General features: G+C 39.8%; 53 protein-coding genes and 3 pseudogenes (1 of these 56 only partly in view). 10 read left to right on the top strand and 46 right to left on the bottom strand.

Going from position 1 to position 57671, the window contains the following annotated elements; genetic code table 11:
* Positions 1–325 precede the first annotated feature (325 nt).
* From CAP51_RS13045 to CAP51_RS13085, 9 genes are all read right to left on the bottom strand, one after another.
* Positions 326–1273: a DUF6602 domain-containing protein gene (locus CAP51_RS13045; protein WP_087621204.1), complete on the bottom strand. Its 948-nt coding sequence runs from the start codon at positions 1271–1273 to the stop codon at positions 326–328.
* 706 nt (positions 1274–1979) lie between these two features.
* A complete protein-coding gene (locus CAP51_RS13050; protein ID WP_087621205.1) occupies positions 1980–3242 on the bottom strand; it encodes a type II toxin-antitoxin system HipA family toxin in 1263 nt (420 codons plus the stop codon).
* A complete protein-coding gene (locus CAP51_RS13055; protein WP_087621206.1) occupies positions 3235–3549 on the bottom strand; it encodes a helix-turn-helix domain-containing protein in 315 nt (104 codons plus the stop codon). The genes CAP51_RS13050 and CAP51_RS13055 overlap by 8 nt, the downstream gene beginning before the upstream one ends.
* A 596-nt stretch (positions 3550–4145) precedes the next feature.
* Entirely contained in the window at positions 4146–4925 is a 780-nt protein-coding gene (gene pcaD, locus CAP51_RS13060) for a 3-oxoadipate enol-lactonase (RefSeq protein ID WP_087621207.1), read from the bottom strand.
* A 20-nt stretch (positions 4926–4945) separates the two neighbouring features.
* Positions 4946–6184 (bottom strand): 3-oxoadipyl-CoA thiolase, encoded by a 1239-nt coding sequence (gene pcaF / locus CAP51_RS13065; RefSeq protein WP_087621208.1) that lies wholly within the window; start codon positions 6182–6184, stop codon positions 4946–4948.
* A 10-nt stretch (positions 6185–6194) separates the two neighbouring features.
* Positions 6195–6863 (bottom strand): 3-oxoacid CoA-transferase subunit B, encoded by a 669-nt coding sequence (locus CAP51_RS13070; protein WP_087621209.1) that lies wholly within the window; start codon positions 6861–6863, stop codon positions 6195–6197.
* A 2-nt stretch (positions 6864–6865) separates the two neighbouring features.
* Complete coding sequence (locus tag CAP51_RS13075; protein WP_087621210.1) at positions 6866–7549, bottom strand: 3-oxoacid CoA-transferase subunit A; 684 nt, start codon at positions 7547–7549, stop codon at positions 6866–6868.
* A gap of 85 nt (positions 7550–7634) precedes the next feature.
* Complete coding sequence (catC, locus tag CAP51_RS13080) at positions 7635–7925, bottom strand: muconolactone Delta-isomerase (RefSeq protein WP_087621211.1); 291 nt, start codon at positions 7923–7925, stop codon at positions 7635–7637.
* Positions 7926–7942: 17 nt separating this feature from the next.
* Positions 7943–9055, bottom strand: coding sequence for a muconate/chloromuconate family cycloisomerase (locus CAP51_RS13085; protein WP_087621212.1), 1113 nt, complete (start codon positions 9053–9055; stop codon positions 7943–7945).
* A gap of 103 nt (positions 9056–9158) precedes the next feature.
* On the opposite strand from CAP51_RS13085, the gene catM reads away from it, so the two are divergent.
* Positions 9159–10070: a cis,cis-muconate-binding transcription regulator CatM gene (gene catM, locus CAP51_RS13090; RefSeq protein ID WP_087621213.1), complete on the top strand. Its 912-nt coding sequence runs from the start codon at positions 9159–9161 to the stop codon at positions 10068–10070.
* 43 nt (positions 10071–10113) lie between these two features.
* Here the strand turns inward: catM and CAP51_RS13095 are convergent, their stop codons facing one another.
* From CAP51_RS13095 to CAP51_RS13140, 10 genes are all read right to left on the bottom strand, one after another.
* Positions 10114–11646, bottom strand: coding sequence for a dynamin family protein (locus CAP51_RS13095; RefSeq protein ID WP_087621214.1), 1533 nt, complete (start codon positions 11644–11646; stop codon positions 10114–10116).
* The gene (locus tag CAP51_RS13100; protein WP_087621215.1) at positions 11643–12902 is read right to left on the bottom strand and encodes a GTPase; all 1260 of its coding nucleotides are present in this window, start codon (positions 12900–12902) and stop codon (positions 11643–11645) included. The genes CAP51_RS13095 and CAP51_RS13100 overlap by 4 nt, the downstream gene beginning before the upstream one ends.
* Before the next feature lie 83 nt (positions 12903–12985).
* Positions 12986–13921 (bottom strand): catechol 1,2-dioxygenase, encoded by a 936-nt coding sequence (gene catA, locus CAP51_RS13105; protein ID WP_087621216.1) that lies wholly within the window; start codon positions 13919–13921, stop codon positions 12986–12988.
* A 759-nt stretch (positions 13922–14680) separates the two neighbouring features.
* Entirely contained in the window at positions 14681–15523 is an 843-nt protein-coding gene (locus tag CAP51_RS13110; protein WP_087621395.1) for a SphA family protein, read from the bottom strand.
* 264 nt (positions 15524–15787) lie between these two features.
* Positions 15788–16849, bottom strand: coding sequence for an NADH:ubiquinone reductase (Na(+)-transporting) subunit F (locus CAP51_RS13115; protein ID WP_087621217.1), 1062 nt, complete (start codon positions 16847–16849; stop codon positions 15788–15790).
* A 14-nt stretch (positions 16850–16863) separates the two neighbouring features.
* On the bottom strand, positions 16864–17226 hold the full coding sequence (locus CAP51_RS13120) for a phenol hydroxylase subunit P4 (protein ID WP_087621218.1): 363 nt from the start codon (positions 17224–17226) through the stop codon (positions 16864–16866).
* A gap of 148 nt (positions 17227–17374) precedes the next feature.
* A complete protein-coding gene (locus CAP51_RS13125) occupies positions 17375–18901 on the bottom strand; it encodes an aromatic/alkene/methane monooxygenase hydroxylase/oxygenase subunit alpha (RefSeq protein ID WP_087621219.1) in 1527 nt (508 codons plus the stop codon).
* Positions 18902–18967: 66 nt separating this feature from the next.
* Positions 18968–19234 carry an MmoB/DmpM family protein gene (locus CAP51_RS13130; RefSeq protein WP_087621220.1) on the bottom strand — a complete coding sequence of 89 codons (267 nt, stop codon included), beginning with the start codon at positions 19232–19234 and terminating at the stop codon, positions 18968–18970.
* A 22-nt stretch (positions 19235–19256) separates the two neighbouring features.
* Positions 19257–20252, bottom strand: a complete 996-nt coding sequence (locus tag CAP51_RS13135) for an aromatic/alkene monooxygenase hydroxylase subunit beta (RefSeq protein ID WP_087621221.1) — start codon at positions 20250–20252, stop codon at positions 19257–19259.
* An 18-nt stretch (positions 20253–20270) separates the two neighbouring features.
* Positions 20271–20564 carry a phenol hydroxylase subunit gene (locus tag CAP51_RS13140; RefSeq protein ID WP_087621222.1) on the bottom strand — a complete coding sequence of 98 codons (294 nt, stop codon included), beginning with the start codon at positions 20562–20564 and terminating at the stop codon, positions 20271–20273.
* A 384-nt stretch (positions 20565–20948) separates the two neighbouring features.
* Between CAP51_RS13140 and mobR the strand changes: the two genes are divergently transcribed.
* Positions 20949–22649, top strand: coding sequence for a phenol degradation transcriptional regulator MobR (mobR, locus tag CAP51_RS13145; RefSeq protein ID WP_087621223.1), 1701 nt, complete (start codon positions 20949–20951; stop codon positions 22647–22649).
* A gap of 113 nt (positions 22650–22762) precedes the next feature.
* Positions 22763–23007, top strand: a pseudogene (locus CAP51_RS17520) (IS982 family transposase); the annotation flags it as partial.
* A gap of 253 nt (positions 23008–23260) precedes the next feature.
* On the opposite strand, the pseudogene CAP51_RS17230 reads toward CAP51_RS17520, so the two are convergent.
* From CAP51_RS17230 to CAP51_RS13170, 4 genes and pseudogenes are all read right to left on the bottom strand, one after another.
* A pseudogene (locus tag CAP51_RS17230) lies at positions 23261–23392 on the bottom strand (cytochrome ubiquinol oxidase subunit I); the annotation flags it as partial.
* Positions 23393–23405: 13 nt separating this feature from the next.
* Positions 23406–24188: a sulfite exporter TauE/SafE family protein gene (locus CAP51_RS13160; RefSeq protein ID WP_087621225.1), complete on the bottom strand. Its 783-nt coding sequence runs from the start codon at positions 24186–24188 to the stop codon at positions 23406–23408.
* Positions 24189–24289: 101 nt separating this feature from the next.
* Positions 24290–25957 (bottom strand): bifunctional protein tyrosine phosphatase family protein/NAD(P)/FAD-dependent oxidoreductase, encoded by a 1668-nt coding sequence (locus CAP51_RS13165; RefSeq protein ID WP_087621226.1) that lies wholly within the window; start codon positions 25955–25957, stop codon positions 24290–24292.
* A 12-nt stretch (positions 25958–25969) separates the two neighbouring features.
* Positions 25970–26653 (bottom strand): MBL fold metallo-hydrolase, encoded by a 684-nt coding sequence (locus CAP51_RS13170; protein ID WP_087621227.1) that lies wholly within the window; start codon positions 26651–26653, stop codon positions 25970–25972.
* Positions 26654–26836: 183 nt separating this feature from the next.
* Here CAP51_RS13170 and CAP51_RS13175 point away from each other — a divergent pair, with 183 nt between their 5' ends.
* Positions 26837–27823, top strand: coding sequence for a sigma-54 interaction domain-containing protein (locus tag CAP51_RS13175; protein WP_087621228.1), 987 nt, complete (start codon positions 26837–26839; stop codon positions 27821–27823).
* 69 nt (positions 27824–27892) lie between these two features.
* Here the strand turns inward: CAP51_RS13175 and CAP51_RS17630 are convergent, their stop codons facing one another.
* The 7 genes and pseudogenes from CAP51_RS17630 to CAP51_RS13200 form a co-directional block, all read right to left on the bottom strand.
* On the bottom strand, positions 27893–28357 hold the full coding sequence (locus CAP51_RS17630) for an SDR family NAD(P)-dependent oxidoreductase (protein WP_342744257.1): 465 nt from the start codon (positions 28355–28357) through the stop codon (positions 27893–27895).
* A 53-nt stretch (positions 28358–28410) separates the two neighbouring features.
* Positions 28411–28629 (bottom strand): SDR family NAD(P)-dependent oxidoreductase, encoded by a 219-nt coding sequence (locus CAP51_RS17635; RefSeq protein WP_281249280.1) that lies wholly within the window; start codon positions 28627–28629, stop codon positions 28411–28413.
* A 65-nt stretch (positions 28630–28694) separates the two neighbouring features.
* Entirely contained in the window at positions 28695–28985 is a 291-nt protein-coding gene (locus CAP51_RS17525; protein ID WP_245809163.1) for a hypothetical protein, read from the bottom strand.
* 30 nt (positions 28986–29015) lie between these two features.
* Entirely contained in the window at positions 29016–29216 is a 201-nt protein-coding gene (locus tag CAP51_RS17530) for a hypothetical protein (protein ID WP_245809164.1), read from the bottom strand.
* Between the two features lie 123 nt (positions 29217–29339).
* The gene (locus CAP51_RS13190; protein ID WP_087621229.1) at positions 29340–29675 is read right to left on the bottom strand and encodes a carboxymuconolactone decarboxylase family protein; all 336 of its coding nucleotides are present in this window, start codon (positions 29673–29675) and stop codon (positions 29340–29342) included.
* A gap of 55 nt (positions 29676–29730) precedes the next feature.
* Positions 29731–30126 carry a rhodanese-like domain-containing protein gene (locus tag CAP51_RS13195; protein ID WP_087621230.1) on the bottom strand — a complete coding sequence of 132 codons (396 nt, stop codon included), beginning with the start codon at positions 30124–30126 and terminating at the stop codon, positions 29731–29733.
* 89 nt (positions 30127–30215) lie between these two features.
* Positions 30216–30476, bottom strand: a pseudogene (locus tag CAP51_RS13200) (YeeE/YedE family protein); the annotation flags it as partial.
* Positions 30477–30645: 169 nt separating this feature from the next.
* Between CAP51_RS13200 and craA the strand changes: the two are divergent.
* On the top strand, positions 30646–31875 hold the full coding sequence (craA, locus tag CAP51_RS13205) for a chloramphenicol efflux MFS transporter CraA (protein ID WP_087621231.1): 1230 nt from the start codon (positions 30646–30648) through the stop codon (positions 31873–31875).
* Positions 31876–32387: 512 nt separating this feature from the next.
* Here craA and CAP51_RS13210 read toward each other — a convergent pair.
* The 5 genes from CAP51_RS13210 to CAP51_RS13230 all read right to left on the bottom strand — a co-directional run bounded on the left by CAP51_RS13210 (position 32388) and on the right by CAP51_RS13230 (position 40742).
* Positions 32388–34379, bottom strand: a complete 1992-nt coding sequence (locus CAP51_RS13210; protein ID WP_087621232.1) for a heavy metal translocating P-type ATPase — start codon at positions 34377–34379, stop codon at positions 32388–32390.
* A 169-nt stretch (positions 34380–34548) separates the two neighbouring features.
* Positions 34549–37704: an efflux RND transporter permease subunit gene (locus tag CAP51_RS13215; protein ID WP_087621233.1), complete on the bottom strand. Its 3156-nt coding sequence runs from the start codon at positions 37702–37704 to the stop codon at positions 34549–34551.
* Positions 37694–38929, bottom strand: coding sequence for an efflux RND transporter periplasmic adaptor subunit (locus CAP51_RS13220; protein ID WP_087621234.1), 1236 nt, complete (start codon positions 38927–38929; stop codon positions 37694–37696). The genes CAP51_RS13215 and CAP51_RS13220 overlap by 11 nt, the downstream gene beginning before the upstream one ends.
* Positions 38929–40290, bottom strand: coding sequence for a TolC family protein (locus tag CAP51_RS13225; protein ID WP_087621235.1), 1362 nt, complete (start codon positions 40288–40290; stop codon positions 38929–38931). The genes CAP51_RS13220 and CAP51_RS13225 overlap by 1 nt, the downstream gene beginning before the upstream one ends.
* Positions 40291–40337: 47 nt before the next feature.
* On the bottom strand, positions 40338–40742 hold the full coding sequence (locus tag CAP51_RS13230) for a cation efflux protein, CzcI-like (protein ID WP_087621236.1): 405 nt from the start codon (positions 40740–40742) through the stop codon (positions 40338–40340).
* A 386-nt stretch (positions 40743–41128) separates the two neighbouring features.
* Between CAP51_RS13230 and CAP51_RS13235 the strand changes: the two genes are divergently transcribed.
* The gene (locus CAP51_RS13235) at positions 41129–42328 is read left to right on the top strand and encodes an MFS transporter (protein WP_087621237.1); all 1200 of its coding nucleotides are present in this window, start codon (positions 41129–41131) and stop codon (positions 42326–42328) included.
* Between the two features lie 373 nt (positions 42329–42701).
* Here the strand turns inward: CAP51_RS13235 and CAP51_RS13240 are convergent, their stop codons facing one another.
* Both CAP51_RS13240 and CAP51_RS13245 read right to left on the bottom strand, forming a co-directional pair.
* On the bottom strand, positions 42702–43802 hold the full coding sequence (locus CAP51_RS13240) for an NAD(P)-dependent alcohol dehydrogenase (protein ID WP_087621238.1): 1101 nt from the start codon (positions 43800–43802) through the stop codon (positions 42702–42704).
* Between the two features lie 66 nt (positions 43803–43868).
* Positions 43869–45317 (bottom strand): aldehyde dehydrogenase family protein, encoded by a 1449-nt coding sequence (locus tag CAP51_RS13245; RefSeq protein WP_087621239.1) that lies wholly within the window; start codon positions 45315–45317, stop codon positions 43869–43871.
* 169 nt (positions 45318–45486) lie between these two features.
* Here CAP51_RS13245 and CAP51_RS13250 point away from each other — a divergent pair, with 169 nt between their 5' ends.
* Both CAP51_RS13250 and CAP51_RS13255 read left to right on the top strand, forming a co-directional pair.
* The gene (locus CAP51_RS13250; protein ID WP_087621240.1) at positions 45487–46389 is read left to right on the top strand and encodes a LysR family transcriptional regulator; all 903 of its coding nucleotides are present in this window, start codon (positions 45487–45489) and stop codon (positions 46387–46389) included.
* Between the two features lie 628 nt (positions 46390–47017).
* The gene (locus tag CAP51_RS13255) at positions 47018–47968 is read left to right on the top strand and encodes a LysR family transcriptional regulator (RefSeq protein ID WP_087621241.1); all 951 of its coding nucleotides are present in this window, start codon (positions 47018–47020) and stop codon (positions 47966–47968) included.
* A gap of 168 nt (positions 47969–48136) precedes the next feature.
* On the opposite strand, the gene pcaF (CAP51_RS13260) is transcribed toward CAP51_RS13255, so the two are convergent.
* The 3 genes from pcaF (CAP51_RS13260) to CAP51_RS13270 all read right to left on the bottom strand — a co-directional run bounded on the left by pcaF (CAP51_RS13260) (position 48137) and on the right by CAP51_RS13270 (position 50756).
* The gene (gene pcaF, locus CAP51_RS13260) at positions 48137–49345 is read right to left on the bottom strand and encodes a 3-oxoadipyl-CoA thiolase (protein WP_087621242.1); all 1209 of its coding nucleotides are present in this window, start codon (positions 49343–49345) and stop codon (positions 48137–48139) included.
* A gap of 63 nt (positions 49346–49408) precedes the next feature.
* A complete protein-coding gene (locus CAP51_RS13265; protein WP_087621243.1) occupies positions 49409–50065 on the bottom strand; it encodes a 3-oxoacid CoA-transferase subunit B in 657 nt (218 codons plus the stop codon).
* Positions 50066–50084: 19 nt separating this feature from the next.
* On the bottom strand, positions 50085–50756 hold the full coding sequence (locus CAP51_RS13270; RefSeq protein ID WP_087621244.1) for a 3-oxoacid CoA-transferase subunit A: 672 nt from the start codon (positions 50754–50756) through the stop codon (positions 50085–50087).
* Between the two features lie 162 nt (positions 50757–50918).
* Between CAP51_RS13270 and CAP51_RS13275 the strand changes: the two genes are divergently transcribed.
* Complete coding sequence (locus tag CAP51_RS13275) at positions 50919–51278, top strand: nuclear transport factor 2 family protein (RefSeq protein WP_087621245.1); 360 nt, start codon at positions 50919–50921, stop codon at positions 51276–51278.
* Positions 51279–51487: 209 nt separating this feature from the next.
* Here the strand turns inward: CAP51_RS13275 and CAP51_RS13280 are convergent, their stop codons facing one another.
* The 6 genes from CAP51_RS13280 to CAP51_RS13305 all read right to left on the bottom strand — a co-directional run bounded on the left by CAP51_RS13280 (position 51488) and on the right by CAP51_RS13305 (position 56932).
* Positions 51488–51823: a Rieske (2Fe-2S) protein gene (locus tag CAP51_RS13280; protein ID WP_087621246.1), complete on the bottom strand. Its 336-nt coding sequence runs from the start codon at positions 51821–51823 to the stop codon at positions 51488–51490.
* 2 nt (positions 51824–51825) lie between these two features.
* Complete coding sequence (locus CAP51_RS13285) at positions 51826–52677, bottom strand: dioxygenase family protein (RefSeq protein ID WP_087621247.1); 852 nt, start codon at positions 52675–52677, stop codon at positions 51826–51828.
* A gap of 82 nt (positions 52678–52759) precedes the next feature.
* Positions 52760–53836: a maleylacetate reductase gene (locus CAP51_RS13290; protein WP_087621396.1), complete on the bottom strand. Its 1077-nt coding sequence runs from the start codon at positions 53834–53836 to the stop codon at positions 52760–52762.
* Positions 53836–55368 carry an aldehyde dehydrogenase family protein gene (locus CAP51_RS13295; RefSeq protein WP_245809167.1) on the bottom strand — a complete coding sequence of 511 codons (1533 nt, stop codon included), beginning with the start codon at positions 55366–55368 and terminating at the stop codon, positions 53836–53838. The genes CAP51_RS13290 and CAP51_RS13295 overlap by 1 nt, the downstream gene beginning before the upstream one ends.
* Positions 55369–55422: 54 nt before the next feature.
* Positions 55423–56427, bottom strand: a complete 1005-nt coding sequence (locus tag CAP51_RS13300) for a hydroxyquinol 1,2-dioxygenase (protein WP_087621248.1) — start codon at positions 56425–56427, stop codon at positions 55423–55425.
* A 13-nt stretch (positions 56428–56440) separates the two neighbouring features.
* Positions 56441–56932, bottom strand: a complete 492-nt coding sequence (locus CAP51_RS13305) for a cupin domain-containing protein (protein ID WP_087621249.1) — start codon at positions 56930–56932, stop codon at positions 56441–56443.
* Positions 56933–57382: 450 nt separating this feature from the next.
* On the opposite strand from CAP51_RS13305, the gene CAP51_RS13310 reads away from it, so the two are divergent.
* Positions 57383–57671, top strand: the 5' portion of a protein-coding gene (locus tag CAP51_RS13310; RefSeq protein ID WP_087621250.1) for an outer membrane beta-barrel protein. It continues 1067 nt past the right edge of the window; the window shows 289 of its 1356 coding nt (coding positions 1–289); its start codon is at positions 57383–57385; the stop codon falls past the right edge of the window.

Genomic DNA, 57671 nt, shown 5'->3' on the forward strand with positions numbered 1-57671 from the left:
CACAGATAAATTATTTTTAGCGTCACAATAATAGAATAACAAAGTCCCAAAATTAACAAAATAAAATCAAATAGATTTTATATTTAATAAAAAAGTATTTGATTTATATAATTTATTTAATAACTTTATTTTTATACTAAATCATAGAGCATGTCATTTCTCCATTTTTAAATTTATAAAATTAAAACATGTACATAAACATACAATGTGTACCAATAAAAGCACTTTGATTTGATATAGTACTTTTATTGTGTTTTGTTATTAAATAAGAAGATGCCTAGCCTATAATATTAAATTATCATTTAACTTTTTATGGTTAATGGAATTAAAATTTATAGTTTTGAACGCAATCAAACATTTCAACTTTTTCTTCTTTAGGTATATAGTTAGCCAGATCAGGAAATAAAACAGATACACTGATCAAACCTATATTTAATATACTTGTGAAATGACGTATATGTTCGATTGATTCATCATTAAGTGGTTTAATAAATCTATAGTTTAGACGTTCAACTACATTTTTTCTCTCTGCTATATTGTATTCTTCATCAACATTTATGTAATCTATTATTTTAGATGGAAATGGATAAATAGTTTCATCGTCTAATGCGTATGTTAATAATCCATCTGCCATGCTTAAAACCATATTATGTCTATGGCAAAAGGGTCTATGTGGCAAAGATTCCCCATAACATGATACAATATTAGTTAGTGGTGTTTTTTTTATAGGAAACGTAAATTTTTCACATATTAAAAAAGTAACGATTTGATCGAATTCATCACTTTCAGGCTTATAATCATCAATGGATTCTTTGTTTCTTAGACTATATACATATGCGGGAGAAAAAAGTACATCTCTTAAGCTTTTTATTTTAGCTAGCTTTAATAATGCTTCTTTTAACTCAGTTAGTGATAACTTAGACTTAATTTCTCCAACAGCTATGACAGATTCTATTGGAAAAAATCTATGATTTTTTTCATCTCTAATTAATGGCGTTACAGTTTTATCATATATTATAATATCGCATTGTGTACTCACCTTTCCATTAGCAGTCACTACAAACCCAGATCCAATTTCCATTCTGTCTGGTAATATATTTTTTAAGTAGTTTTTAACTATTTCCTCTCTATTTATGCCAAACTCAGATGGATGCAATAAATTACCATCTTCATTAGTATAAACATCTCTTGAAGTATTTATAAATGCTTGTTTAAACTGTTCTATTTTTGCTTTGAACAATTTATTTATTTTATTTTCCGAGTTTGGAATCATAGAAGTTTACCTTTAGGATAGAAATTCAAGTTTAGGGTTGAGTAAAATATCTTTTAAATTTTGGTTGTCATATTTCAGTAAATTTTAGCAAATAGTAAAATATTTTATAATTTTAAATATAGCCAAAAGAAAGTTTAGGTAATAATTGATTTTATGTATTTTCTCTTTATAGTACCTATTATTATGGTTACATTCAGATATTTGTGGTTAGAATATATTAACTCAGCAGAATACCATTCGTATATATTTATTCTACTCTACCTTTCCTTTAGGAAGAGCTAAACCAGTTGCTAAAGCAGCATATCCCCTGGACCTTGATCAACTATAGAACAGATCTGATGGAAGTAGTTTTTAAGAATAAATGAGGACTTAATTGATTTTTGAAACATTTTCTTCAGTAATTGAATACATTAAGTATAAAAATGACAACTTATGTGTCGTTAACTGCTGACATTCTATGTCATTAAAAGCTTTAAGCTATTGATTATTAGATTGCAGTAATGTCAACTTATGTGTCGCATGACGATATCATTGGTACATTAATAAACAATTAGCTTTAGTTACATTGGTGTTTTTATAAAAAATTCTGAAAGTAAACAATTGATTTATAACTTTTATTATTATTCTATTTTGTGGTCCATCTGTTTGATACCTCACCTACAGCTAAGGTAATTATGCTTGAAGCTTTGCTTATTACTCACTTTAATTATTTTAAGCGAGATATATTTTGATTAATTCTTGATTGGATATAAGCGAGTGTGCCACTGGTGATTTGGCCAGCATAATTATCTTTCGCTATTGCTGAAAAATGGCTTCCCACTTCACATACTTTTTCAACGATCATTTTTATTTCTTGAATATTGAGTTCAGTTTCATGCTTACCCAATAACAGAAGATTTTGGTATTTGATATCTAAAGCCTGCCCCATAACATCCATCTGATGATACCCGCCTGGCCCCTCACAGAAAGTAATATCATAGGCTGGGGCTAATTTCCAACTCCCATCTTTACTCATCAGATATGAAAAGTTCTTTGGATGGTCATCTCTATTATTAAAAATGATATTAAACACAGTACGTTCAAATGCGATTGCTTTTTCACGAATATCATTGGTACATAGATGAGTTGCCCGTAAGAAATTAGCATAGTCCAACGTACCTGGAGACTGATAGTCAGCACCAGTAAATGCGGCTAAACTTTGCATAGGGATACGAATATTATTTTGTCTATCAAAACGTTTACTGGCAAATGCAGATTGTCCATTAGGTAAATCAAAATATGCGATCTCAGGTGCATTAATCCCACATTGATTTAAACATTCAGCATAGGCAGCTTCAACTGCACAAACTTCTGGGTGCTCTTGTTTTGCAGGAAACTTAACTAGCCATGCTTCTGAACGAGATGAGGCAACTGTGGAAAAAGACGACGTGATAGGATCTTTATAAATCAGCGCTTTTGGTCTTGCACCTTGTGGTGATCCTCCCATTAATATCAATTGCTGCAAGAATTGTCCACCTTCACCATGAAGTATTTCCTGAACCTCTTGAGCAAGTTGATCTATGGAAATATCGTCGTGTAAAGCTATTAAATCAGAAGCAATGGGTTCAAATGACATTGCTCCCATTGCGTTATTCCCAATATATGTTAAACGTTCTAATGGTCCAATTCGTGCTGGATTCAATCCTCGTTGTTTGAATAATCGATCCATCAGTAGCATCCCCCAGCCGTCTGGTAATGCATCATATACTGGTGCTGGCAAACCCATCTGATGTGCTGGGAAGTCTTTCCGAAGCTTTGCTCCGTTTAAGGGTAATGTATAACTTGATAGTTCTAATTTCCTTTTTTTCGCCTCTTCACTATACTCAAAAACAATCAAAGGTCGGCCTGTAATTGCTGTTGATGAGACCAATGTCCCCCAATGCCAATATTCACCCCAGCCATTATAGTAAACTGCAATTTTATTAAGCATCGTTTGATTTCCTTTTAATACGCTGACGACTAGAATTTTTTTCGTAGTGAATAATGTCATCTATGCTTTCTAGTTTCGGTTGAAACAATTGTTCTAATTCTTTAAGCCGTCCAAGTACCATGGCAACCTTCACCAAATTTTCAAAAGATACATTTTTGCCTGCTTCCAGATTTGAAACCGTATTTACACCAACACCAGCACGTTGGGCGACTTCAGCCTGCGTCATTTGCTGATTTAGGCGTTCTTTCCTCAAACGGTCGCAAAGTAACTTTACGACTTCATTTGAACTTTTAAAAAATAAATCCATAATATTGGGTCTTATGTGAATTTTTTATAATTAAAACACAATATAATGTATTTATAAAGATATTGCATTATAGAAATTTTGAAGTCTGAGAACTTAAATATTATTACAAGAAGTAGTTTTAGCAAATTAGGTTATAAATTCAAAAGTATATTTTCATTTCGTCATCGAGGTACTCTCTAAAGAAAAGTATTTTCCAATAAACCTAGTACAGTTCAGTCCCGATTTTATTTTCTTCCCATAAAATTGCATTGGAACGATGAGGAATAAATGTTCTCCAAAAGCAATTAACTATTTTTCAAATAGCTGACGGGTACAGCTTCTCTCATCAATCATTGACGAAATAAAATATACGTCACATATACAACTAGGGATATAATCTTGATTTTTCTAGAAATCAAACATGAAATTAAATACAACGGCGGTTGGTATCTATTTAAGATGAGCAATGAATAGACAATATGTTTACAATTTCAGCAATGAAGATATTGCTTTGGCTGCAATAAAACTTTAAGATTATTAGACTAATCAATAATCTTATCACTTTAACTTAATCATTAGACTATCATAAACAAATTATCCAGCCTCATTAAATTTCACTATAATTGGAACAAATTTTGAACAAACCGATTAAACTGCTCAGGCTGCTCGATATTGGAGATATGTGATGCGGCAATTTCTAACAAAGTTGCATCTGCAATCTGCTGCTGCATATATTCACCATCGAGAACTGTGGTTACAGGATCCTGTGTTCCTACCACAATCATTACTGGGATACCAATGTCCTTCAGCTGTGCCCTAAGATCTGCCTTGGCCAAAGCCTCACAACAATTGGCATAACCTGCGGCGCTGCCAGCTTCCAAGTCATTGGCTAAACGCTGTACCACGCCTGCATTGCTCTGAATAAAAGACTCAGTAAACCAGCGTAATGCCGCGGTGGAGGCAATCGGATGCAACCCCTGTTCACGCACCAGTGCGGCACGATCTTGCCATGCCTGTTGCTGCCCGATCTTTGCAGCGGTATTACAGACCATCACACGGTAAAAACGTTCTGGGTGTTGGATGGCAAGCCACTGACCTGTCAATCCACCCATCGAAATGCCACAGAAAAAAGCTTTTTCTATCTTTAAATGATCCAGTAGATCGATTACATCCTGTCCCAAATCTGCAAGCGTATAGGGAGGATTTGGTGTCGAAGATGCACCATGACCACGTGTATCATAACAAATGATAAAATAATCCTGTTGTAACACGTCATATTGCGACTGCCACATTCGGTAATTGGTGCCAAGCGAATTGGAGAAAATCAGCGCAGGCTTGGCAGGATCGCCAAAAGTTTCATAATTCAATGCAACATTTTTTAATTGTGCAATTGGCATGGTCTTGTATCCTTTAAATATTAAACTGAAACAATATGATCGACATCCACACGCTCAATGATCAATGCAATACCTTGACCAACCCCAATACACATCGAACACAAACCATATTTCCCACCCGTCTGTTCCAGCTGGTTTAAGGCAGTAATGACCAGTCTGGCACCCGAAGCACCTAATGGATGACCTAATGCAATCGCACCGCCATTGGGATTGACCTTGTCACTATAATCCGCTAAACCTAAATCACGGGTCACTGCCAAGGCCTGTGCTGCAAAGGCTTCATTCAGCTCAATCACATCCATTTGTTCTAATGTTAAATTAGCCTGTTTTAGTAACTTTTTGATTGCAGGTGCAGGGGCAAATCCCATAATCCGTGGTTCTACACCCACTGTTGTTGCTGCAACAATGCGTGCTCTTGGTGTTAAGCCATAATGTTGTACTGCATGATCAGAAGCAATTAATACCGCTGCTGCACCATCATTAATCCCGGATGCATTGCCCGCAGTCACTGTACCGTCGGCTTTAACCACACCTTTGAGTTTGCTTAAACCTTCCAATGTCGTTGAAGCGCGTGGATGCTCATCAGTGTCAATCACGATGGCATCGCCTTTACGCTGTGCAATCGTGACCGGGATAATTTCTTGTTTAAAATAACCTTTGGCTTGTGCTGCTGCTGTGCGTTGTTGACTGTTTAAGGCAAACAAGTCCTGATCGGCACGATTAATCTGAAATTGCTCTGCTACATTCTCAGCAGTTTGTGGCATGGTATCTACACCATACAATTCTTTTAGCTTTGGATTGATAAAACGCCAACCCATGGTGGTGTCTTCAATCTTTTGGCTACGTCCATAAGCACTGTCTGATTTACCCATCACATAAGGCGCACGGCTCATGCTTTCAACACCACCAGCAATCATTAAATCTGCTTCACCTGCCTTGATGGTACGAGCAGCAATTGCAATAGCATCCAGTGATGACCCACATAAACGATTAATGGTGGTTGCCGGCACCTGATACGGTAAACCTGCCAATAAAGCTGACATGCGTCCAACATTACGATTGTCTTCACCGGCCTGATTGGCACAGCCATAAATGACATCATCCACCTGTTGCCAATCGACTTGTGGATTACGCGCAATCAATGCCTGAATTGGAATGGCACCCAGATCATCGGCACGTACTGGGGCAAGTCCACCGGCATAACGGCCAAATGGGGTACGAATGGCATCGATAATATAGGCATTTTTTAATGTAGACATGCTGTTTTCCTTAACCTTGTGTCGTATTAAGCTGTGTCGCATCAATCAGCGTCGCACCAGTCAATGACTGTAATTCGTCAAAGCTTAATCCTTCAACTTTTTCAATCACTTTTAAGCCATCACTTGTCACATCAATCACACACAAATCAGTATAGATACGATCCACGCATTTTAGACCTGTTGCAGGATAGCTGAGTTCCTTAACAATCTTGGCTTCACCTTTTTTGGTGACATGATCAGTGGTGATAAACACTTTTTTGGCACCCACGGCCAGATCCATGGCACCACCGACCGCAGGAATAGCGTCTTTGGCTCCAGTATGCCAATTAGCCAGATCACCATTTTCAGCAATCTGGAATGCACCTAATACTGCAATATCCAAGTGTCCACCGCGCATCATGGCAAAGGAATCACCATGATGGAAAAAACAACCACCTTGTAACATGGTGACATATTCTTTGCCGGCATTGATCAGTTCCGGATCTTCCTCACCTTTGGCTGGTGGTGGACCAAAAGCCAGCAACCCATTTTCGGAATGTAAAAACACATCTTTATCGGACGGTAAATAACTGGCAATTTTGGTGGGTAAACCAATACCGAGATTGACATAAGCACCGTCTGGAATATCTTGTGCCACACGCTCAGCAATTTGATCACGGGTCAGTTTGGTATAGCTCATTTTTATTCTCCTTGACCTTGTGATGTACCCACAGCCACCACATGTTGTACAAAAATACCCGGGGTAATGATATGTTCCGGATCAAGTGCCCCCAGTTCTACCACTTCTGAGACCTGAGCAATGGTAATATCAGCAGCCATCGCCATAATCGGACCAAAATTCCGTGCCGATTTACGGTAAACTAGATTGCCCCAGCGATCACCTTGTTGTGCCTTGATCAGGGCAAAGTCTGCTTTGATTGGATATTCCAGTACATAATCTTTGCCATCAATATGACGGGTTTCCTTACCTTCAGCCAATAATGTACCAAAGCCGGTTGGGGTAAATACTGCACCCAATCCCATACCAGCAGCTTGAATACGGCAGGCCAGATTGCCTTGCGGTACTAATTCAAGCTCGATCTTGCCGGCATGATAGAGTTCATCAAATACCCAAGAATCGGATTGACGTGGAAAAGAACAAATGATTTTACGGACTGCACCGGTTTTTAACAGTTTGGCCAGACCATAGTCGCCATTACCGGCATTATTATTAACGATCACCAGATCCTTGACACCCAATTCGATTAAACCATCGATCAATTCGGCGGGTTGTCCTGCTGTGCCAAAGCCACCTATCATGATGGTTGATCCATCTTTTATCTGGGACAATACTTCCGAAAGAGAAGCTTGGCTTTTATCAATCATGGCATCAACCTTTGGATCTTAATCAATATAGATAAGGTATTGATATAGAAATTTATATCAATGTTATACACTATGCAGTAAACACTTAACGATCATCTTCACGAATAGATGAGGGGTGGCGGTTTAATGCCATCACCTCAATTTTCATATAAGGATAGAGTGGCAAGCCTTGTAAAATATTATGCAATTCTTCATTGCTCTCAACATCAAAAATACTGATATTGGAATATTGCCCGGTAATACGCCAAATATGTCGCCATTTACCCTGACGTTGCAAATCCTGTGAGTAGGCTTTTTCGACCGCCTTAATCTGATTGCCCTGTTCGGCTGGTAGATCAACAGGTAAATGCACATCCATACGAACCTGAAATAACATCTCTTACTCCTTATCTATTAATGGCGACGCAACTGCTCAATTTTATCTTCGTCAATTTCAATTCCTAGCCCCGGTCCTTGTGGTACCACCAGTTCAAAGTTCTCATATTGCAAAGGGGTTTTGAGGATATCTTGGGTCAACAGTAACGGGCCAAACAATTCTGTACCAAATTCCAGCGTTTCAAAGGTACTAAAAGCATGTGCCGAGGCAATACTACCGACTGGTCCTTCCAGCATTGTGCCGCCATATAGGCTAATCCCCGCCATACGGGCAATTTTCGCCACGTCACAGGCCTCAATTAATCCGCCTGACTGCTCAACTTTCACAGCAAATACATCTGCGCCATGTTGCTTGGCGATACGATAGGCACTATCAGGGCCAGTCAATACTTCATCAGCCATGATGGCTACTGCAAAACGTGCAGTCAAGCGTGCCAGTGCGTCGGTATTTTCAATGGCACATGGCTGTTCGACCAGATCAATGCCACCATCTTGTAACTGTTGAATACCTTGGATACATTCCAATTCCGACCATGCACGATTGACATCAACCCGTATACTGATATCCACTCCCAAGGCTTTTTTAATCGCAATCACATGATCGACATCGTGCTGTAGCGTGTTAGAACCGATCTTGAGTTTAAAGATATTATGACGTTTTAATTCGATCATCTTTTTTGCTTCGGCGATATCTTTTTCGGTATCGCCTGATGCCAGTGTCCACAATACAGGCAGGCGGTCACGTAGACGCCCACCCAGCACTTCGCTTAATGGTATGCCCAGCCGTTTGGTCTGAATATCCAGTAATGCAGTTTGGATGGCACATTTGGCAAAACGATTACCATTGATACTTTTACGAATCAGTTTTAAAGTCTGTGCAACATTGAGAGGGGTTTTAATTGACAATAATAATGGGGCAAAATAAGTGTCGATATTGGTTTTGACACTTTCTGGGCTTTCCTCGCCATAATTCAAACCGCCGATGGTGGTTGCCTCACCCCAGCCGACCACACCATCTTCTGCCGTGACTTTAACCAACACCAGTGTTTGGGTTTGCATAGTGGTCACAGAAAGCTTGTGGGGGCGGATGGTTGGTATATCCACTAAAATAGTTTCCACCGTTTTATACATCGTTCCATCTTCTTTCAGTAAATGCTATTTACATACCTTAAATTAATGAGATAATGAAAACGATAAACTATTCGGTATTTTTACATACTAAAAAGGTATATAAGTGGAATTAAGACATTTACGCTATTTCGTTACTGTAGTAGAAGAACAAAGTATTTCCAAAGCTGCTGAAAAATTATGTATCGCACAACCGCCATTAAGCCGTCAAATACAAAAATTAGAAGAAGAACTGGATATCCAGTTGTTTGAACGTGGAACACGGCCGGTAAAAGTCACTGAAGCAGGATTATTTTTTTATGAACATGCCGTACAAATTTTAACCCATGCTGCACAAGCGTCATCTATGGCAAAACGCATTGCGACTGTGAGCCATACTGTACGCATTGGTTATGTCGGTTCATTATTATATGGACTGTTACCTGAAATTATCTATTTATTTCGACAAAAAAATCCAGAAATTCATATTGAGTTGATTGAATGTGGCACCAAAGATCAAATCGATGCATTAAAACAAGGTAAAATAGACCTAGGCTTTGGCCGTTTAAAAATCAGCGATCCCGCCATTCGTCGAATCGTACTGCGTAAAGAGCGCTTAAAACTAGCCATACACAAAAATCATCATCTTAATAAATTTATAGACTCTGGAATTTATCTGTCCCAAATCGTTGATGAGCCGATATTGCTTTATCCCCTTTCCCAAAAACCAAATTTCTCGACCTTTATTCAATCTATTTTTACCGATTTGGGTTTAATGCCCAGCAAGTTCTCCGAAACCCGTGAGATTCAATTGGCGATGGGATTGGTTGCTGCGGGTGAAGGGATTTGTATTGTGCCGGAATCGGCCCTTGATATTGGGATGAAAAATCTGATGTATCTTCCCATTCTCGATGCAGATGCGTATAGCCCAATCTCGCTGGCCATACGCAATATGGATCATAGCAATTATATTCCCAAGATACTGGGATGTATTCAGGAGGTTTTTGCCGCCCAGAATATAACCCCGTTAATGGATTAGAATATTCACGAAAAGTTTGTTTAGATATTTTATGTATGATAATTCACTGTTTTTGCCTTAAACTGGAAGCAATTTCATTTAAGGCTTTGCTATAGCGCAAGATCACATGCTTAAGCTGCTCAATATCCTTTTCAATGCTTTTCAAATGATGTTCACATTGATCAACTAATTCGGTTGTATAGTCTTTTATCGTTTCATTAATCTGACAAGAGAGTTCGGCATAAAGTCGATCATGTACGACCATGCCTGAAATAGTTTCATAGCCAATCTGTGCATGCGGTTTAAGCTGGATTTTATGACGCATCTCTACACGATAATCTGCCAAATGCTGCTGTACTTGTTGGGCACACGCCTCTTCCAGCCATTGAGTAATCGTTGCATATATCGTATTCACTGCCTGTGTTATAGCATGCTGCTCAAGCAGCTGCGGAAGTTCAGGCACGACCTTGCGCCAAATGCCTTCTGCAATATGACGGTGCTGTTGCTGCAATGCTGTTTGTGCATGATTAAGGGTTGCTTGTAATTGATCAGATAGAGGTACTATATCCTGTATAAATGTTTCAAGCACTTGTTCTTGTAGATGATGTAAAAATATCTCTGCCGGTTTACGCTGCTTATAATGCAAAGCAGGCTCAATCATCTGCAACAGTGCAGTGAATAAACACTCAAAACCTGCCTCAATCATGGTCTGCTCATCCATTCCGGTTTGACGTGCCATCTGCGTCGACACCGATACAGGTTGCTTTAACAGCTGCACATCAAGCGCCATTTCTCGCAGCTTATCTTGGGCACGGACATACACATCGGCTTCTTGAAGCGCGCGTTGTGATGGATGCTTATTACACAATACTGTGCAGATTTCACCATCGACCTCATCTTCTTCAATCTGATCGCTTCTGGTGATAATCGGAAACAAAGGTTTATGGCGTTTTAGCTCCCGTGCCAAAGTCTCTAATTCCTGTACTTGTCCCGGTGAAGTCGAGCTACTTAACCATAACACACCATCAGCACTATCAATAAAACGCTGTGTCAATGCTGCATTCTCGACTGTAGCAGAATGCAAACCCGGTGTATCCAACAGTACTAGTCGTTCTCCTAAGCATACGCCCTGCAATTGCGCTGTGGTTTCAGTTGCACCCTCACGTAATAGCATGTCTGTATAATGAATTTGCTCTGCCTGAATATAAAAATAACGTACCGTTTGCCCTTGTAAACGAAAACATTCCGCCAAGAGGTTGCATAGCGAACTTTTACCTGCATTAAATTTGCCAAATACCAATAACATGACTTTATCAGTGAAGGCATCGGCTAAAGACTGGGTGGCACTTAGCTCAGTCCATTTAATTTCCCAAAGCTGAATCTGCTCTGCAATCTGCCTTTTCAGCAAAGTAATCTGCTCTGCCAAAGCAAATGTAGTCTGTAAAGCTTCCACCTTAAATTCTATGCTGGTTAATGCGATGGCAAAGTCGTTACACCATTGCTGCATCTGGTCCAGAATAGATTTTAGATCGCCTTCTAATGCAGTGATCTGTTTAGTTCGTTCAATAAAATGCTGTAATTGTCGGCCATTGGTCATGCCACTTCCTCCAGCATTTTTAATGCAATTTGTGCCTGTACAATATTGGCAAGCTGCTCTGCTACCTGTTGCAATTGTTTGACCAACGCCTGACGTCCTGCCGATTTTTCAAAATAAAAAGCAAATTCTCGTTGCAATCGTTCACGTTCGATATCGGTATAAAAGATGCTACGCAAATGATCACGGAATTTAACCGAGATGCCCAATACTGCAACGATGACAGTATCTAGACTTTTGACACTGGTTTGCTGATTTTCCGGTAATCCTACCACCCCATGACGGATCAAATGGCTATTGATATCAATACAGGCACGAGAATAGGCAATCTGTACTTTGGCGCGTTGCTGCTTGCCTGCCGTGACTTTATACATAGTGGCAAATGAATCAGGAACCAATGCTTCATCCAGACCGATAATATCCAGAATTGGTTGTAAATCCTCACGTATTTTATCCAGTACCTTTACTAGGCCTTGGTCAAAGTCTTGGCGTTGTTGTTGCTGTGTTTGTTGTAACTGTTGCTGTAAACTGTCTCGCTCGGTTTTCAATTGGCTTAACTGTTGCTGCATTTCTGCAAGTAATTGACTTTTTTCATGCTGCCGTGCCGCAGGTACCTGACTGATCGCATATTGCAGTGCCTGACTTAATGCCACAATACCGCTTTTTTCCACCAGTAACGGTTTTGAGTTTTCCACACCTTGCCGATGACGCGTTGCCGATACAGGCAATATATTTAAACCGGAAACTTGGCTGGCAATTGACTGTTTGATATGCTCCAGAGTCACCTGATCGGGCATTTGATCAATCTGGGTTAAAACCAATAAGGTCTGGCGTTGGCTATAGCGAAAATCACTGACTAACTGTTGTAACAATTGCTGTTCGGCGGCATCCAATTCACCTTCACGTACTGAATGTACAAAAAGACGGATATCTGCTTGTGTCCATACCGCATCAAAGGCATAGTCATCATCTACTGTAGCAACATCGGCATCCAGCCCTGGGGCATCCAACCAGCACACCTCATGATGGATATATTCTGCAAGGCTAATGGTTTCTCGCTTATCGGCAACAGAGAAAATATCATGCCCTATCAGCTCATTGAGTAATCGGCTTTTACCATGATTATATTTACCAATCACCGTGATGGTTGGATATGTGACAGACAATATTAACCTGCGCAATCTTGCCAAGTCAGTTACCCGATCAGGTAGCACGGCAATAATATCGTGAGCAACCTCATCAAATGTTTGAATATCCATCTTGCTTCTCTCTTCCCTGCACATAAAATCAGGCCAGCGATCCTACCAGCCTGAATTTTGACTTTTAAATGAATGTTCTGGTTTTAAACAGCAAGACGTGGACGATCTACAACCTGATTATCCACACCTTCTACCAAACGAGTCAGTTTCAAATCAAATATCATTTCAGCAAATGGACCTTCAACATCATTGGCTTTAATTGCTTCAGGATCAGTATGCTCTACCGCTTCAATCACCAAACCTTCACGTGTTGCGTAAGCAAAGTCATCATAGGTATAGGGATCACCCGCAACATTAATTTGCGTCGTCAATTTACGATGGCCATCCGCTGAAACGAAATAATGGATATGTGCAGGACGGTTACCATGACGACCTAATTGGTTAAGCAACTGCTGCGTCGGACCTTCAGGTGGACAACCATAGCCTGCCGGCAAAATTGTACGCACACGGTACTGACCATTTTCATCAGTGATAATACTGCGACGCATATTAAATGCTTTTTGCTCGCCTGTCGGATCAAAGTGCGAATAAAACCCTTTGGTATTGGCATGCCAGATTTCTACTTTTGCATTAGGCAATGGATTACCATCTGCATCATAAATTGTACCGTGTAGAATTAAAGTATGACCATTTGGATCGCTACCATCATCCATACGTGCATAACCCACCAATTCTGGTGCACCCGCAACATACAAAGGCCCTTCAATGGTACGGGGTGTACTATTTTCAATGCCGAGTGCTGCATCTTCGGCATCCATACGTAGATCTAGGTAGTGGTCAAAGCCCAATCCCGGTGAAAGCAATCCTGCTTCCTGATTTGTACCGAGTTGATTAAGATAGGCAACCCCTGCCCAATATTCGTCAGAAGTGATATTTAGATCTTCAATGGCTTTATATAAATCTGAAAGAAAACGATGAATAATCTGCTTAACACGTGGATTACCGCCTTCTTGTTCCAAACCACTGGCTAGACGTAGAAAATCTTGCACTTCCTGAGTATCGAATATTTTAATATCCATGGCTTTCTCCTTGAAATCGCCAAAATAAATAGATGACTGACATTCATTGTTAGCCATAATCACATGCCACTTCACAATTCAGCATTATCATTTTCACGGCTGGATACCTATCATTATTGGGTCGTCTTACCGTGCTCATGATAACAATGCAATATTTCTGTGATTCCTGCTTGTATACGTTCCATAGTTCTAAACTTTATCTGAAACGCTTTGTTTATCCAATTCTAAAAAGAGTATGTTTTCATACTTTTTAGGTATGTTAAATTATTATTATAATTGGGTGCCTGTAAAAATATAACTGAACCAAAATCCTATTTAACTTAAGCCAAAATAAAATAAAATTTATATAATTTTCAAATTCTTGAACATTAAAAATTTAACATTAAAAAATATCAAGTTAAAATCTATTGCTTATCTACTTAACAGCACGAACATAGCCATTGTTATCATAAAAGGAATATTTATGAGGTAAAATAGATAAATTTATGGATAAAAAACTTAGAAAACAAGAATAGATTTAGAATCTAAAACACATTTTTCAGATGTCTTACTGAAAGAATCAGGTTATTCCATTTCTTCATATATTTATTTAACAGACTAACTCTCGAGTTGTTTTTTTATTGATACAGTAAGTATCGGCTGACTAATTTATTACAACTTCAATTTATAATACTTACAATTTCTATTTAGTCTCTACTCATGATGAGGAACATGGATAGAGACAGAGACTAAATAAAATACAGTTTTTTTTTTATCTTATTAAAATGCCCAAACCAATTTTAGCCAGGCAGTATCCCCTTTGGGACGGTTTTCCACTTTGGTTTCAGCGAGATATTTGGCTTCCAGTGACCATCCTTTCTGCTGATAATGAATTGCCGGTCCTACGGCAACACTTTTGCCACGAAATCCGATATCGACATTATCCTGTTGGTCATCACTCATCTGCCTGAATACATAGCCCTGCACCGCGAAATTAATATCAGGCAATATCTGATATCCGACACTATAATCTGCCGAGAAATACTGCCCAGACTGATAGTTGGTATCGTCATTTTCGGCATTAAAGCTATAGGCCATCTTGGTTGAAACATCCCATCCGGCATGATTGTAACTATAAGCCACAATTGGTCGAAAGGTATAGTAATTTTTGCCAATATTCGCAATGCGGTCGGCGTCATATTCACCTGTCGGTAAGATGCTTTCCAAAGCTGCAATCCAGTGATGATTGCCTTGATGCCAGCCTAACATCGGTGCAACCATCATATCGCCAATACCAGTACGGTGATCGCGCTCACCTGCCATTTGCACACGCAGATTAACTAGTGGCAAAATTCCATAAAAACCCAGCTCACCCCCTAAAATTTTATGATCTGTCATCCATACCACACGTGGTACTACGGCATGCACATCCAGATCAAAATCGGGAATCAACGCTTTACCTTTTGCATCAAGAAATTCTGTCGCACGATACTGCTGATAATAGCCCAAAAAATATAAACCTGCCGGTGGCAAGGCCCCTGCCATTATGCCCTCTGCACCATGTGGAAATGAGTCAGCTCCGCTTTCAGTGGCAAAAGCCGAACCTGAACAGATACCTACCATAAGTGTACATATCAAGTAAAATTTATTTCTACGGATTAGTTGATTTAGCTGTTGTGTGTCGATTTTTTGCTTATTGACTTGCTGTTTTTTCAATTTTAGCCGCTTCATATCTTATGTCCTTAATAATGGATTAGACCTGAATAGAATTCCAATCCTCGGAATTCGACATATACTTAAACGCAGTAATCTGATGAAAATGCTTCATCAAAAAACTGGACGCTTAAAAGTTCAGGTCTAAATTTAATGTTTTTAAATCCAAACTGATCAAATGTGCCTAAACAATGCCGAACGCGATTGGCCTTTTGCACCATCGGCAGCGCTCAGAAAGCGTTCGGTGTGGATGTCCCGTTCAAACAAACGGCTTTGCATCAGTGTGGAAATTGCTGCATCAATCATGGGTGGCGGCCCACATAGATAAGCCTTATGCCCGGTACAGCGCTGCTCAAAATAATCGGCAACTGCCTCATGCACATAGCCGGTAAAACCTGTCCATTCATCATCCGCTTTTGGTGCATTCAAGGCAGGAATATAGCGAAAATTGGAATACTGCTTGACCAAATCCTCAAATAGCTCGCGATGATACAGTTCGGCAACATCCCTTGCTCCCTGGAACAGGTAAATGGTACGGGTATCGCCAGATTGCAGCAGATCCAGAATCATTGACTGCGGGCTGGACAGTCCTGAACCGCCTGCAATAAAAATCACATCCTGCATATCAGACTTACGTACAAAAAATTGTCCATACGGTCCTGAAAGTTGTAATTCATCTCCAACCGAAAGCTGTTCATGTACATAGCTGGTTGCCACACCGCCCTGTACATGACGGATATGCAATTCAATAATGCCAGTTTCATTCGGTGAATTTGCAATTGAAAAAGCCCGTGTGCCATCAATGTCAGGCAATTGCAGGTTGATATATTGCCCTGCCTGAAACTGCATCGGACGGTCGATCTGCAAACGAATGCCCTTGATGGTCGGAGAAAGATCACTAATCGACAGCACAGCGGCCTGATAATCCTCAATCAGATAGCCAAGAAAGTCTGGGTCTTCATCCACATCTGCTTCAATCACCATATCCGACTCAGGCTTGCAGCAACAGGCCAAGACCTTCTGCTCCTCCCGTTCGATGTCCATCAGCGCAAAAGGTGAAGCCTCGCCGACATCGTAAAATCCATCTGTCACCTGTACCTTGCAGGTTCCACATGTGCCATGACCACAAGCAAAGGGTAACCAAACTCCCTGACGCAATGCTGCATCAAGAATGGTTTGATCTTCGGCGACCTCAATGATGGTGCCGATCGGTTCAATCGTAACCTGATAGCTCATTTCATACCTCCTGATTAGACATAGGCATTGTTATAGCCATTTAAACCTGATGTCGAAAAGCGTAACAGTGACTTATGACCAAAGCCCAGTTCTGCCAAAGTGGCATCTGGCTGAAGTTTGAGTTCTTTTCGATCAAGTTGAAATTCTGCTTTCTGCCAGTTAATCACATTAAATTCAGGGTGCTGTGAGAAGCCTGCTGGCATTAATGTTTCCAAAAGATGTTGAAATGTGACCTGTGGTGAAATTAAAAAAGCTTTGGCAGAGCAAAATAAAGTGTGATGATCCCAACCAATGTAGATCAAAATATTGTCACCATAGTTGGCCTGTGTATCTCTGGGGCTAAAGTTGTAATTTTCAGTAATAGCACGTACTGGCATGTCTAATTCTCCTATTTTTGGATATTTGCATTGCTTTCTTCCCTGCAAATAGCCGAGATATCCTTGATGTCTCTAAGGACATATTTTTTCACAATTTCATCAATACAGACTCATCTCGTATTGATATATTTGCGTTATACAAGCTGGTTTAGGCGCTTTGACCTTTCCATTTTTTCCACAGTTGCTGGTCAGGTGAGCCTTCAATGTCCAGATTATCCTCACCTGCACGAATGTGGTAATACTCTTTCAGAATAGTTTCGAGGTCTGGACCACCACAGTTGCCTTGTAGAATCTGATTGACAGGCAGCCATGCCTGTACATATTTTTCAGGTTCACGGCAGAAAATATCGTGACAACCATCTGAACACATGTGATAACGTTCGCCGTTATAAATTGCATCCCGATAACTGAACATGGACTGATCGCCATCCATTTCGGTAAACGTCATCGGAATCTGACAAATTTGGCAAAGCTGTGGTAAACCATCCGAATAGAAACGTTTCCCTTCGGCTTCTAATTTACGTGCCAACTCCCAACGCGGACGGTAGTAACGATCAAAAGTATCTGGATATTTTTCCGATAACCAGTCCATTTCCTCATCAGTCGGGATCCATGTATGGAAGCCTGCTGCATGACCAAAGTTGTAGAAGATCCACCAAGCCTGATGCGAAACATGTTCTTTTTCCTTAAGAATAACGTCGCTATATTTCGGCATACGAATACCGTAGCGGCTTAAATCCTTAAATAATGCACCACCAGCTTCTTCAAAGTAGGTTTCCCAAGCTTCTTTCCATGACATCACTTTATTTGGTAACATATAGTCCATCATCATGCCAACAATTGATAGTAACCGGGTTCCACGCCAGAACCACTTATCAATCCATTCCTGTACAATTGGCACATTGTCCTCATGCTGCTCGAGCAGAAACTTGACGATTTCCAGCCCTAAAGTCATATGGCGTGCTTCATCCGATTGCGCACTAAAGCCAAACGTCACTGTGGCCATATCACCGTTATAGGCTGCACCCGACATAAATGGTACAAACAGTAAGTTTGTCAACACATACTCAAAGGCAAAGCTAATCGCCAACAAAAACTCGAATGGTCCTGCCGAACGTGCATCCTCAAAGAAAGACTTAGGTACAGACAAATACCAGACACGATCATGCATGTGTGCCCAATCATGGAAACCATTGAAAAACTTGTTGTAATGACTCATGGCATGAATCTGGGTCTGCACATGACGCAGTTCATCAATAGATTGCATCTGTGAAGCAATGCGAGCCCCAATTCCACCAAACTGACGACCCACGTGTGCATAACCCTGATAGGCTTGATATTCCAATGGGGTCACTGCCGTCAAAAACAGCTTGATGGCATTAAGATAGCGTTCATTGGTGACATTCAATTGTCCATTGTTCTGTGCAAAAGCATCAAAAATTGCATACAATTTTTTCTCTTTTTCCGACTGATATTTCCAGTACGCATCCATAGTCAGGCGAAATGGATCTTCCCACTTCGACCAATCCGTAATTTTGATGCCTTCGAATTCTTCATAAGGAAAGGCATCTTTACGATCTGCATACGAGAACTCCCAATCCAAATCGCGAGTCAGCATACGATAGCGATCTTTGGCATTGAGTTTTTTACTTGGTTTTTTAACTTGACTATTCATCCTGAAATCCTTGTTCATTATTTGTTATCTAGGTCTTTAATCCTAAAAATAGGATTGAGAAATAGGTTAATTCCATTTCAATCTGAAACTGTCATCATCTTCTTCTACGTTTCCGCCCAATGTGATCATGTTCAGTTGCAGGGATTGAATATCCCAGTCTTGTCCGAGTTTTTCTGCCACGGTTTCAGCATGAATCACCAGTTCGCCATCACTTTCAATCCGAATCATGGCAGGCAGATACTGAATTGTCGCTTCAGGGTTATCCTGTTCAATCGCCTCGACGATATAGCGTGAGGTGTCATTGTCCTGTAGTGCTAAATAAACTTTTGACATGTGTTGCTCTCCCTGAAATCCCTTAAACCAAATTGAGTATCAAACCTGCACGTTTACAGCGTTCAGCAATCAAGATCATTCCACTGTCAACATTGCTCTGTTCCAATCCCACATTAGCCCATGCTTCAAATGCAGATTTGACCTGTGGCAACAGTTCTCCTATCCATTCATGAATTAAGGCTTTATTGTGTTCCGACTCAACTACCGCTGTCTTGAGCACACTATCCGACCATTTGCGTAAGTCACTATTACACTCCTGCATAAACTCGGTCAGCATCGCCACATCACGTCCGTGATGCTGTACTAACCATTGATCCAGCTCACTATAAACTAGAGCCTGCAACATGCTATCGATCAATAAAGTTTGCAATAGATACAACTTAAACCAATCCTGTTCAGTCAGACTCACCTCACATAAGCGACGTAAAGGCTGCCACGCTGCATCATTCATCCAATGCTTTTTAGCCTGATCCAGAGCCTGGGCAGAATTGTTATCAATGATTAAACCGATACGAGACAAATACTGCGCCATACCCAAACGATCCATCGCCGCAAAGATACAGGCCTGTGTAATCACCGTACCGTAACCATAAGCACTGCCCGACATCATATGTAAATTGGCGGTTTGCTCGACATAGCGAAATGGCAGTAATGCCGTGATGATTTTCTGTTTAACTTCATCACTCAAGTTATCGACCAAACCGCGCTTTTCAAAAAAAGCATAATTATTTTCACTACTGTCCTGTAGACGTGCCCGATGTTGTACATATGCGCCATAATAAAACTGACGAGGATCTTTAAAGGCATACCAGTCCTGCATCACCAGTGCGGTATAGGTTTTATCGTTCAAAGTTTTATCTGGCTTCCATAATGGGCGATAATGAAAATTGGCTTCGCCCTGAATATCAAAACTGACCTCCTGATAACGTGTAGCAGGCTTATTGCCAAAACGACGCTCGATATAGGCGTAAGTCTGGCGAACGGGCTGAACGCTTGAGGTTTTAATTTCTAAAGTCATGCTTATCTCCGTATCGACTTAAGAGTGATCATCTTGATCAGAATGGTAGCGTGCCTGACGCACGAGAGTCGGCTCTATGCCATAACGCCATTTATCTTCCAAAGCATCATTAAGTTGCTGTTGTTGCTCAGTCATTTCGACCACCTGATTGATCTGGCAAAAATCCACAAATGCTTGTTGTGGCAAAACCAGCTCTACAAACAGTGTGGGATCGTTAATAGCGAAGTCGAATTCGACAAACTTGGCATGACGATCCCCTGTTACCCGAATGTATTTGGTAAAACCGGCATTCAAAGAAGTAAAGTCACTCATGTTGGCTGTCCCTGATTTTGATAAAATTGCTTTAAAGAAAAATCTTTACATTGCGATCCTGCATCATCAGATATAAATCAAAACTTATGCCAACAATTAAATATTTATAATTTTCAATTAATTAAATTATTCACAGTATTTTTAGAGAAGATCTTATCTACTCCGAGGGAGGTAAATTTCAGCAATTGATGAAATACCAGATGGTGTGATTTCAGCAATTGATGAATATGTCGGTAATCTCTGATGCAACGTTAAAACATCATATAGAGCCACATTTCAAGTATACCTTTTGAGTATATAATTATGCCTTTGATCTCCTGACTTTAGTGCCATAAATGCGCTACACTGCCCGTAGACAGTCATCACCTGGGATGGGAATTGACCATGCTACACGCCAAGGATACACGGCTATTTAAACCTCGTCTGGAACAACATAAAGATATTCAGGACTTGCTGGATCATATCCAGTTTGATGCCAAACATGGTCAAATCTGGTTTGAAGAAAACCGTATGCTGCTATTACATACCAGCATCATGGGTTATCTGCGTAAAGACCTCTATCAAATGCTCGGACACGAGCGTACCAAACATTTTTTTATTCGCTGCGGCTATCAGGCCGGTATGAAAGATGCCGAAATTACCAGCAAACTACGTCCTAACATGACCGCTGAAGAAGCCTTTATGGCTGGTCCGCAGATGCACGGCATTCGAGGTATGGTACAGGTGGAAGTCAACACCTTGAAGCTGTGTCATGAAACTGGCAGCTTTTATGCCGATTTTAACTGGCTGCATTCTTTTGAATCTGAAGTGCATTTAAATGAGTTTGGCACTTCTGATGAGCCTGCCTGCTGGATGCTACTCGGCTATGCCTGTGGTTATAGCAGCTTTGTCATGGGCCAGACCATCATCTATCAGGAAACCAAATGCACTGCCAAAGGTGATGAGCATTGCCAGATTATCGGCAAACCGTTGACCACCTGGGAGAATGCTGATGAGCTAATTCGCTTTATGTCGCCTGATCCTGTAGCTGACCAAATTATTGCTTTACAGGCAGAATTGAAAACCTTAAAGCAGAATATCTATACCTCTTCAGAATCTGACTACACCATGTTTAATTCTGTAGGTGAATCGACTGCTTACAGACAAGTATGTGAACTACTAAAAAAGTCGGCAGGCAGTAAGGTAGTAGTGCTGTTACAGGGTGAAACAGGCGTTGGTAAAGAAGCGTTTGCTCGTGGTATCCACCAGGCCAGTCAGCGCAAACATGCGGCATTTGTGGCAGTCAACTGCGCCAGCATTCCGCCCGATCTCATCGAAGCTGAACTGTTCGGGGTAGAAAAAGGTGCCTATACCGGTGCGACCCAATCACGTATGGGCAAATTTGAACGTGCGCATGGCGGTACCATTTTTCTGGATGAAGTGATTGAGCTATCACCTCGGGCGCAAGCTGCACTACTACGCATTTTGCAGGAAGGTGAGTTTGAACGTGTCGGTGATTATCAGACCCGCCGTATTGATGTACGGGTGGTGGCTGCTACTAATGAGGACTTATTTGATGCCGTACAACAGGGGCGTTTTCGTGCGGACTTATTCTACCGACTTAATATTTTTCCTGTGATGATTCCGCCGCTACGTGAACGCCGTGATGATATCCCACTATTGGTCAAACACTTTCTTAAACGCTTTGAAAGTATCTATGATAAGACCATTAAAGGACTGAGTGATAAGGCGTTGAGCTACCTGATGAGCCATGACTGGCCGGGCAATATTCGTGAACTGGAAAATCTTCTGGAACGTGCCACCTTGCTCACTGAGCATCAACAGGAAATCAAGCTAAGTAACCTCATACCGCAGTACCAACTGAATCAGGAACAAAACCTGGATGTCAATACCGTGACTGCCGCCAACCAACAACATATGATTGAGCAACTACTGGATCAAAACTTTTCTCTTGAGCAATTTGAACAAGATATGATTCAAACAGCTTTATCACGTAGCCAGAATAATGTATCCGAAGCCGCACGGCTACTTGGTATTAGTCGAGCCACGCTGGATTATCGTTTAAAGAAATATACCCTGATATGAGGATTCAAGTATGAACCTAAACTTATATAACCTAAACAAGCAATAGACTTAAAAAGGAAGAGGACTAGAGCCATGAGTTAAGTTACCACACCAAACTCATAACTCTAGTCCTTATGATTGATAGTACCCAATTATTCTGTGCCATTGATGAGTTTTTCAGAAATTTGAATCAACTTACTAAAAATTTCTTAAACAAAGACCTCAGCGCTTAAGAATCCGAAACACACAACTGTGCATTTCCGAAATTATATTCATTACGATTTGGTATAAATTTTCTCATTTCAATAATTCCAAGGCATTCTTTACAGCTTTAAAACACCATAACTATCCTCTATTTGAGCATCTTCCATGTTATCAGTGAATAGTTCATCTTATTCAATTACATCAACTCGCATTCAGACTATCTTCTGAATACTCGTGATTTATCAATATGCTAATTTAAGTAACAACCTAAAAAAGCCTGCAATCATCAGTAAACTAAATAAACCACCGGGCCACAACCAAGTAAAGCATTGTTTTTTGTTAAATTTTAATAGCTATATTCTTTTAGTGATAACCATCACCTGTTCTAAATTTATCCCGAAATACCCAATAGGACATGGCAGTATATGCAACCATTTCCATTCCAGTACGGCCAAAAAACTTGCTAGGCCAATCGAAATGGCTGGGAAAATGATATGGAATGAAACTGTGAAAGTAAACTGTATTCTTGCGAGTTCTAAAGCCGTCAGCCCTAAATTCATAAGACCTCCTTACTTAAACAAATAATGCGGAAAAAATTAAATAGACAGCAATAACCGTAACCGCTGTGGCAAATATTTTTTGTACCGTTTGTACTGGAATCAAGGTGATGATACAACGTCCGATTAACATGCCAATAACACACGCCAAGACAAAACTAAATGTGACTTCAAGAGGGTAGTGAAACCCGTCTAATACATGAATCGAGATACTTAAACCACCTATTAAAAAAATAATCATTAGTGATGTGGCAACAATACTGTACATGTCTAAATTGGTGATTTTGCGTAGTGCAGGCACAATTACAAAACCGCCACCAACACCCAGTAACCCTGTCAATAAACCTGCTATCACGCCCAGTCCACCCAGTATTGAGGCAGTTTTAATATTCCAGATAAAACGCCCTGTCGAGGGACTGACCTTACAAGGGGGATTTTCAAAATCATTGACTTTATTAAAGAAAATACGATAAGCCACAATCAGCATCACTACTGCGAAAACCAGTGTTAGCCAGATTGGTTCAACAATATGAGATAGGTGTACACCATAGCGTGCAGATGGAATACTAATTAAGGCAATCCAGATAGCAGCTCGATAACGGACTATCTTGTTAAATAAGCCCTGAACGGTACCAATCAGGGCTGCCAAAGTAATGGCAAATAACCCAACTGGTGCAGCCTGTGCCACTGTCCAGCCTTGACTTGCCATCAGTGCAGGAACGGCCAGAATCCCGCCACCAGCTCCTGTCAAGCCAAGCAAGCAACCAATCGCTAAACCCTCTATGACTAGTAAAAACATACCGTGAACCGCCTTTTATCTCATACCGAATCATTTTTTAAAGGCAAAAAAACCCCACAACCATCTTCCAGAAAAGATAGGTTATTGATGTATAAAATGATTTAGTCAGTCTTGAATTTAGGTTTAACCAACCATTCATGCCCTTTAAGCATACCGTCCCAGTAAATAGGCGGTAAAATTTGTTCCTTTAATAGCCATGCCATACGAGATGGTCTTTCTCCATCTAGAAACCATTTAGGGAAACTCGGTAACAGTTTGCCGCCATAGCCAAATTCAGCCAGTACAATTTTGCCTCGCTCTACGGTGAGTGGGCATGAACCATAACCGTCATAATGAGCAAATTGTTCGCTGCCTTTTAGATATTGCAGCACGTTAACCGCAACAATCGGTGCTTGTTTCCGTGCGGCTGCGGCAGTTTTGGCATTTGGGGCATTCATCACATCACCCAAAGCAAAAATATCAGGATATTTGGGGTTGCTATGCTGTAAGGTATCTTGATTGACATCCAACCAACCTGCGGCATCGACTAAAGAACTGGCACGAATAAAGTCAGGCGCTTGCTGTGGTGGTACAACATGCAACATATCAAATTCTGTTGCCATGATCGATTTGCTTTCACCTGTTGTGACCTGAAACCATGCCCGTTTTTGCTGACCATCAACCTTAATGAGTTGATGATTAAAATTGAGATTGATACCGTATTGTGCAACGTATTCCATCAATGCAGGCACATAGGCGGCCACGCCAAATAACACTGCACCTGTATTATAGAAATCAATCTGAATATCTTTCAGTACACTCTGTTTCTGCCAGTGATCTGCCGATAAATACATGGCTTTTTGTGGCGCACCGGCACATTTAATGGGCATGGGTGGCTGGGTAAATAAAGCTTTACCTTTATTCAGATTCTGTACAAGTTGCCATGTATAAGGAGCAAGGTCATAACGGTAATTTGATGTGACACCATTTTTCCCCAGTGTCTCCACCAATCCCTCTATACCATGCCAATTGAGTTTTAGTCCTGAACAAATCACCAGAGCATTATAACTTAGAGGTTTACACCCTTCTAAAATCACCTGTTTATTTTCAGGGTCAAAAGCAGCAACGGCATGCTGAATCCATTTGACTTTTTGTGGGATTAATTTACGCATCTGACGTGCAGTTTTTTCTGGTGAAAAAATACCACCGCCCACCATCGTCCAACCAGGTTGATAATAATGGATATCGGCAGGGTCAATGATGGCAATATCCAAATCAGCCTGACGTGATAATAGGCTTGCAGCAACGGAAATTCCTGCTGCTCCTGCACCAACAATCACCACCGTATATTTTCCAGTACTACTTTGTGGATTTGCCTGTTTTAACACACGGGGAACAATACCCTGTAAGTTATAACCCAACGTTTTTGCAGTGAGTAAAGTCTGTTCAAGATTCTGCTCACGTCCTTGCGATAATGCCCAGAGTGTAATTGAGCGTGTACCTGTGCGGCAAAATGCCAATAACGGTTTTTTGGCATTTTGATACATCATTCTAAATGCCTGTGCCTGCTCATCCGTTACCTGACCACTGGTGACAGGCAAATATTCAACGGTTATGCCCTGTTGTTCTGCTGCCTGTTGAATTTCGATAATATTGGGCTGATCTGCTCCCTCGCCATCAGGTCGATTACATATAATGGTTTTGACTCCTTGTACTGCAATCGCTCTCACATCCTGTGCGGTAATCTGTTCCGAAACTAGAAACTCAGCATTGAGCTGTTTAAGTTGCATGACATTATCTCCTTATTTGCCACAGGCTTTATTGGCAGGTAAAGCAATATCAATTTTCTTTGGATAAGGTAAATTTAGCTTCTGCATAATGTCGATAAATTCCTGTTTGCTTCGTCCATTGCCTAAACGTGCATTATGTAAACGTTCTTGTCCAACTGTTGAAGACAGTCCGCCGTTGTAATCATGGCCTGGGTAAACAATAGTTTCATCGGGCAAAGAAAAAATTTGTTGATGAATACTGTCATATAAGGTTGCAGCATTACCCTCCTGAAAATCAGTGCGACCACAGCCATCTATCAGTAAGGCATCACCTGTAAATACCATGCCCTCGACCACATAACTGGTACAGGCATTGGTATGCCCAGGGGTATAACGGGCTTCAACTAAAATATCGCCAATCCGAATTGCACTTTTATCAGTGATAAAAATATCACCACATGCTACCCCAGAATTGCGATGTAACACCGTTTTACAACCGAATTTTTCCCTTAACTGATTGGCAGCCGTCACATGGTCAGCATGAACATGGGTATCTAAGCTATATGCCAAAGTTAAGTTCTTTACTGCCAATAGCTGGGCATAATGTTCAATCTCGGAAACCACAGGGTCAATCAATACAGCTTCCCGTGTATCCTCACAGGCTAATAAATAGGTATATGTCGAACTTTCCTTTTCAAAAAATTGATGAAATATCATAGGTATTTTTCTCGAATCAAATCAGCTTATATTCTAATTTTGCAAATACAATGCCAATTTTATCTTTTAATTTTATATACAGTAAAATCAATTAAATATATTCGTTTTACTTATCCTGGTATTTCAATCAACTTATTTTTGTTTCATAATTTGTTTCAAATGTTGCAACAAATGAAATAATACATGAAACACCAGCCACAAAAAATCGAATGCAGCCCTATACAACTAGAATTAAGTCAAAAATTTCATAGTTGCTCCAAAGAAATGCGGCATATGTATTCAATTATTGAAAAAGTAGCGGTGACTGAATTTCCTGTCTTGGTTCGTGGAGAATCTGGTAGCGGTAAAGAGTTGGTTGCCCAAGCCATCCACCATTACAGTCAGCGTAAGAATGAGGTTTTTATTGCCATTAACTGTGCTGCACTCAATGCCAATATTCTGGAAAGTGAACTGTTTGGACATGTTAAAGGGGCATTTACAGGGGCAATTAGAGAACATAAAGGCGTATTTGAACGTGCGGCAGGTGGCACATTATTTTTAGATGAAATTGCCGAAATTCCACTGGAATTACAAGCCAAGTTATTGCGTATTCTGGAAACAGGTGAATTTACCCCAATGGGTGGGGAAAAATCTATTAAATCTGATGTGCGTATTATTACCGCAACCCATCGGGCACTAAGAGAAGAAGCTCGACTGGGGCATTTTCGACAGGATTTACTCTATCGCTTACGGGTGATTCCGATTTTTATCCCCCCTTTACGTGAGCGTAAACAGGATATTCCTCTCATTGCCGAGGCAATTTTAAAAGAACAGCAAGACAGTGTAAAAACCAGCCCTAGACTTACACAGCAGGCGATCAACGTATTGACAAATTATGACTGGCCTGGCAATGTACGAGAACTTAAAAATACGCTGCTCTATGCACTTACCATGGCAAATGGGCAATCCCATATTGACGTCACAGACTTACCAGATGAAATCAGTCATACCCAGTACCACAGTGACTATATCACCTCATTAAAGCAATCCCCACAAAGAGGAAAGTTAAAAAAAGACACCGTGCAAAAGATGTTATTCAAATATCAGTATGATTTCACCCTAACAGCTCAAGCACTGGGTATCAGCAGAACTACATTATGGCGCTATCGCAAGTTATTTAATTTATCCTGAAAATTGACCATTTATCATTATAAAAAATGGTCAATTTCATCTAAGATTATAATGTTATGCAGCGCGTTATTATTGTGAAGTATAAGAGCCATCAACAGTATATTGACTACCTGTCACAAAAGAAGCTTCATCAGATAACAGAAATGCCACTACTTGAGCAACTTCTTCTGGTTTACCCAAACGACCAATTGGATGAAGTTTCACTAATTCTGATTCCTCAAATTCTCCAATTAATGGGGTTTGTATATACCCAGGATGAACTGAATTAATACGTATACCTTGATCAGCATACTCCAATGACGCGGTCTTTGTCAGACCAGTCACACCATGCTTAGCTGCAACATATCCTGAAATATTTTTTGTCCCGACCAAACCTAAGATAGATGCGGTATTAACAATTGCACCACCGCCTAATTTAAGCATTGCTGGAATCTGATAATGTAGTCCATAGAAAACAGCATTCAAATTAATATCTATCACTCTGCGCCAAGCCTCTATACTCAGCTCAGCAATCGGATTGACTTCACCTAAAATACCCGCATTATTAAATGCAGAGCCCCAAAGCTTTCCACCGCAAACTCAACAGCTTATTTCATTTCCTTTGGATGAGATGTATCTGTTTTATTCGCAACAGCATGACCGCCAGCAGCCATAGTTTCAGCTGCGACTTTCTCAGCCGCATCAAAATTAATATCTGAAACAACAACTTTTGCCCCTTGCTCAGCAAGAAGCAGCACTGTGCTTCGCCCAATGCCCGAACCTGCACCTGTAACTAAAGCCACTTTATTATTAAAACGTGTTGACATCTTAAACCTCTCTTCTTTATAAAATGAGCATATTAGCCATACTCGCGCTTGAACCGTTTTATGTCCTACTTCTTCACTTGAATTGCAAATTGAATTACATGGTATTTTCCGTTATGTAACTTGCCTTCGTAACGTTCCTGCTCTCCCACATAAAAATGATAGAAATGATCATTTTTAAATACCGAAAAAATCAACATTGGGTCGTATAAATAATTGATATCTTTAGGACCACCAGTTTGATAATGGATTTGCTCTTTGAAATAAAACTCTCCAATAAACCAACCATTGTCTGTCAATGATTGACGAATCCCAGTGAGTACCTTAAATTGCGTATTTTCATCAAAATGCCCATACACACACATCACATTTTGATAACGTTCTCTTGGTCATTCGACATCACTGAGATCAATATTTCTAAGTGTAAAATCAAATCCAGCGTCTTGAGCTTTTGCAGACAAGTGTTGCAAAGCAACTTTTGAATAATCCCATATTTCTGCCGAAATTGAATCATTTTGCTGTCTTGCTTTATCCGCCAAATAAAGGATATTCCGCCCTTCACCCTCTGCGATAGCAAGAGTTTTTCCCACAATTGGAACCTGATCTGCTATCTGTTGAATAAAATGATTGGGCGAAATGCCATACAGATCCTGTGTTTGCGAATAAAGGCTATGCCAATGCTGATTCAGATCGCTTTCCAATGATCGAAAAAATTAGGCTGTGAATTCTTTAAATGCTTCCAATGCATTCGCTGCATACATCAATGAGGGACCGCCCCCCATATAAACTGCAACCCCAAGCACTTCTTCCAATTCTTGTAATGTCATCCCCATTTTGACTAGGGTTCTGACATGAAAACCTATGCATCCATCACATCGTGCTGCAACACCAATAGCTAAAGCAATCAATTCCTTAGTTTTAGGATCAATAACACCTTCACGCATTGCAACTTGTGACAATTGATTAAAACTTTTCATTAAATCAGGAGAATCCTGCGCTAATGTCTTTAAGTTTCCTGAAATATTTTGAGTTAATTCTTTGTACTTCATGATTTTCTCACTTGAATGTCCATAAACTTAGATTAGACTTAAAATAGAAATCTAGTTATTTCTCTACTGGATAACCCTGCTCTAGCCATGCTTGGAATCCACCCTGAACAGATTTCACCTGAGTAAAACCCATATTCTGTAAAGTATCTGTAGCCAGAGCTGATCGGCCACCCGTCCCACAAATCAAATAAATCGGCTGATCCTTCAAATGCTCAAGCGCTTGGGCAGTATCACAGTGATGACTGGCGAACGGGTGCTGATGAATACGCATTTCTAAAACCCCACGTGGATAGTTCACAGCGCGATCAATAGCCGCTGCTTGAAACTCTTCGGGCTCGCGCACATCGATGAGAATTGTTTTATGGTTTTTCATGGCTTCAAATAAGTCTGCGACAGTCACTTCTTGAATTCGGTTTTTTGCCATTGAAATTAATTGCTCTGCTGTTTTCATTACCCTTCACCTCTTCCGATCTATAAAAATCTGGTCTCTGATTAAATATTCATATCTTTAAAATACAGTTTTAAAATTTGGCCCTAAGCGACTAAAAAGCCTGCAATGATCATCATCAGAGGGCTTGCATTTAGTTCAATTTCTGGCTGAACAAATAATCTATAAATAAACGGTGTGATAATTAAACCAGATAAAAACCAAATTTCTGATGTTTTAAAAATTATTTGCGGGTTTAAAACTTGCCCAATAAGTCCGCTAATACCTGCGATACGACCATGTACGAAAAGGTAACCAACCACAGCAACACCAAGCAATAATCCACCTAAAAATGAAATGAGATAGTCATACATGGACATTAATATTATATAATAATGTATTTTATATTTTTATATAATATTAATGTCTATTCAAGCATTCGCTTTATTTCTTTGTATAGTTAGATCATGAAAAAATACATACAAGTTAAGGCTATGATGTTATTTTACCAGTCCTGCATCTTTTTTTAAAGTTTGAGTCTGTATGCAATCAACTTCTTTTCAAAAATTATCTCGTTCAACTTTATTATTTCCACTGGCATTAGTGGTCTTCGAATTTGCAGTCTATATTTGTAATGATTTAATTCAGCCTGCGATGTTGAGCATTACACAGGATTTTGGTGTAAGTTCGACATGGGCACCTTCCTCTATGTCTTTTTACTTATTGGGCGGTGCCTGTATTGCATGGTTACTCGGTCCTTTATCAGATCGTTTAGGGCGTAAACGTGTGTTACTGGCAGGGGTCATGTTTTTTACCATTTGCTGCCTGCTCATTTTACTTACGCAGAATATACAGCAGTTTCTGACTTTACGCTTATTGCAGGGAATGGGATTATCGGTAATTAGTGCTGTGGGCTATGCTGCCATTCAGGAAATTTTTACCGAACGTGATGCGATTAAAGTCATGGCATTGATGGCTAATATTTCTCTTTTAGCACCTTTGCTTGGTCCTATATTGGGTGCATTTTTAATTGATTATGTTTCTTGGCATTGGGGGTTTGTAGCGATTGCCAGTTTATCATTTTTAAGCTGGTTTGGTCTAAAAAGCAAAATGCCTGAACAGCAACAAAAACCGATAAAACAACCTTTTATCTATTTATTTAAGGATTTTAAAAAAATATATTTTGATCGGAATTTTTTGGGATTAACCCTTGCTTTACCAATCATTGCCGTGCCTTTAATGCTTTGGGTTGCTTTATCCCCAGTCATATTGGTTAAGGCATTGGGTTTTAGCAGTATGCAATATGGTTTGGCGCAGTTCCCGATCTTCTTTGCCCTTATTGCGGGTAATATTGTCTTGCTTAAGGTGATTGATCGCTTTCCTTTAGGAAAAACTGCGTTAATTGGTGTGCCGATCATGTTCTTGGGGGCATTGTTTCTGCTCTTTGGTGCGATCTCGAATATTTATTTGGTGCCTTGTTTATTGATCGGTATGACATTGATTAGTTTTGGAGAAGGCTTTAGTTTTTCGGTCATGTATCGTTTTGCCTTGATGTCTTCCAATATCAGTAAAGGTACGGTGGCCGCAGCAGTTTCCATGTTCTTAATGTTTAGCTTTTTTATTATCATCGAATTGGTACGGGTGTTATATATGCATTTTCATATCCCTGCTTTTGCATGGGCATGTTTTTGCTTGATCGGATTATGGTTTATTTGTCCTCAAGTGATGTTAAAACGTATCATGCAACAGCGTTTAAATGCGAAGCAATTTTAGTTTTGATTTTTAAATACTCATTATTAATGATAAAAAGAAGATCATAATTGATAGACAGGCATAGTGAAATATACGCAGCAACACGTTTCATCAAGAAATCATTCGAGCAGTTTGGCATGATGAACAAATAGCTGCTGGTTATCTCACGAGGTGGAGCAAGTACAAAAATTCATCTTGCAATTAAGGCGAATGGATATCTGATTAATTCTAAAGTCGCTGGCTAAAGTTCCCCCCAGTCAAACACAGACCAACCGATCCAACTAACTAGTTCATCATGCAAATTACTGGGTTGCTGATAAAGGCTATAATTCGGAGTGAATAAGGGAATGGGCTTGACAGCAGAAAATGATTCCCGTTACTTAGACAAATTAAGACATTTGGTTAAAAATGCATTTGCAAGCTTAAAACACTCTCGGATTATCGCCGCTTGATTAGACAAATGAGCTCGTAGTTATCTCTATACTACATATGAAATATATTTTATTTGGTGTAATGCTAAATGAGAATGCATCCTAAAATCTCATACGTTGAATCCGAATTGCATTCATAATTGCCAATAAAGATACACCCACATCCGCAAATACAGCTTCCCACATCGTTGCAACCCCACCTGCGCCCAAAATCAAGACAATGGCCTTGACTGCGAATGCCAAAGTAATATTTTGCCAGACAATTTTTTTGGTCTGTTTTCCAATATGAATTGCAACTGGAATTTTTGATGGTTTATCATCTTGAATGACGATATCCGCAGTTTCAATCGTTGCATCACTGCCCAATCCACCCATTGCGATGCCAACATCGCTCAACGCCACGACTGGTGCATCATTGACACCATCTCCCACAAATGCCACAGTTTCGTTTCTGGCTTTAATATCCTTGACCTTTGCCACTTTATCTTCTGGTAACAAGTCACCAAAAGCATGATCAATACCCAATTGTCTAGCCACATGCTGCACAACGGTATTTTTATCCCCACTTAACATGGTGGTTTGGACATGTAATGCTTTTAGTTGGTCAATTGTACTTTGGGCATCGGCTTTGATTTCATCGGCAATCGTAATATATCCGACAAACTGATTGTCATAGGCAACTGCAATCGTAGTATAGATGATGGAGGCAGGGTCAATATCATAATCAACATCAAACTTTTTCATGAGTTTAAAATTGCCGACCAATAATATTTTATCTTCGACGGTCGCTTTTAAACCATGCCCTGCAATTTCTTCGGCTTCTTTCAATACAAAATCTAAAGTCAGTTCACCAACATGTTGATGAATCGCTGTCGCCACAGGATGAGTACTGAGTTTTTCTAAAGCACTGACCATTTGCAACATATGTGTTTGATCAATATTTCTATTAAATACCACGTCCTGTACTTTAAATACACCTTCTGTCATGGTGCCTGTTTTATCCATCACTACATTCTGAATATTGGCCAAAGTGTCTAAAAAGCTACTGCCCTTGACCAAAATACCGTTACGACTTGCTGCACCAATCCCACCAAAATACCCTAGCGGAATCGAAATCACCAATGCACATGGACATGAAATTACGAGGAAAACCAGCGCACGATATAACCATTCACTAAATTGATAATTCTGGACAAAGAAATATGGCAGCAAACTAATTGCGATTGCCAAGAGCACCACGATCGGCGTATAAATTCGGGCAAATTTACGAATAAATAATTCCGTCGGTGCTTTTTGCGTAGTGGCATTTTGCACCATTTCTAGAATTTTACTGAGTTTACTATCGCTATAAGCCGTCGTGACTTCAATTTCTGTCACAGTATTTAGGTTTATCATACCGGCCAATACAGCATCACCTTGATATTTGGTATCAGGTTTACTTTCACCGGTTAAAGCAGCCGTGTTAAAAGCGCCATTTTTCGAACGTAAAATCCCATCCAGACCAACTTTTTCACCCACTTTAAGCTGTAAAAGATCACCAATTTGTGCCTGTGCTGCGGGAATTGTCTGCACCTTGCCATCTTGAATTCGATTAACCTGATCAGGACGTTGATCAAGTAAAGCCTTGATATTATTTTGCGCACGAGAAACTGCGATGGTTTGAAAGATTTCGCCTACCGCATAAAACAACATCACAGCAACAGCTTCAGGATATTCGCCAATTGCAAAGGCGCCAACAGTAGCAATACCCATCAATAAAAATTCTGAAAAAACATCACCGTTTTGGATACTCTCTACAGCTTCCTTAAGCACTGGCAATCCAACTGGCAAATACGCCACAATATAAAACATGCTACGGATCCAGCCACTAAACCAAGTAGGCTGCACAAAATGATCTAGAATTAATGAGGTGGCCAGTAAAATAAATGAAACTAACACAGGTAAAAATAATTTAAATACACCACCGTCTTGTTGTAATTCATGATGATGCCCATGTGCATCACCATCTTCGCAGTGTGGCGATGGTTTTTTGAAGTCGACTTCGGGTTCACAACAACAGTTCTGCTTCTTCTCGTGTTCGTGATGCTGGTGCATTTCTATACCTTATCCTTGAATCCATCCTACTGTCATATGTAGAACAATGGACTCATCTATATTTGTTCATTAAATAAATATAAAGCAAGTAGCGGAAATCCCGGCCAACCATAATGACTCAATCTGTTTCAATCCATACTCGTGACTAAAACAGATTGACTTCTGTCGTTTATGTTGCTTTTTTTGCTTTAGATTGATTCATCCAGCGATAGATCACAGGCAATAGAATCAATGTCAACAATGTTGACGATATAATCCCGCCAATCACCACCGTTGCAAGTGGACGTTGGACTTCTGAACCTGTCCCTGTTGCCAATGCCATCGGTACAAAACCAAACGAGGCCACACACGCAGTCATTAACACTGGACGTAAACGTAAAATTGCACCTTGCCAGGTTGCATAATGCAAATCATAACGTTCACGTAATTCTTTAATAAAGGTCAACATCACCAAACCATTTAATACCGCCACACCTGATAAGGCAATAAAGCCAACGCCTGCCGACATCGAAAGCGGAATATCACGTAGCCATAACGCCAGCAAACCACCTGACAGCGCAAACGGCACACCACTAAATACCAAGATACTGTCCTTAAAGCGATGAAATACCGCCATCAATAAGCTGAAAATCATGATCAACGCCAAAGGAATCACAATTTGCATGCGTGCTTTGGCCGATGCCAGATTTTCAAATTGACCGCCATATCCGAGCCAATAACCGCTTGGCAAACTTTGCTGTGCCAAAGTGTCCTGCATCTCGGCAACAAAAGAACCTAAATCACGATCACGTACATTTGCCGAAACAACGACACGACGTTTACCATCTTCACGACTGACCTGATTTAGACCCAAGATAGTGTCAACCGTGGCAATATCTTGTAGTTGAATTAAACCACCATTCGGCAATTGAACCGGTAACATCGCCAATTGTTGCGGATTACGCATGTCATCACTTAAACGAATGACAAAATCAAAACGGCGATCCCCTTGTAGGATTTGCCCAACACTTTGTCCACCGATACTTGCTGCAACCAGATCCTGAACGTCGCGTACCGATATGCCATATTGTGCTGCCAAGGCATGATTGACATCGACATTCAACAACGGTAAACCATCAGTTTGTTCGATTTTAACCTCGCTGGCACCGGGAATCGAACGTAATGTTTGCGCAATTTTTTCCGCTTCCTGATTGAGGACCTGTACATCATCACCAAAAATCTTGACGCCGACATCACTACGAATACCCGAAATTAATTCGTTGAAGCGCAGTTCAATCGGCTGAGAAAACTCGCTGTTATTGCCGGGAATGATATTGACGAATGCCAACATGCGACTGCGCAACTGGTCGATGGTTTCTTTTGGATTAGGCCACTCTGCCCGAGGTTTAAGCAAAACCACACCATCCGAAATATTCGGTGGCATCACATCGGTTGCCACTTCGGCCGTGCCTGTCCGGGCAAATACGGCTTTAATTTCCGGAAAAGCTTGAAGTAGCTGTTTTTCTACACTTTCCTGAATACGTAATGATTCCTCAATCCCTGTACTGGGTGCACGCATCAACTGTATGGCAAAATCCCCTTCACTTAAGGTCGGTGAAAATTCGCTGCCTATGCGGGTGCTGAGCAATCCTGTCAGAATCAAAATACCCAGAGCAATCGACACCACTAGATATTTAGAGGCATAGGCCCAGTCCAGCACATGTGCATAGCCAGTTTTGAGCTTTTGCATCCAGCGACTTTCTTTTTCCTTCACTTCTCCTGTGACAAATAATGCCACAGCCGCAGGTACAAACGTGACGGATAAAATGATTGCACCAAGCAATGCCAAAACCACTGCAATGGCCATCGGATGGAATAATTTTGCCTCGACACCGGATAACGCAAAAATCGGTAAATACACCACCATAATGATGATCTGACCAAAAATCAGTGGGCGACGTGCCTGTTTTGCTGCCAAAAACACTTCGCTAAAGCGTTCGGAGCGTGTCAGGATACGTCCTTTGTGTTGTTGTGCCTCCGCCAAGCGTCGAATACAGTTTTCAACAATCACCACTGCACCATCGATGATAATCCCGAAATCAAGTGCTCCTAGACTCATCAAATTTGCACTGACTTTTTGTTCTGCCATACCCGCCAGCGTAAACAGCATAGATAACGGAATAATGCATGCCGTAATCAAGGCAGCACGAAAGTTACCCAAAAACATAAACAGAATAATAATAACCAGAATCGCCCCTTCGATCAGATTTTTTGCCACGGTTTTGATGGCTTTATCGACCAGATCACTACGGTTATAAACCATTTCAATCTCTACGCCTTTGGGTAAAGTTTTCTGAATTTCTTTAACTTTCACATCAATGGCGTGTGCAACAGTTTTACTGTTTTCACCCATCATCATCATGGCGATCCCAAGGACTGTTTCTTCACCATTATAGGTTGCACCACCAGTACGCAAATCATGTCCTATCGACACCTGAGCCACATCTGCCACACGAATTGGCAGACCATTTTTGGTCGTGACATTAACATTTTCAATGTCTTGTATTGAATTTAACGTACCCGGTACACGCACGGTAAGCTGCTGACCATTTTCCTCGATAAAGCCTGCGCCACGGTTTTCATTATTATTGCTCAGAACCTCCTGCAAGCTTGACAATGGAATTTGTAATTGCTGCAAATGATTTAAATCAGGCGCAACCACAAAGGTTTTATTATAGCCACCAATACTATTGACTTCGGCCACACCTTTGACCCGCTGTAACTGCGGACGCACTATCCAATCCTGAATTTCACGTAAATCCATTGCAGTATAGGCTGTACCATCTGCTTTTTTGGCATTCGGCTGTGCTTTAATCACCCATTGGTAGATCTCACCCAAGCCTGTGGAAATAGGCGACATTTGTGGTTCAATCGCATCAGGCAATTCGCTTTTAGCCTCCTGCAAACGCTGACTAATCAGTTGTCTTGCCCAATATATATCTGTGCCATCTTTAAAAATAATGGTCACTTGCGACAAACCATAACGGGAAATTGAACGCGTTTGTTCTAAATTGGGCATACCCGACATGGCATTTTCAATCGGATAGGTAATGCGCTGTTCAACTTCCAAGGCAGTAAAGCCATTGGCCTGACTGTTAATTTGCACTTGAACATTGGTAATATCCGGCACTGCATCAATCGCCAGATTTTTATAAGCACAAATCCCGACACCAATCCAGGCCACCACAAACAACATCACCCAAATGGCATTCTGAATGGAGAACTGAATCAGTCGATCGAATAAGCCTTCGGCTGGAGGCAGATTGAGCTGTTCTTTAGTGTCCATGTTCAGCTTCCCCTTTTTCCATTTCAGACTTCATCAGGAAACTGCCTTGGCTGATATAACGCTGGTTTTCGGTCAATCCGGATTTAATTTCTACCCATTGCCCATCACTGGAATAATCACCTAAAACCACAGCGGTTGGCGTCACATGAATCTTGTCCTGTTCTTGCTGTGCCACAAAAACCACTGGTTTACCATCAATGTCCTGAATTGCCTGCTTATTGACACGCAATACCGATGCAGATGTGCCACGATTTAGCGCAACATTCACCATGAGGTTTGGACGTAATTCCTGTGCAGGTGTAATCACCTTGGCACGTACCACCAAACGACCCGTTAGCGCATCTGCTTCGGTCGTTAATGCCTGTACAACAGCTTTAAACTGATTGTTGCTTTGTAAGGATTTAAACTGAATTTCCTGATTTGGCATGACATTCATTTGAGCATCATTGGGTAAAGTAAATTCCAGCCAAAGTTGATCAAGCTGATCAATCACAAATAATTGTTTATCTGAACTGACTTGCTCACCGACCACAATGTCTTTACTACTGATCACACCGCCAAGTGGTGCAGTCAATACATATCGTCCATTGCTGCCACTTGATGCACCCAGTGCATTTAAACGACTTCTTGCTGCCTGTACCTGAATTTGTGCTTGACGATAAGCATTATAAGCACGTTGATAATCTTGACGTGCCGAAATTCCCTGCTCATACAATTGTTTTTCACGTTGATAATCTTGTTGTGCCAAAGTCAAACTTTCTTGGGCAATACTTAAATTGGCTTGCTGATCAACCAGATCGGGAATAAACAAAGTTGCTAAAGCCTGCCCTTGTTTTACCGTCTGTCCCAATGCTACAGATACGCGATCAACACGACCTGCAAACGTAGAGGTGACATGCGCTTGTTGATCGCTATTTGCAACCAGTCTGGCCGGAAATGAAGCTGTTTGTACAACTGTACCCCTCTCCGTTGTCGCAAGTTTCACCCCAAATTCAAGCAATTGTTTGGCAGAAAATTCAAATTCACTCTCTTCGCCATGTCCTTCCTCCGCATGCCCTTCTTCAGCGTGACTGTCCGCGCCTTCCATATGTCCAGCCTCGCCATGTTCATGTTCCGCAGATACGCCTTTGTCTTTGCTTGATACAATCCATGTGCCCAAAACTGCGACCACAACAATAACCAATGCCACCCAGAACCATTGCGATTTTTTTTGATGATCTGACATTATTCTGCTCCTAGCACGGTATTAAGTTGTTGCGTGGTTTGCCATAAATTTTGGTTGATTTGCATGATGGCATCAGGTGAGGTAATTACACTTGAGTCAATACCGAAAGCTAAGCTTTTAGCGTCGAATGATGTTTGCCATGCTCGTTTGAGTATCTGTATCTTATTTAAGCGTTGTTGCTGCAATTGCTGACTCGCTTGTTGCACATCAGTAATTGAATATTTCCCGACCTTAAAACCCAGTAAGGTTTTTTGATAAACCTCTTCTGATAAGGGAATTTGCTGATCATTGATCAAATCGTATTGCTGCTTTAGACCTGTCAATTCGGTGAGCAAGGTATCAAGTTGTGCCTGATTCTGTGTTTGATAAAAGCTTTTTTGCTTATCCAACAATGCCTGTTTTGCTGTAATAATGTGCTGTGAATATTGATTACGATTAAACATATTCATTGGAATTTCCACACCCAGTATCATTTGGTTTTCACGCTCACTGACACCAGCAGTTTGACTACGTGCCACACCTAAAGACACAGTCGGATTCGGACGATTGACAACTTTTAAATATTGCGCTTGGGCCTCTTGACGCTGTTGCTGCAATGCCAGATTTTGTTGATAAAAGTTATTAGCTTGGGCATCTTGTACAAATTGTAAAGTATCGTAGGGCCAACTTTTTTGCACAAAATTTACATCAAAATTGCTTTGCGTTGCGCCCCATAAATTTGCCAATTGTTTTTTAGCAATATTTAATGCCAGTTCAATTTGCTGGGTAGCCCGTTGATTTTCAATATGTGTCACGAGGACACGATCTTGGTCTAATTTTGAGATACTGCCTGCCTGATAACGTAATTTTGCCGCATCAAGTGTGGCTTGACTGGTTGCCAATTGGCTTTGACTCAGCTTCAACTCTTCTTGCTGCAATGCGATCTGTGACCATAGATATTCAACAGCAAGGGCAATTTCTGCTGCATATAAGGTCTTGGCAATCTTAATCTGTGACATTTCAACCTGTGCAAGTTGTTTTAAGGCACGGCGTTGTCCGAACACATCGAGTTGCTGACTCACACGCATCTCAAGTTCACGATCCTGATTGCCACCAAAACCTTGTTGTGTAACTGATACACTAGGATTTGCCCACAATTGACTTTGCTTAAGCCGAGCACTGGCAATCTCTTGTTGTGTCGCAAAACTATCAACTTGCTGTTGGTAGACAATCACCTTTTCCAGCGTTTGCTGAAAGTTTAAAGATGTATTTGCCCACAACCCTGAAGAAAAACCCAGCCCTGACATTGCAAGTATAATATTCGCTTGCAGCATGAGCGATAAACTGCGCGAACGATGCACAAAGGCATTCTTTTTAAACATTATATTCCCACCTTTTAAAAATTAGAAAGTGGCGGGATTTTTTTTGGCTACCCCACCAATAGCGGGGGGAATAAAGGAGGAGGATTTTGTCCTGTTAAATCAGGTGATTGATAAAGGTTTGACCATAGATAATTTTGTTTTCGTACCAAGCTAAATTGTTCTGCCCGCATCAACTCAGAATGATGCTCTAAAATCACAATATGGGCAAAAGAAGGCAAATGATCAGCATGATCTTCAAGATCAATTTGAGCATGCACCGAACGATTATCCTGTTTTGAAGCGTATTCAGGGTCTTGCTGACAAGAAGACAAAACTTGATGATGTCCAAAATGCTGGGTATGTACAACGTGTTCTGTATTTTCGTGCACACAAAAAGCCGCTGCAATATTCCATAAACTTTGGAACATTAACAAGCTTGCTAAAATTGTGATAAAAACAGAAATTCGTTTCAAATAAAGCTACAGCCAAAACCATAATAGTCTAACGTTATAATATCATTCATAGCGTTTGTAAAGTGCAGTGTAGGCACTATCCATCAATACTTTATATTAATCCTGATGCTACCAACAAACACTCACAACTATGACTCTCCATTTACTTATGACCATGGCCTAGGCCTAGCAAGGGAGGGAAAGCTTAGAAAAATAGTCATTGCTGTTTTTTTTCGGTAATTAAAGTCAATCGTGTACTCTCCGCCAACATTGAAGACTTGTATTATCTAAGGTGCTTTGCTAATATTTGTGGCAGACATTGCGCACATTCGAGCGCTTTGCGTAAGCGTTAACGTCAACCAACGCAGATCAGGGAGAAAAATCTCCCCATTTCTGTATGTGGTGTTATGACGATATCTACTTCTTCAGCCTCCAGCGCTAAATTTTCTGCTTCTTCTATTTTTCTCCTTGTTGGCATTCTGCTGATCGCGGCCAATCTGCGGGCGCCGATTACATCGCTGGGTCCAGTCCTGTCACTGTTACAGCAAGATTTCGGGTTTAATCTCACCCAGTCCGGTCTACTTAATGCGTTGCCTTTGCTATGTTTTGCAGTGCTATCTCCACTTGCACCCATGCTAAGTCGCAGTGTTGGACTCGAACGTGCCCTTTTCACAGCTTTGGCTGTCATTGCAATAGGCTGCTTCTTCCGTTCCGATGGTAGTGTTCCGGGTCTATGGCTGGGTACCACATGTATTGGTATTGGGATCGCTATTGCCAACGTTCTGGTGGTTCCGCTGGTAAAACGTGATTTCCCCCAACATACAGCGCTATGCATTGGGTTGTATGCAGCAACAATGGCACTCATGGCGGCTATTGCCAGTGGTATCGCCGCTCCCTTGGCAGATTTGACCGAATATGGCTGGCGTTTTTCCTTGGGAATCTGGTTTGTCCTTGCCCTTCTGGCACTGATGATCTGGTTACCACAGATAATACAACCTCGATCACAGATTCTGTCTCCAAACGCTACTGGGAAAACGCATAGCTATATTTGGCGAAGTGCAATTGCCTGGCAAGTTTCGATATTCATGGCTTTACATACGCTGGTTTTCTATTCAGTAATTGACTGGTTTCCTAGCATCGTCAAAGAAGCTGGTATTGGGGCAACTCAGGCGGGAACTTATCTCTTTGCTTATCAGGCCATTGCTGTTGTCGCCAATTTGATGACCTCAATAGCAATCAAGCGATTTAACGATCAGCGTTTTCTTGGTTTTATATGTTCCATTGCCATCGCAATTGGAATGCTGGGACTTTTACTGGTACCAACGCTTGCCTTTTGGTGGTTGCTGTGCGCAGGTATAGGTGCAGGTATGTCAATGGTCACCTGTCTGGCATTATTTGGATTACGCACACGAGATCATCATGAAGCCGGTGCACTATCTGGGATGGCACAATGTGTCGGATACGGATTAGGATCTATCGGTCCGTTTTTGACAGGTTGGTTACATGACATAAGTGGCAACTGGCAGGTTCCTTTATCGGTCTTATTAGTCGCCGCCTTGATACAAATTATCTTTGCTGTACTGGCAGGTCGTACTCGCTATGTCTAGCAAGATAGGATTAGGCAACATATGAATTTTTTATGCTTCTAAGTCAACCGAGCTACTTTCAGCAAAAAACCGTATTACATCTTAAAATATTTACAAACAAGTCCGCATGAGTAGTTGAAATTTTATAATACTAAAACAACTCATCAAGGAAAATGTGTTGTGGTCTTAATATCTCACAGTGATCTTAATTAATGTAAATAAATTTGGGCTGATAAGAATTTAGCCCAAATTTAAACTAATAATCATTTTACAAAATATGGAACGATCAGCTCGGGTTCTGGCTGGCATAGATTGAGTACAGTATGTCTAAAAATGAGATACTGTACTGATCATCAGGTATTAAAATAATTGTGTTTTAAGTCTAGTTAACCTTCTAACTAAACTGTTCGTCTATGACAACAATTGGCTTAATTGTGATACCTGTTTTCGAGTCTTCAAATGCCTGATTAATTGCATTGAAGTCATAGAATTTGACCAGTTTATCAAAAGGGAATTTCCCTTCCTTATAATATTGAATGATTTTCGGGATATGTATTTGAGGCGTAGAATCTCCTTGTATGGTGCCGACAATCGTTTTACCTTCCATTAAAATATCATTGGTGAAATTTAAAGTAACGTCACCGCCCATACCAACAATGGAGATTTTCCCTGCAACTCTTAAGGCATCTATTGCATTTTTAATGACCACGGGAACACCTGTCGTCTCAATCGCATAATGAACACCGCCATCTGTAATTTTTTTGATTTCCTCGACTACATTTAGATTTTTACTATTTAAAGCATGCGTAGCGCCTAGCTCTTTGGCCAATTCAAGACGATTTTCATGGATATCTACCACGATAATATCTTTGAGTCCTAAAAGATTTGCGGCCATTACTGCACTTAGTCCTACGGCACCAGATCCATAGATTGCGATGGAAGTTCCTGGCTCAGGATGTAGGCTATTCATCACAGTCCCACTACCTGTTTGTATCCCACAACCTAAAGGCCCTAATAATTTTAAATCAACATTTCTATCAACTTTTACAACATTATGTTTATTGGCTACAGCATAGGTGGCAAAAGAAGATTGTCCAAAGAAAGTTGAGTAAGCTTGACCATCTTTATGCAGTCGATAAGTATGGTCCTGCATTTTCCCACCAAAATTAAGTTCAACCGTACGAACGCATAAATTGTGATGTCCAGTTAGACATTGAGAGCAAGCATTACAATAAGAATAGGATAAAACCACATGGTCTCCAACGCTTATATTGGTAACGGTAGAACCAACTTTCTCAACAATACCAGCACCTTCATGGCCTAATACTGCTGGGAACGGAGCGCCATTTCCTTTGATAGATTCCGCATCGGTGTGACAGATACCGGATGCGACGATTCTTATCAGTACTTCATCTTCTTTCGGTTCATCAATTTCGATGTCTTCAATAACCAAGGGAAGATTTTTTTCTTTCACAAGTGCAGCTTTGATTTTCATATATTTTTCCTTAAACGTCGTTATCATTTAGCATTTAGCCAAATAATATATTAATTCACTCAAATTTTATTTAATGTAACGAATTGAGTGCGGTTCCAGATAAGATTTCAATGTTTCATTAATATCCAGTTCCCGTCCAATACCACTTTGTTTAACGCCGCCAAATGGCATACCGAGTTGTAAGGAATCAAAACTATGACTATTAATGAAGGTACTACCCGCCTCTATTTTTTTTGCAATTTCATAGGCAAGTTCAATATTGTCCGACCAAACGGATGAACATAGACCTTGCTCATTATCATTGGCATATTCAATCGCTTGTTCTACAGTTTCATAGCCAATCAGTGGAATAATCGGTCCGAATTGTTCAAGTTGAACAATCTCTAATGAATTTTCCATGGTTTTAACTGCATGCGGTAAAATATAGTACCCTTGATCCCATTGTTCTGGATTGATTTTTTGTCCTAATTCTCGAACTTCACACTGATCAGATACTTTTGCATTTTCAATAAATTTTTGCACGATTGACCACTGTTTTTTATTATTGAGTGGGCCAAAACTTGCTTCTGCATCTAAACCATGCCCAATCTTGTATTTATCCACTTCCTCACATAAAAGATCGAAATAAAGGTCAAGCTTATCTCTCGGTACATAGATACGCTTCACTGCAAAGCAAATTTGTCCACTTCGGGTAAAAACACCCTTTAATAACTTAGGAAGAATAGCTTTAAAATCAATATTTTCTAGGATTATTGCGGCATCATTTCCGCCCAGCTCAAGCGTGACGTCCTTGATCGATTGGGCTGCACTTGCCATAACGGCTGCACCTGTTGCAGTTCCGCCAGTAAATGCAACTTTACGAACCAGTGGATGGCTGGTCATGAGGTTGCCAACATCTGCATCACCATGTACAACATTAATGACACCTTTTGGAAAAACTTCCGCTATTTTGGCCAATAACTGAGTCAATGCCAATGCGGCAAAAGGAGAAGGTTTTAATACGACTGTATTACCAGCCAATAATAGTGGCCCTAGTTTCATCATGGTTAATACAATCGGCATATTCCAAGGAACAATTGCAGAGATAACACCTTTAGGTCGTTTATGGATGCGGATCCATCCGGTGTCTTCCGCTATTTCTTTTGGAATCAAAATATCATGTGGTGCCTTAGCATACATACTCATCACACCAGAACCTAAATAAAAATCGGTTTCTGCTTCCCAAAGCATACCACCATGCTCTGACACCAATAATTCCTTTAACTTATCTTTTTGCTGAAAAATAAGCTCAGAAGCCTTTTTTAAAAGATCCTGTCTTTCTTGAATTGATGTATCTTTCCATTTTAAAAAAGCCTGATGAGCAGATTTGACGGCATTTTCCACATCATGTAGAGGGGTATTACTAATTGTGCCAATTTGATTGGTAGTATTTCCCGGATCATATACCGGTTGAAGCTGGTTGGACATAGGCAAAAATTCGCCATTGATAAAACCAGTAATATGAACTAGTGACATATGCAGTTCTCCTTGAAGGCACTCAAATCCATTCCGTAATGTATAGATAAATTTTAATATCTAAAAATTCAAAATTAAGCACTCTATATTTTGAATTAAGATAATAATAATCATATTAATGAAGATAAAGTAGGCTAAAATGAGAGCTTATGTTTCATAAGGTGAAAGTATGAGTACTTATGATAAAGTGAGTGATTTAGAGTTTTTTTTAAAAATTGTAGAAGCTGGCTCCTTAACGCGTGCTGCAATATTAATGGAAAGTTCTTTACCGTCTATGAGTCGCCGTTTGTCACAATTGGAGCAGCGACTAGGGGTGAAACTGATTGACCGCAATGCTCGACGTTTTAAACTGACTGAGAAAGGTCAATACTTTCTGGAACAAACTCAGCAAATTGTTTTGCTGATTGAGAATATGGAAAACACTTTACAAAGTGAACAAGATTTTCTCACCGGGAAATTACGCATTGGTTCACTGAATCAATTTGGAAAACAACACCTTGCAGGCTGGATTACAGAGTTTGCAGAACAATATCCTTATCTAAAAATAGAATTATTGTTGTCCGATTCCAGAGTAGACTTAATGGAGCAAGAACTTGATTTTTCCTTTCAAATTGAAGTGCCCTTAGAAGCAGATTATTTTTCGCTTCCCATCATTCGGGGTCAAAAGATCTATTGTGCTTCTCCTGAATATTTTCAAAAATTTGGAAAGCCAGAAAATCCGCATCATTTGACTGATCATCAATGCCTTTGCTTAATTAGAAATCGACATACATTTAATGACTGGCCGTTTATGGATTCTGGCAAAAATACCGTCATAAAAGTTACACCTCACTTAACCAGCAATAGCAGTGAAATCATACATAAATGGGCATTGGATGGAATGGGTATAGCATATAAATTGAATTGGGATATTCGGGAGGATCTAGCCTCGGGAACACTCATTGAATGTTTGGATAAATTTAATCCACTGCATAAGAATTTATATATGGTATATCTAAGGAATAATTATACGCAACCAAAATTTAGATATTTTATTGATTTTATAATGAAAAAAATTAAGATTAAAGATTAATTTTTATTAATCAATAAGCAAATTACTGGTTAAGAAAAAATTATTATAGACTTTCGATATCTTTATCAATCCGATGGATCTAAATATCTTTAGATTCTAATTATATACATATTTAATGATGATAAAGAGCAATAATATACGGTCTAAATTTTTACCGAAAAACATTTATGTTCATTTCATAGATTAAGTTACCTAATATCTTTGTGATATATTAAATTCAAATTACCACATAATTTATTTTAGATTTTTCTTATCATATCATCTTCACTTAGAAAACATAAAAAAATTTATATTCTCATAATAAACTTAATAGATCAAATACTGAAATACCGTTTTAAATAATTCAGACTAATATTACATTAAATTCATATATAAAAAAATAAAATTAAAAATCCGAGCAAACAGTTAAGATATTTTACAAATTAAAATATAAACAACTTTCTAATGAGCACTTCTTTCTATGAGATTATGACTAGATAAATCAGGAGTAATATATGCCTAAAATTTTGATAACTATTCAGTATGATTATATAGAAATATATAAATTTTTAGTAGTAAAAATTAAATATATTTTTTTAAAAAACAATTGTAATATATCTGGGATGCTTAAAAAATCTTAGGTAAGATAATGGACAAATTACAATGCATGGAAGCATTTGTACGAGTTGCTGAAAGTGGTAGTTTTATTAAAGCTGCCGAACAACTAGGAGTAACTCGTTCAGTGATTACCGCCAGAATTCAACAATTAGAAAAATTCGTGGATTCCCCTCTTTTCTTTAGAAGTACACGCTCTGTTCGTCTTTCAGACATTGGTCTAACCTATTACAAAGAATGTGCCGATCTGATCAACAAATTTGAATTTTTGGCTAATCAGATGTCAAATTCTAAATCAGCACTACATGGGAAATTAAGAATTCTAATGGCACCCGGTTTTGCAATTGACTATTTTGGAAAATATTTGACTGTATTTCTAGAAAGATTTCCTAATATCGATATGGATATAGAGGTATATGACAAAATTATAGACCCTATTTCATCAGGATTTGATGTGGTATTTCAAATGTTTCCACCACATAGCGAAAACCTAATCGATCGAAAAATTTTTTATGTCAATAGAGTAATTTGTGCAACACCACAGTTTATTGAGAAATTTGGTAAACCGAACCACCCTAATGAACTTCAAAATTTTTCTCTAGGATATTATTCAGGTTACCCTTCCCGAAATAAGCTGCAATTTTTAATAAATGACAAATTCGAAGATATTCATTTAAATGCCAAAGTTCAATCATCTTCTATTCATTTACTGCGTGATTTTACTTTAAATCATGGAGGAATTGGTTGTCTACCTACATTAGTTGCACAAGAAAGTATATTTAATGGAAAACTCATAACTCTTCTTAAAAATTTCCCCTTATCTAATTATAGTTTACGAGCCGTATTTCCATCAAACTCTAAAAATATATCCAAGATTAGGGGTTTAATTGATTTTTTAGTTGAACAATTAGATATAATCCCTGATTGGGATATCAGACTAATTGAAAAAAATCATATTTCGGAACAAATCAAATACTTTCAATAATAAATGAAAGCATTCAATTTTTTGGACTGAATAATTTTGTCATGCTCGACTTGATCAATGCGTGAGTAGTATTACTATGCAAGTGTTTCACAAGATTAACCATATGAAGTTTGTAAACAATGGAACTCACATCCGTTATTATGATGAAAAATCAATTTTTAACGCTGTCTAATAAACACGCTCGATAATCAGTGCAATACCCTGTCCAACCCCTATACACATTGAACATAAGGCATAACGTCCGTCACATTGTTCGAGTTGATTTAACGCTGTAGTGACCAGTCTTGCACCTGATGCACCGAGTGGATGCCCCAATGCTATCGCTCCACCGTTCGGATTTACCTTCTCACTGTTATCTGCCAAACCTAAATCCCGAGTAGTGGCTAAAGCCTGTGCAGCAAAAGCTTCATTCAACTCAATCACGTCCATCTGTGCTAAGGTCAAATCGACCTGTTTCAATACTTTTTTAATTGCCAGTGCTGGTGCAAAGCCCATAATTCTTGGTTCGATGCCTACTGCTATTGATGCAATAATCTTGGCACGAGGTTTTAGACTATATACTTGAATCGCTTCATTAGAGGCAATCAAAAGTGCTGCTGCACCATCGTTAATACCTGACGAATTACCTGCTGTTACTGTACCATTGACTTTGACCACAGGTTTAAGTTTACTTAAAGCTTCAAGTGTGGTTGAAGCACGTGGATGCTCATCGGTATCAATGATTACTGGATCTCCCTTAGATTGCGGAATTTCAACTGCCACGATTTCCTTGCTAAAAAAGCCTTTGACTTGTGCACTTGCAGTACGTTGTTGACTGGTCAAGGCAAACTGATCCTGATCAGCGCGGTTCACATTAAACTGTTCTGCTACATTCTCGGCAGTCTGTGGCATTGTATCCACACCGTACAATGCTTTGAGTTTAGGATTGATAAAACGCCATCCCATGGTGGTGTCTTCGATTTTCTGGCTACGACTATAGGCACTTTCCGCTTTCCCCATCACAATAGGTGCGCGGCTCATACTTTCTACGCCGCCAGCAATTATTAGGTGAGCCTCACCTGATTTAATGGCACGTGCAGCAATCGCAATTGCATCTAAAGATGAACCACATAAACGGTTAATGGTGGTAGCTGGTACTTGATATGGTAAACCTGCCAAAAGTGCAGACATGCGTGCGACATTGCGATTGTCTTCGCCCGCTTGATTGGCACAGCCATAGATCACATCATCAAGCTGTTGCCAGTTCACTGCCGGATTTCGTGCAATCAGGGCTTTAATCGGTATTGCACCTAAGTCATCGGCGCGTACTTGTGCAAGACTACCAGCATAACGGCCAAATGGTGTACGGATTGCATCAATAATATAAGCATTTTGCATAATTCATTTTATCCTTTTGTTTCATCTTTTAATGAGAAAAAATTCCTTTTAAAAAAAGCACGATTATAGTGATTCCGTTGCATCCACTAACATAGCACCTGTTAGTGTCTGTAACTCTTCAAAGCTTAAACCTTCCAGCTTTTCAATCACTTTTAATCCAGTAGCAGTCACATCAATGATACATAAGTCGGTATAAATACGGTCTACACAACATTTACCTGTTAGAGGATAAGTCAGTTCTTTAACGATTTTTGGTTCACCTTGTTTAGTGACATGATCGGTAGTAACAAATACTTTTTTGGCACCCACAGCTAAATCCATCGCCCCTCCGACTGCAGGAATGGCATCAGATGCACCAGTATGCCAATTAGCAAGATCACCATTTTCTGCAACTTGAAAAGCCCCAAGCACAGCAATATCAATATGTCCTCCTCGCATCATGGCAAATGAATCGCCATGATGGAAAAACACCCCACCTGGTAGCATAGTCACAAATTCTTTGCCAGCATTGATCAATTCGGGATCTTCTTCACCTTTGTTTGGTGGTGGACCAAATGCTAATACACCATTTTCAGAATGAAGAAAAACGTCTTTGTCAGAGGGTAAATAACTGGCGATTTTGGTGGGTAAACCAATGCCTAGATTAACATAGGCTCCATCTGGAATATCTTGTGCCACACGCTGGGCAATTTGATCACGGCTGAGTTTTTGGTAGCTCATGGTTTTTTTCCTCATTGTCTTATTGTGCGGGTTTTATTTGTACAACGTGTTGGACAAAGATACCCGGGGTAATAATGTGTTCAGGATCTAGTTCTCCTAACTCAACCACTTCAGAAACCTGTGCAATGGTAATTGTGGCAGCCATTGCCATAATTGGACCGAAATTGCGGGCAGATTTACGATAAACCAGATTGCCCCAACGATCACCCTTAGCAGCTTTGATCAAGGCAAAATCTGCTTTAATCGGATACTCCAGAATGTAATCTTTACCATCGATATGACGGCCTTCTTTACCTCCGGCAAGCAAAGTACCAAAGCCAGTTGGGGTAAATACTGCACCTAATCCCATTCCGGCAGCCTGAATACGACACGCCAAATTACCTTGTGGGACTAGTTCTAGTTCAACTTTTCCCGCACGATACAATGCATCAAACACATAAGAATCTGACTGACGAGGAAAAGAGCAGATGATTTTTTTAACCGAACCTGCCTTAAGAAGTTTAGCTAGCCCATAGTTACCATTTCCGGCATTATTATTAACAATAATCAGTTCCTTAATGCCCAGCTCAATCAGACCATCTATCAGTTCAGCAGGTTGTCCAGCGCTACCAAAGCCACCAATCATGATAGTGGAACCATCTTTAATCTGAGACAATACCTCTCTAAAAGAAGCATTCGTTTTATCGATCATAATTCATCCATTATTTATAAACTCCTTTAAGACTATTGTATTGTGTTCACTTATATAAATTAGCAGCTAAACCACAAAAACAATGTTCAGTAATTTAGAACAATCAATCACATTCAAACTGAGTATGATAAAAGGTGGAATTTAGTAAAAAGAGTCAAAGACATGGAAGCCCAAGTTCGTAAAATGGAAAAAAACCGATTTAATAGCTTAATTAATAAACAATATGATCATTTTGCTGCTATCTGTGATCAAAATTTACGTTACGTGCATACCAGCGGAGCAGTTGATGATTTGTCATCTTTTATGAACAAATTGCAGGCTGGTTATTATGATTATCAACAGATTGATTACGATATTGTTAATGTGATCGAAATGCAGGATTGCATCATTGTGGTTGCCAATTTTCATGCCAATTTACTGGTCGATCAAAAACCTCGTACTTTACAAAATCGGGCACTATCAATCTGGAAGAAAGAGCAGGAACAACTGAAGTTAATGATCTATCAAGCGACTCCCTTTTAACGCCTAGGACTGTCAAGTTTAATGTGATATATCGTGCTGCAAATGCAGGAATCTAGAGTATTCATGTCGATTTTTTCCTGCATATTCCCCATACAGGATACTCGCTTTACCAAACTGGATTTCTCAGAGTATGAAAAATCCAATTCTGGAGAATTTGACGACCCTGCTTAATGCCTGACATATGACAAAAAGTTAGCGTGTTCTATACGCTAACCTTTGAAAAAGACAACGCCTTCATTTATCTCGATCTGTATCGCAGTCAATGAATGTCCTTTACAAGGACCATCTACACATTCTCCGGTACGAATATCAAACATGGCGGAATGATGTGCACACATAATCAACTGGTTTTCATAAGTACTAAATATTCCAGGTTTGTAATCCAATTGAACTGAAAAATGCGGACAGACATTTTCATAGGCATAAAAGCCGTCCTGGCCTTTAATCACCACAATACTTTTTTTCTGATCTTCCGGATGTTCTACCCGAAGGCAGATATTTTGCTGGAAATCTTTCTGCTCACAGAGTTGGATCGGAGTCACCATCTTCAGCTCTCCGAAAGAACAAAATCATATTCTATTAAATAATAGTCCCGATCAAGACCATATAAGGTTTTACTTTGATCGTCAGGCTGTTTTAGTTGATGGCGAACAATCAAACGATCTTTTACACCAAATACCGCATCATTTTCCAAATATTTATCATTTTCTAGAAAGATATGCGTCACCAATGATTGATAACCTTCAGCAACAATCTTGAAATGAATATGGGCAGGTCGCCAGAATGTGCGTTTGGCATAGCTCAAAAGCTTCCCAACAGTACCATCTGACGGAATCTGATAACTAACAGGTAAAATAGACTTTATCGCATAAGCACCATTCCCTTGGCTGACAAATACGCCACGTAAATTATCGATTTGTTGTTCGGGATCTTGACCGGAATACATCCCATTATCTGCGGTTTGCCAGACATCAACATATGCATTGGCAATGGCTTCACCTCGTAAATTACTAATTTTTCCTTTAATTAATAAAGGAATAGATAGTTCTTCATCTTCCATCACAATACTATCGGCATACTGCCTTACAGGCATATTTTCAACAAAGAATGGGCCAAAAACGGTTGACGGCGTTTGTATTTCATTCTTTTGATGATTAATTTCATCGACTAACATGGAAATACCTAACACATCAGAGAGCAAAATATATTCCTGCCGCTGTTCATGACAAAGCTGACCTGTCTGGGTTAAAAACTGGATAGCCTGCAACCATTCAGTTTCTGTCAGTTGCACTTCCTGAACATAGTCGTGCAATTTTTGCACCAGTGTTGTGATTAAAGTGCGGTGACGTGCGTCAGAGATACATTGAAAGCTCTGAACTGCTTGTATTGTCACACTCATAATAAATTCCTTTTTCTGGTATGACTTAGCTATTCGTAGCAAATAAGGACTACGATAGGGTATGTCTTTTCTTCATCACGGGCTATTTATCCTCAACGGGCGGCAATCCTTGATAAGCTTTGGATAAAAGATCTAATAACTCTTCATAGTCATAATCACGAGGGTTGTAATAGGGATTGTCGCAAACAATGCGGGCAACTTCTGAAGGTCCTTGTTCTGGCAAACCAATATCTTTAAGTGCTAAAGGGATATTTAAAGACTGATTTAAATGGTAGATAGCCAAACCAACGTGTTCACGATTACTTACCCCCAAAGCGTCTCCTAGACGATCCATAGCTTCAATATCTGCATTACGGTTGTAATGTATTGAATATGCCAATGTAATCGCATGTGCCTGAGCATGTGGCAAGTCAAATGTACCGCCTAAGGTATGACAAATTTTATGGTGAATCGCCATACCAACTGAACCTAAGCAAATTCCGGCCAGCCAAGCCCCATATGTCGCCTGTTTACGGGCAGTTAAGTCATCAGGATTTTTAACAATCTGTGGTAATGCCTGACTTAAAGATTTAACTGCCTCTATTGCCAGCATGCTAATAATAGGATTCTTGTCTTTTGCATATAAAGCCTCTATTGCATGCGCCATAGCATTCATACCTGAACTTGCAGAAATAGTCGCAGGTAGCGTTAAACTCAATTCTGGATCATAAATGACAACTTTTGGTAAAACCTTTAAATCTTTGCCTGTTGTTTTTATTTTATTCTCTGTCAGTCCATATACGGTTGTCATCTCACTGCCCGCATATGTTGTCGGAATTGCAACAATAGGGAGATCCGTTTTAAGCGCAATCGCTTTGGCCAAACCAATAGTCGAACCACCGCCCAATGCCAAACAACAATCTGCTTTTTTTTCAATCGCTACCTCAATTGCTTTATTTGCCACCTCTACAGGTACATGCATTACTGCTTTAGGATAAACGTCACATACCAAAGAACCGAGTTGCTGTGCCAGTTTCACCCCGTCCTCCTCTTGTTCTGGGGTAGTAATTACCAGAACAGAAGTAAAACCTTTTTCCTGCAAAATGGTTTTAATCCTGTTTGACTCACCAACACCAAAATACACCTCAATCGGCAAAGCAAAATAATGAAAATCTTTTATCATGAGTCATCTCGTTTAAAATGCGGTGGAATTTGAGCATCAACATTTACCCATACCGATTTCACCTCGGTATAATCATGAATCGCTTCAAAGCCCATCTCACGGCCATACCCCGATTTACCCACACCACCAAAAGGACTTCCTGGACTGACACGCTTATAGCTATTAATCCAGCACATTCCAGCTTTAATTTTTTTGGCAAAACTATGCGCTCTTTGCAAATTATTGGTCCATAAACCACTTCCCAGACCATATTCTGTATTATTCGCAATTTGTAATGCTTCCTTGTCATCTTTAAAACGTAAAACCGTCACAAAAGGTCCGAAGACTTCTTCTTGAGCAACTCGATCATCAGATTTGGCTTCAACAATAGTAGGTAAAACGTAATAACCATGTTTCAGGCTATCGTCATTTGGTACAATACCGCCTGTTAGCACTTTACCGCCTTGTTCTAGCGCAATTTTGGCATAAGATAAAACTTTATCCCGATGGGCCTGTGATGTTAATGGGCCCATTTCAGTATCAGGATCCAATGGATCACCTAAACGTATACTTTTTGCTAAATCAATAAACTTTTCTAAAAACTGATCTGCAATACTTTCATGTAAAACTAGACGAGATCCTGCAATACAGGCCTGTCCTTGATTATGAAAAATTGCCCATGCAGCACCATTTACCGCAGCCTCGATGTTGGCATCTTCAAAAACGATATTAGCCCCCTTCCCGCCAAGCTCCAGTTGTACTCGCTTTAAATTACCCGAAGATGCATTAACAATATTTCGTCCAGTCTGTGTGGAGCCAGTAAATGAAATCTTACCAATATCAGGGTGATCAGCCATGCGCTGGCCTGCCGTATGTCCATATCCCGGAACAATATTTACTACACCATCAGGAAAGCCAGCCTGTTTAATCAACTCAGCTATTTTTAAGGTTGATAGTGGTGTAATTTCTGAAGGCTTCATCACCACAACATTCCCTGCTGCCAATGCGGGACCAAGTTTCCAGCTGGTAAACATTAACGGAAAGTTCCACGGTACAATTTGACCGACAATACCAATGGGTTCACGCAGAACATAGTTCAAAAAACCTTGTTCCACCGGGACCACACTACCTTCAATCTTATCTGCAATACCGCCAAAATAACGAAAACAGGCTGCTGTACGTGGCACATCCAGACGACGTGAATCGCGTATTGGATGTCCTGTATCCAATGATTCCAGATATGCTAATTCTTCTAGATTTTCTTCAATTAAATCAGCTAACTTAAGCAATAATCTCCCTCGTTCTGCTGCTGAAGTTTCTAGCCATTTGGGTAATGCATTTTGTGCTGCAATGACTGCCACATCTACATCTTCTGCTTCTGCTGCGGCAATTTTGGTAATAATTTGACCATTGGCAGGATTCAAAACATCTATCGTCCCACCATTAATTGCTGGAACAAATTTTCCATTGATAAATAACTGTGTGTTAATATTCATGCCTGCTATATTTTCAGCTGCAAGATTTTCTTTAAAATTTATGTGAGTATTCATTATTGAACCTTAATGTTTTTAAGACTGACCAAACGATCAGCCTCTATTGATATTTTAAAAATTTACTGGATAAGGTGGTAACTCACCTGAAGCATATTTCTCTGGTAAATCTGGCGTGGCATTTTCCCAAACCAAAAGTAAAGAACGCTTAGTTGAGTAGCCCTGATGACGAATATTTGCAGGCATTGCACATATATCACCTGGTTTCATAATAATTCTAGCTAATGGGCTACCATCATTCTTATCTGAAATATCCCAAGTAATTTCATCCGAGAACTGTAAAAACCATTCAACCCGGTCATTACCATGAATAATAGGTAAGATATATTCTTCAGTGGTCGGGCAAAATAAACTTTCTTTACAAACTGACGTCACCGAGGGATTCCAAGTTACATCGGATCGAGACATATATTTAAAAACATTAAATGCACTCAATTCTCCCTCAAATCCACGCTCACAATGCACAAGGGGTTCATCTTGAGGAACATCATGGAAATGGCGATTAACGGGCAAATCATCTCTTAAAGGGGAATCTCCATTCAAACCTGGCATACGCTTTGTAGAAATACGATAGCGATCAATAGCATCAACATTACTACCGTTTTTACGACCAAACGCACTACCAGTTTCTTCAGGTGCTGCAAAAGGATCAAAACCTTCATTCACCCAATCATGTAAAATGGCTTTGAACGTTGCCATAATTTTAGGTGTTTCAAAATTCTCAACATAATCGACACCCGCTGCACTCAGTACACCATTAAACGTTCCGGCGTACATGTCCACGCTACCATAATGATTTTGCGTACCAATTACATGATCAAAGTTAACCCAGCCATAGAAAAAACCCCATGCAACATCACGCATAATTGCACGTAAGAATGCATCTACGGACATTAAATGTGAGTGTTCTTGCCCTTTTGCAGTCCATGTGATTTTCGCAAAGTATTCATCGCGAGAAAAAAGGAAATTACCTAATTTAAAACCTTTGTAACCAGTTAAAGCATTTTCATCAAAAACTTCAACTAGTTCACTTGCAAAATTTTTATTCAAAGAGTTCATCCTTTATCTCCTATTATTTCAAGCAAATTTCGTCCCACTTTTCTAAAGAAAGTGGACCATGGATCGTTTGTAAAAGAAGTGTTGTGGGTTTCTGGCTATCAAATCTATATGCGGTTCCGGCTGGTAAAATAGCTTGATGTCCCTCTTTTAAAACCACATATCCCATAGGTTGTCCATTTGGCTCAGATCCAGCCAATTGAGTTCCTTCTATTTGTATATCGACACTTTCATTTAATTTTAAAAAGTCAACTCGTACTTCACCATCCATTGAAATAACAAATTCGTCATGTGAGCAAGTAAACCAACTTGATGTCCCTTCTGCTCTAATCGTCTCAATTACGAATTTTTGATTAATCCCTACAATCGTTTTATCATAGGGCTTTGCGTTTTTGGCAACTTCAAAAATATTAGAAAATACATAGTTTGAAGCTTTACCTTGTATAAGCTGGATATTTCCTTTTTCGTAGTTATCCAAACTTCCAAATTTGGTTGTATAAGTATTCATTACTTTTTTCCTGCGAGTCTCCATGACATGTTTAGAAATTAAGTCAAACCTAAAAACTTAGCAATGGTTATTTTAACGACAACAATGTTCGTTATTTGCGAACAATATTTTTTATTATAAAATTCACAATAATAAAATATTAAAAACCACCTAAAAATATATTTAACACCTTAAATTTAAAATATAAAAACAACAAGCTTTAAATATATAAGATACTAATAATTATTAAATTATTTTTTACCAACATTTAATATTTAATATTTATGAAATCAAAAAATATTTAACACCATAGATTAATAGCAATTATTAAGATATTATTTTTCTCATTTTTTACCTGCTTGACATGCTTATTTTATTCTTTAATTATGAATACTCGCATCATGATTGAAGCAGATATGCGAACAATATTAATAATTAGCTAATGGACAAGGTAGTCCAGTTGAGAACGATATGAAACATACTCTATTGACATTAGGTGTAATTGCAGCACCATTTTTACTTTATGGCGTCCCTTCGTATGCGGATGAAAATCTGGCCCAAGGTTGGCTTTTTCATTCTGATGCTACCAAAGGTGAAAATATCACGATTACAGGTTGGGCACAGGCAAGCGTTGCTGACAGTAATCATGGCAAACAATTGGCACCAGCCACGGTATTTAGACATTCAGATGGCTTTACTCTCGATCAAATGGGAATTATGGTCGAAAAAAAAATCAAGAGTAATTTAATTAGCCGTGTGG

Origin of the sequence: Acinetobacter populi (genome assembly GCF_002174125.1) — a bacterium.
Lineage (GTDB): Bacteria > Pseudomonadota > Gammaproteobacteria > Pseudomonadales > Moraxellaceae > Acinetobacter > Acinetobacter populi.

Bases quoted from the DNA above. Each gene is read 5' to 3' on its own strand.
- CAP51_RS13190 (WP_087621229.1), bottom strand. From the start codon at position 29,675: ATGAAGTACAAAGAATTAACTCAAAATATTTCAGGAAACTTAAAGACA.
- CAP51_RS13100 (WP_087621215.1), bottom strand. From the start codon at position 12,902: ATGGATATTCAAACATTTGATGAGGTTGCTCACGATATTATTGCCGTG.
- CAP51_RS13070 (WP_087621209.1), bottom strand. From the start codon at position 6,863: ATGAGCTATACCAAACTGACCCGTGATCAAATTGCTGAGCGTGTGGCA.
- craA (WP_087621231.1), top strand. From the start codon at position 30,646: ATGCAATCAACTTCTTTTCAAAAATTATCTCGTTCAACTTTATTATTT.
- catA (WP_087621216.1), bottom strand. From the start codon at position 13,921: ATGGATATTAAAATATTCGATACTCAGGAAGTGCAAGATTTTCTACGT.
- CAP51_RS13160 (WP_087621225.1), bottom strand. From the start codon at position 24,188: ATGTTTTTACTAGTCATAGAGGGTTTAGCGATTGGTTGCTTGCTTGGC.
- CAP51_RS13075 (WP_087621210.1), bottom strand. From the start codon at position 7,549: ATGATTGATAAAAGCCAAGCTTCTCTTTCGGAAGTATTGTCCCAGATA.
- CAP51_RS13255 (WP_087621241.1), top strand. From the start codon at position 47,018: ATGGACAAATTACAATGCATGGAAGCATTTGTACGAGTTGCTGAAAGT.
- CAP51_RS13130 (WP_087621220.1), bottom strand. From the start codon at position 19,234: ATGTCAAAAGTTTATTTAGCACTACAGGACAATGACACCTCACGCTAT.
- CAP51_RS13215 (WP_087621233.1), bottom strand. From the start codon at position 37,704: ATGGACACTAAAGAACAGCTCAATCTGCCTCCAGCCGAAGGCTTATTC.
- CAP51_RS13045 (WP_087621204.1), bottom strand. From the start codon at position 1,273: ATGATTCCAAACTCGGAAAATAAAATAAATAAATTGTTCAAAGCAAAA.
- CAP51_RS13165 (WP_087621226.1), bottom strand. From the start codon at position 25,957: ATGCAACTTAAACAGCTCAATGCTGAGTTTCTAGTTTCGGAACAGATT.
- CAP51_RS13250 (WP_087621240.1), top strand. From the start codon at position 45,487: ATGAGTACTTATGATAAAGTGAGTGATTTAGAGTTTTTTTTAAAAATT.
- CAP51_RS13275 (WP_087621245.1), top strand. From the start codon at position 50,919: ATGGAAGCCCAAGTTCGTAAAATGGAAAAAAACCGATTTAATAGCTTA.
- CAP51_RS13050 (WP_087621205.1), bottom strand. From the start codon at position 3,242: ATGCTTAATAAAATTGCAGTTTACTATAATGGCTGGGGTGAATATTGG.
- CAP51_RS13095 (WP_087621214.1), bottom strand. From the start codon at position 11,646: ATGACCAATGGCCGACAATTACAGCATTTTATTGAACGAACTAAACAG.
- CAP51_RS13245 (WP_087621239.1), bottom strand. From the start codon at position 45,317: ATGTCACTAGTTCATATTACTGGTTTTATCAATGGCGAATTTTTGCCT.
- CAP51_RS13115 (WP_087621217.1), bottom strand. From the start codon at position 16,849: ATGAGCTATCAGGTTACGATTGAACCGATCGGCACCATCATTGAGGTC.
- CAP51_RS13085 (WP_087621212.1), bottom strand. From the start codon at position 9,055: ATGTATAAAACGGTGGAAACTATTTTAGTGGATATACCAACCATCCGC.
- catC (WP_087621211.1), bottom strand. From the start codon at position 7,925: ATGTTATTTCAGGTTCGTATGGATGTGCATTTACCTGTTGATCTACCA.
- CAP51_RS13210 (WP_087621232.1), bottom strand. From the start codon at position 34,379: ATGCACCAGCATCACGAACACGAGAAGAAGCAGAACTGTTGTTGTGAA.
- CAP51_RS13120 (WP_087621218.1), bottom strand. From the start codon at position 17,226: ATGCCAGTACGTGCTATTACTGAAAATTACAACTTTAGCCCCAGAGAT.
- CAP51_RS13270 (WP_087621244.1), bottom strand. From the start codon at position 50,756: ATGATCGATAAAACGAATGCTTCTTTTAGAGAGGTATTGTCTCAGATT.
- CAP51_RS13055 (WP_087621206.1), bottom strand. From the start codon at position 3,549: ATGGATTTATTTTTTAAAAGTTCAAATGAAGTCGTAAAGTTACTTTGC.
- CAP51_RS13295 (WP_245809167.1), bottom strand. From the start codon at position 55,368: ATGAATACTCACATAAATTTTAAAGAAAATCTTGCAGCTGAAAATATA.
- CAP51_RS13285 (WP_087621247.1), bottom strand. From the start codon at position 52,677: ATGAGTGTGACAATACAAGCAGTTCAGAGCTTTCAATGTATCTCTGAC.
- pcaF (WP_087621242.1), bottom strand. From the start codon at position 49,345: ATGCAAAATGCTTATATTATTGATGCAATCCGTACACCATTTGGCCGT.
- CAP51_RS13175 (WP_087621228.1), top strand. From the start codon at position 26,837: ATGAAACACCAGCCACAAAAAATCGAATGCAGCCCTATACAACTAGAA.
- CAP51_RS13195 (WP_087621230.1), bottom strand. From the start codon at position 30,126: ATGAAAACAGCAGAGCAATTAATTTCAATGGCAAAAAACCGAATTCAA.
- CAP51_RS13305 (WP_087621249.1), bottom strand. From the start codon at position 56,932: ATGAATACTTATACAACCAAATTTGGAAGTTTGGATAACTACGAAAAA.
- CAP51_RS13220 (WP_087621234.1), bottom strand. From the start codon at position 38,929: ATGTCAGATCATCAAAAAAAATCGCAATGGTTCTGGGTGGCATTGGTT.
- mobR (WP_087621223.1), top strand. From the start codon at position 20,949: ATGCTACACGCCAAGGATACACGGCTATTTAAACCTCGTCTGGAACAA.
- CAP51_RS13265 (WP_087621243.1), bottom strand. From the start codon at position 50,065: ATGAGCTACCAAAAACTCAGCCGTGATCAAATTGCCCAGCGTGTGGCA.
- CAP51_RS13280 (WP_087621246.1), bottom strand. From the start codon at position 51,823: ATGGTGACTCCGATCCAACTCTGTGAGCAGAAAGATTTCCAGCAAAAT.
- CAP51_RS13300 (WP_087621248.1), bottom strand. From the start codon at position 56,427: ATGAACTCTTTGAATAAAAATTTTGCAAGTGAACTAGTTGAAGTTTTT.
- CAP51_RS17635 (WP_281249280.1), bottom strand. From the start codon at position 28,629: ATGTCAACACGTTTTAATAATAAAGTGGCTTTAGTTACAGGTGCAGGT.
- pcaD (WP_087621207.1), bottom strand. From the start codon at position 4,925: ATGCCAATTGCACAATTAAAAAATGTTGCATTGAATTATGAAACTTTT.
- pcaF (WP_087621208.1), bottom strand. From the start codon at position 6,184: ATGTCTACATTAAAAAATGCCTATATTATCGATGCCATTCGTACCCCA.
- CAP51_RS13135 (WP_087621221.1), bottom strand. From the start codon at position 20,252: ATGACTTTAGAAATTAAAACCTCAAGCGTTCAGCCCGTTCGCCAGACT.
- CAP51_RS13170 (WP_087621227.1), bottom strand. From the start codon at position 26,653: ATGATATTTCATCAATTTTTTGAAAAGGAAAGTTCGACATATACCTAT.
- CAP51_RS13240 (WP_087621238.1), bottom strand. From the start codon at position 43,802: ATGAAAATCAAAGCTGCACTTGTGAAAGAAAAAAATCTTCCCTTGGTT.
- CAP51_RS13125 (WP_087621219.1), bottom strand. From the start codon at position 18,901: ATGAATAGTCAAGTTAAAAAACCAAGTAAAAAACTCAATGCCAAAGAT.
- CAP51_RS13235 (WP_087621237.1), top strand. From the start codon at position 41,129: ATGACGATATCTACTTCTTCAGCCTCCAGCGCTAAATTTTCTGCTTCT.
- CAP51_RS13225 (WP_087621235.1), bottom strand. From the start codon at position 40,290: ATGTTTAAAAAGAATGCCTTTGTGCATCGTTCGCGCAGTTTATCGCTC.
- CAP51_RS13140 (WP_087621222.1), bottom strand. From the start codon at position 20,564: ATGAGTGACTTTACTTCTTTGAATGCCGGTTTTACCAAATACATTCGG.
- CAP51_RS13110 (WP_087621395.1), bottom strand. From the start codon at position 15,523: ATGGTAGGTATCTGTTCAGGTTCGGCTTTTGCCACTGAAAGCGGAGCT.